Annotated in this window: 43 protein-coding genes and 1 pseudogene (2 of these 44 cut by a window edge); 27 read left to right on the forward strand and 17 right to left on the reverse strand. The window is 69.2% G+C overall.

Annotation, left to right across the window (positions count from 1 at the left end; genetic code table 11):
- The 5 genes in view from IEZ15_RS25175 to IEZ15_RS25195 are tightly spaced (each overlapping or abutting the next) and all read left to right on the forward strand, a layout consistent with a single transcriptional unit that may run on beyond the window.
- Nucleotides 1–927 carry the 3' portion of an AMP-binding protein gene (locus IEZ15_RS25175; protein ID WP_189279474.1) on the forward strand. The gene continues 1,257 nt to the left of window position 1, outside the view, so only the last 927 of its 2,184 coding nucleotides appear in the window; the start codon falls outside the window, past its left edge; the stop codon is at nucleotides 925–927.
- Complete coding sequence (locus IEZ15_RS25180; RefSeq protein WP_189279475.1) at nucleotides 924–1,187, forward strand: phosphopantetheine-binding protein; 264 nt, start codon at nucleotides 924–926, stop codon at nucleotides 1,185–1,187. Before IEZ15_RS25175 ends, IEZ15_RS25180 begins: the two co-directional genes overlap by 4 nt.
- The gene (locus IEZ15_RS25185; RefSeq protein WP_189279476.1) at nucleotides 1,184–3,868 is read left to right on the forward strand and encodes a condensation domain-containing protein; all 2,685 of its coding nucleotides are present in this window, start codon (nucleotides 1,184–1,186) and stop codon (nucleotides 3,866–3,868) included. The genes IEZ15_RS25180 and IEZ15_RS25185 overlap by 4 nt, the downstream gene beginning before the upstream one ends.
- On the forward strand, nucleotides 3,868–4,581 hold the full coding sequence (locus IEZ15_RS25190) for a hypothetical protein (protein WP_189279477.1): 714 nt from the start codon (nucleotides 3,868–3,870) through the stop codon (nucleotides 4,579–4,581). Before IEZ15_RS25185 ends, IEZ15_RS25190 begins: the two co-directional genes overlap by 1 nt.
- Nucleotides 4,581–4,826: an acyl carrier protein gene (locus IEZ15_RS25195; protein ID WP_189279478.1), complete on the forward strand. Its 246-nt coding sequence runs from the start codon at nucleotides 4,581–4,583 to the stop codon at nucleotides 4,824–4,826. Before IEZ15_RS25190 ends, IEZ15_RS25195 begins: the two co-directional genes overlap by 1 nt.
- On the opposite strand, the gene IEZ15_RS25200 is transcribed toward IEZ15_RS25195, so the two are convergent.
- Nucleotides 4,810–6,936, reverse strand: a complete 2,127-nt coding sequence (locus IEZ15_RS25200; protein WP_189279479.1) for an amino acid adenylation domain-containing protein — start codon at nucleotides 6,934–6,936, stop codon at nucleotides 4,810–4,812. The two genes, IEZ15_RS25195 and IEZ15_RS25200, sit on opposite strands and share 17 nt — an antisense overlap.
- 143 nt (nucleotides 6,937–7,079) lie before the next feature.
- Here IEZ15_RS25200 and IEZ15_RS25205 point away from each other — a divergent pair, with 143 nt between their 5' ends.
- On the forward strand, nucleotides 7,080–8,240 hold the full coding sequence (locus tag IEZ15_RS25205; protein WP_157986987.1) for a cytochrome P450: 1,161 nt from the start codon (nucleotides 7,080–7,082) through the stop codon (nucleotides 8,238–8,240).
- A gap of 457 nt (nucleotides 8,241–8,697) precedes the next feature.
- On the opposite strand, the pseudogene IEZ15_RS25210 reads toward IEZ15_RS25205, so the two are convergent.
- Together IEZ15_RS25210 and IEZ15_RS25215 are read right to left on the reverse strand one after the other, a co-directional pair.
- Nucleotides 8,698–8,895 (reverse strand): annotated as a pseudogene (locus IEZ15_RS25210) (IS630 family transposase); the annotation flags it as partial.
- Nucleotides 8,896–9,039: 144 nt separating this feature from the next.
- Nucleotides 9,040–10,323, reverse strand: a complete 1,284-nt coding sequence (locus IEZ15_RS25215) for an NAD(P)/FAD-dependent oxidoreductase (RefSeq protein WP_189279480.1) — start codon at nucleotides 10,321–10,323, stop codon at nucleotides 9,040–9,042.
- A gap of 484 nt (nucleotides 10,324–10,807) precedes the next feature.
- Between IEZ15_RS25215 and IEZ15_RS25220 the strand changes: the two genes are divergently transcribed.
- The 6 genes from IEZ15_RS25220 to IEZ15_RS25245 all read left to right on the forward strand — a co-directional run bounded on the left by IEZ15_RS25220 (nucleotide 10,808) and on the right by IEZ15_RS25245 (nucleotide 16,332).
- Nucleotides 10,808–10,969, forward strand: coding sequence for a hypothetical protein (locus IEZ15_RS25220; RefSeq protein WP_229846102.1), 162 nt, complete (start codon nucleotides 10,808–10,810; stop codon nucleotides 10,967–10,969).
- Complete coding sequence (locus IEZ15_RS25225) at nucleotides 10,966–13,263, forward strand: heavy metal translocating P-type ATPase (RefSeq protein WP_189279482.1); 2,298 nt, start codon at nucleotides 10,966–10,968, stop codon at nucleotides 13,261–13,263. The genes IEZ15_RS25220 and IEZ15_RS25225 overlap by 4 nt, the downstream gene beginning before the upstream one ends.
- Entirely contained in the window at nucleotides 13,260–13,787 is a 528-nt protein-coding gene (locus tag IEZ15_RS25230) for a copper chaperone PCu(A)C (protein WP_189279483.1), read from the forward strand. The genes IEZ15_RS25225 and IEZ15_RS25230 overlap by 4 nt, the downstream gene beginning before the upstream one ends.
- A 288-nt stretch (nucleotides 13,788–14,075) precedes the next feature.
- On the forward strand, nucleotides 14,076–14,711 hold the full coding sequence (locus IEZ15_RS25235; RefSeq protein WP_114242579.1) for an ATP-binding cassette domain-containing protein: 636 nt from the start codon (nucleotides 14,076–14,078) through the stop codon (nucleotides 14,709–14,711).
- The gene (locus IEZ15_RS25240) at nucleotides 14,708–15,574 is read left to right on the forward strand and encodes a metal ABC transporter permease (RefSeq protein WP_114242580.1); all 867 of its coding nucleotides are present in this window, start codon (nucleotides 14,708–14,710) and stop codon (nucleotides 15,572–15,574) included. The genes IEZ15_RS25235 and IEZ15_RS25240 overlap by 4 nt, the downstream gene beginning before the upstream one ends.
- Nucleotides 15,532–16,332, forward strand: coding sequence for a metal ABC transporter substrate-binding protein (locus IEZ15_RS25245; protein WP_189279484.1), 801 nt, complete (start codon nucleotides 15,532–15,534; stop codon nucleotides 16,330–16,332). Before IEZ15_RS25240 ends, IEZ15_RS25245 begins: the two co-directional genes overlap by 43 nt.
- Before the next feature lie 121 nt (nucleotides 16,333–16,453).
- On the opposite strand, the gene IEZ15_RS25250 is transcribed toward IEZ15_RS25245, so the two are convergent.
- Together IEZ15_RS25250 and IEZ15_RS25255 are read right to left on the reverse strand one after the other, a co-directional pair.
- Nucleotides 16,454–18,133, reverse strand: coding sequence for a class I adenylate-forming enzyme family protein (locus IEZ15_RS25250; RefSeq protein ID WP_189279485.1), 1,680 nt, complete (start codon nucleotides 18,131–18,133; stop codon nucleotides 16,454–16,456).
- Nucleotides 18,130–19,911, reverse strand: coding sequence for a CoA transferase (locus tag IEZ15_RS25255; protein ID WP_189279486.1), 1,782 nt, complete (start codon nucleotides 19,909–19,911; stop codon nucleotides 18,130–18,132). The genes IEZ15_RS25250 and IEZ15_RS25255 overlap by 4 nt, the downstream gene beginning before the upstream one ends.
- A gap of 191 nt (nucleotides 19,912–20,102) precedes the next feature.
- Here IEZ15_RS25255 and IEZ15_RS25260 point away from each other — a divergent pair, with 191 nt between their 5' ends.
- Entirely contained in the window at nucleotides 20,103–21,233 is a 1,131-nt protein-coding gene (locus IEZ15_RS25260) for an acyl-CoA dehydrogenase family protein (RefSeq protein WP_268250421.1), read from the forward strand.
- A 10-nt stretch (nucleotides 21,234–21,243) separates the two neighbouring features.
- Here the strand turns inward: IEZ15_RS25260 and IEZ15_RS25265 are convergent, their stop codons facing one another.
- Nucleotides 21,244–22,320 carry a sugar ABC transporter permease gene (locus IEZ15_RS25265; protein ID WP_229846104.1) on the reverse strand — a complete coding sequence of 359 codons (1,077 nt, stop codon included), beginning with the start codon at nucleotides 22,318–22,320 and terminating at the stop codon, nucleotides 21,244–21,246.
- Entirely contained in the window at nucleotides 22,317–23,588 is a 1,272-nt protein-coding gene (locus IEZ15_RS25270; RefSeq protein WP_373302617.1) for an MFS transporter, read from the reverse strand. Before IEZ15_RS25270 ends, IEZ15_RS25265 begins: the two co-directional genes overlap by 4 nt.
- 115 nt (nucleotides 23,589–23,703) lie before the next feature.
- Between IEZ15_RS25270 and IEZ15_RS25275 the strand changes: the two genes are divergently transcribed.
- A complete protein-coding gene (locus IEZ15_RS25275; protein ID WP_189279489.1) occupies nucleotides 23,704–24,495 on the forward strand; it encodes a hypothetical protein in 792 nt (263 codons plus the stop codon).
- Nucleotides 24,496–24,631: 136 nt separating this feature from the next.
- Nucleotides 24,632–25,312 (forward strand): sigma-70 family RNA polymerase sigma factor, encoded by a 681-nt coding sequence (locus IEZ15_RS25280; protein WP_189279490.1) that lies wholly within the window; start codon nucleotides 24,632–24,634, stop codon nucleotides 25,310–25,312.
- A 376-nt stretch (nucleotides 25,313–25,688) separates the two neighbouring features.
- Here the strand turns inward: IEZ15_RS25280 and IEZ15_RS25285 are convergent, their stop codons facing one another.
- On the reverse strand, nucleotides 25,689–26,624 hold the full coding sequence (locus tag IEZ15_RS25285) for a LysR family transcriptional regulator (protein WP_189279491.1): 936 nt from the start codon (nucleotides 26,622–26,624) through the stop codon (nucleotides 25,689–25,691).
- Nucleotides 26,625–26,979: 355 nt separating this feature from the next.
- Between IEZ15_RS25285 and dnaE the strand changes: the two genes are divergently transcribed.
- Nucleotides 26,980–30,576, forward strand: a complete 3,597-nt coding sequence (gene dnaE / locus IEZ15_RS25290) for a DNA polymerase III subunit alpha (protein ID WP_189279492.1) — start codon at nucleotides 26,980–26,982, stop codon at nucleotides 30,574–30,576.
- Nucleotides 30,577–30,952: 376 nt separating this feature from the next.
- Here dnaE and IEZ15_RS25295 read toward each other — a convergent pair whose 3' ends face one another.
- Entirely contained in the window at nucleotides 30,953–31,753 is an 801-nt protein-coding gene (locus IEZ15_RS25295; protein WP_189279493.1) for a DUF6585 family protein, read from the reverse strand.
- A gap of 716 nt (nucleotides 31,754–32,469) precedes the next feature.
- Here IEZ15_RS25295 and IEZ15_RS25300 point away from each other — a divergent pair.
- Together IEZ15_RS25300 and IEZ15_RS25305 are read left to right on the forward strand one after the other, a co-directional pair.
- Nucleotides 32,470–33,078, forward strand: coding sequence for an ArsR/SmtB family transcription factor (locus IEZ15_RS25300; protein ID WP_189279494.1), 609 nt, complete (start codon nucleotides 32,470–32,472; stop codon nucleotides 33,076–33,078).
- Nucleotides 33,075–34,382: an MFS transporter gene (locus tag IEZ15_RS25305; RefSeq protein WP_189279495.1), complete on the forward strand. Its 1,308-nt coding sequence runs from the start codon at nucleotides 33,075–33,077 to the stop codon at nucleotides 34,380–34,382. Before IEZ15_RS25300 ends, IEZ15_RS25305 begins: the two co-directional genes overlap by 4 nt.
- A gap of 85 nt (nucleotides 34,383–34,467) precedes the next feature.
- Here the strand turns inward: IEZ15_RS25305 and thpR are convergent, their stop codons facing one another.
- Nucleotides 34,468–35,064, reverse strand: a complete 597-nt coding sequence (gene thpR, locus IEZ15_RS25310; RefSeq protein WP_114242594.1) for an RNA 2',3'-cyclic phosphodiesterase — start codon at nucleotides 35,062–35,064, stop codon at nucleotides 34,468–34,470.
- A gap of 280 nt (nucleotides 35,065–35,344) precedes the next feature.
- Between thpR and IEZ15_RS25315 the strand changes: the two genes are divergently transcribed.
- Complete coding sequence (locus tag IEZ15_RS25315; protein WP_189279496.1) at nucleotides 35,345–39,079, forward strand: S8 family serine peptidase; 3,735 nt, start codon at nucleotides 35,345–35,347, stop codon at nucleotides 39,077–39,079.
- A gap of 183 nt (nucleotides 39,080–39,262) precedes the next feature.
- Nucleotides 39,263–40,384: a PP2C family protein-serine/threonine phosphatase gene (locus tag IEZ15_RS25320; protein WP_229846105.1), complete on the forward strand. Its 1,122-nt coding sequence runs from the start codon at nucleotides 39,263–39,265 to the stop codon at nucleotides 40,382–40,384.
- A gap of 823 nt (nucleotides 40,385–41,207) precedes the next feature.
- On the opposite strand, the gene IEZ15_RS25325 is transcribed toward IEZ15_RS25320, so the two are convergent.
- Nucleotides 41,208–42,170, reverse strand: a complete 963-nt coding sequence (locus IEZ15_RS25325) for a helix-turn-helix domain-containing protein (RefSeq protein ID WP_189279498.1) — start codon at nucleotides 42,168–42,170, stop codon at nucleotides 41,208–41,210.
- A 91-nt stretch (nucleotides 42,171–42,261) separates the two neighbouring features.
- Between IEZ15_RS25325 and IEZ15_RS25330 the strand changes: the two genes are divergently transcribed.
- The 3 genes from IEZ15_RS25330 (at nucleotide 42,262) to IEZ15_RS25340 (ending at nucleotide 48,088) form a co-directional block, all read left to right on the forward strand.
- The gene (locus IEZ15_RS25330) at nucleotides 42,262–46,491 is read left to right on the forward strand and encodes a S8 family serine peptidase (RefSeq protein WP_189279499.1); all 4,230 of its coding nucleotides are present in this window, start codon (nucleotides 42,262–42,264) and stop codon (nucleotides 46,489–46,491) included.
- A gap of 67 nt (nucleotides 46,492–46,558) precedes the next feature.
- Nucleotides 46,559–47,392 carry a hypothetical protein gene (locus tag IEZ15_RS25335; protein ID WP_189279500.1) on the forward strand — a complete coding sequence of 278 codons (834 nt, stop codon included), beginning with the start codon at nucleotides 46,559–46,561 and terminating at the stop codon, nucleotides 47,390–47,392.
- Between the two features lie 144 nt (nucleotides 47,393–47,536).
- Nucleotides 47,537–48,088 carry a DUF6174 domain-containing protein gene (locus tag IEZ15_RS25340; RefSeq protein ID WP_189279501.1) on the forward strand — a complete coding sequence of 184 codons (552 nt, stop codon included), beginning with the start codon at nucleotides 47,537–47,539 and terminating at the stop codon, nucleotides 48,086–48,088.
- Here IEZ15_RS25340 and IEZ15_RS25345 read toward each other — a convergent pair.
- A complete protein-coding gene (locus IEZ15_RS25345) occupies nucleotides 48,063–48,884 on the reverse strand; it encodes an MFS transporter (protein WP_373302618.1) in 822 nt (273 codons plus the stop codon). The two genes, IEZ15_RS25340 and IEZ15_RS25345, sit on opposite strands and share 26 nt — an antisense overlap.
- A 490-nt stretch (nucleotides 48,885–49,374) precedes the next feature.
- On the opposite strand from IEZ15_RS25345, the gene IEZ15_RS25350 reads away from it, so the two are divergent.
- The 3 genes from IEZ15_RS25350 (at nucleotide 49,375) to IEZ15_RS25360 (ending at nucleotide 51,835) form a co-directional block, all read left to right on the forward strand.
- A complete protein-coding gene (locus IEZ15_RS25350; protein ID WP_189279502.1) occupies nucleotides 49,375–49,644 on the forward strand; it encodes a rhodanese-like domain-containing protein in 270 nt (89 codons plus the stop codon).
- A gap of 95 nt (nucleotides 49,645–49,739) precedes the next feature.
- Nucleotides 49,740–51,128: an MBL fold metallo-hydrolase gene (locus IEZ15_RS25355; protein WP_189279503.1), complete on the forward strand. Its 1,389-nt coding sequence runs from the start codon at nucleotides 49,740–49,742 to the stop codon at nucleotides 51,126–51,128.
- Nucleotides 51,129–51,250: 122 nt separating this feature from the next.
- Entirely contained in the window at nucleotides 51,251–51,835 is a 585-nt protein-coding gene (locus IEZ15_RS25360) for a rhodanese-like domain-containing protein (protein WP_189279504.1), read from the forward strand.
- Nucleotides 51,836–52,049: 214 nt separating this feature from the next.
- On the opposite strand, the gene IEZ15_RS25365 is transcribed toward IEZ15_RS25360, so the two are convergent.
- Entirely contained in the window at nucleotides 52,050–52,253 is a 204-nt protein-coding gene (locus tag IEZ15_RS25365) for a hypothetical protein (protein WP_189279505.1), read from the reverse strand.
- Nucleotides 52,254–52,957: 704 nt separating this feature from the next.
- Entirely contained in the window at nucleotides 52,958–53,272 is a 315-nt protein-coding gene (locus IEZ15_RS25370) for a MazG nucleotide pyrophosphohydrolase domain-containing protein (protein WP_189279506.1), read from the reverse strand.
- Between the two features lie 557 nt (nucleotides 53,273–53,829).
- Between IEZ15_RS25370 and IEZ15_RS25375 the strand changes: the two genes are divergently transcribed.
- Entirely contained in the window at nucleotides 53,830–55,131 is a 1,302-nt protein-coding gene (locus tag IEZ15_RS25375; protein WP_229846106.1) for a cytochrome P450, read from the forward strand.
- Nucleotides 55,132–55,337: 206 nt separating this feature from the next.
- Here IEZ15_RS25375 and IEZ15_RS25380 read toward each other — a convergent pair whose 3' ends face one another.
- The 3 genes from IEZ15_RS25380 to IEZ15_RS25390 all read right to left on the reverse strand — a co-directional run.
- The gene (locus IEZ15_RS25380) at nucleotides 55,338–56,753 is read right to left on the reverse strand and encodes an FtsW/RodA/SpoVE family cell cycle protein (RefSeq protein ID WP_189279507.1); all 1,416 of its coding nucleotides are present in this window, start codon (nucleotides 56,751–56,753) and stop codon (nucleotides 55,338–55,340) included.
- Nucleotides 56,754–57,269: 516 nt separating this feature from the next.
- Entirely contained in the window at nucleotides 57,270–57,542 is a 273-nt protein-coding gene (locus IEZ15_RS25385; RefSeq protein WP_189279508.1) for a hypothetical protein, read from the reverse strand.
- Nucleotides 57,543–57,668: 126 nt separating this feature from the next.
- On the reverse strand, nucleotides 57,669–57,671 hold the end of the coding sequence (locus IEZ15_RS25390; protein ID WP_194535970.1) for a serine/threonine-protein kinase. 2,559 nt of this gene lie beyond the right edge of the window; 3 of the gene's 2,562 nt are visible here — the last part of the coding sequence; the start codon falls outside the window, past its right edge — the gene reads right to left on this strand; the stop codon is at nucleotides 57,669–57,671.

Here is a 57,671-nt window from a genome sequence, read left to right on the forward strand (position 1 = left end):
TGCTTCCAGGAGATCCTGGGCACGCTGTGCGGCGGCGGCACGCTCGTCATCGTCCCCGAGACGCTGCGGCGCGACCCGTTCCGCTTTCTGGACTGGCTGGCCGGGAATCGCATCGAGCGCCTGTTCCTGCCCTACGTCGCCCTCCATATGCTCGCGGTGGCGGCGTCGGCGCAGGACGGCGAGCTCGGCCTGTCGCTCGTCGAGGTGAACACGGCCGGGGAACAGATGCTGTGCACGCCGCCGATCCAGGCGCTGTTCAAGGCACTCCCGGGGGCCAGGCTCGGCAACCACTACGGGCAGAGCGAGTCCGCGATGGTCAGCTCGTACGTGCTGCCGGCCGACCCCGCCGAGTGGCCCTTGCTCCCGCCCATCGGCAGGCCGCTGCCGGGCTGCGAACTGCTGGTGGACCCCACGGACCCGGACGACCCGTACCTCGGCGAGCTGCTCGTCGCGGGGTCGCCGGTGTCGCTGGGCTACCTCGACCGGCCGGAGCTGAACGCCGAACGCTTCGTGACGGTCGACCGCACCCCGCACGGGCACACCAAGGCCTTCCGTACCGGCGACCTGGTGCGACTCGAGGACGGCCTCGTGTACTTCCTCAGCCGGCTGGACCACGACGTCAAGATCCGTGGTGTCCGGGTGAATCTGCTGGAGGTCGAGGCATGCCTGATGCAGCAGCCCGGCGTCGCCACCGCCGTCTGCGTGGCCTTGGAGCTGGTTCCCGGCTCTCGCCAGCTCCGCGCCGCGGTGACCCTGAACCCGGACGGGCCGGAGCCCGGCGACCTGCGCGCGACGCTCGCCGAGCTCCTGCCCGCGGCGTCGGTGCCCGCGTCGGTGGCGGTGCTCGGCGCCCTGCCGCGGACACTGAGCGGCAAGATCGACCGCGAGTCGGTCGCCAAGACCCTCTCCCCCGGCGGTGACCGATGACGGCCGGGCCGAGGGCGGGTGAGCTGACCGAACCGTACGAACGGCGGATCGCCGAGATCTGGACGGCCGCGCTCGGCGTGCCGGTCACCACGGCCGGCCACGACTTCTTCGCGGGCGGCGGCGACTCCTTCCAGGCCGCGCTCGCCACCGCTCAGGTGCGCCGCGAGTGGGGGCTGGAGATCACCGTCCAGCTGCTGATCGACCACCCGGTAATGGGTGACTTCGCGGACCGGGTGGCGCAGTTCGTGGAAGAGCGATGAGGGATCGCCTCGATCTCGTCGTCGCCGAGTGGGCACGTCGCACCCCCGATGCCACGGCCGTACTGCGCGACGGCATCGGCATCGGCTACGCCGAGCTGGTGGAGCGGGCCGAGGTGGTCGCCACCGCGTTGCGGCACGAGGGAATCGGGTCCGGGGACGTGGTCGCGGTCGCGTCGGACCGGTCCGTGGAGTTGGTCGTGGCTCTGCTCGGCTGCCTGCGTGCGGAGGCCACCACGATCGTGCTCGACCCGGCCTGGCCGTCGTGGTGCACCGAGGACGTGCTCGATCGCGCGGCCGTCCGTGCCGTGGTCCACGACGACGCCCGGGTGGAGGTTCTGCGGTCCCGTTCGGACGGGAGCGCGGACGCGGCGTGCCTCGTCTTCCTGCCCGGTGCCCGTCCCCACGGCGTGGCCGTCTCCCACCAGGAGCTCGTGGCGGCCCTGACCGACGCCGAATCCCTTGCTCCCCGGTTCCTGCAAGCGGCTGTGCCGGGCAGTTGGGACTTCACGTACGAAGTGTGGGCGGCGCTCCTCAACGGCGGGTGCGTGGTGTTCGGCCCACCCGCGGACGCCGACCACATACGACTGTCCACGACGCAGTTCCACACACTCGCCGATAACCCGGAGTCCTTGCAGGGTTTGCGTGGGCTGGTGGTCGCCGGCGCGTCACCCGACTCGTCGGCGATGCTCGCCGTGCTGCGCAAGAACCCAAAGCTGCGACTGCGGCATGTCTATGGGTCCGCCGCGACCGCCCTGGTGAGCCGCGTGGTGCGTCAGCAGGACATAGACGGCGAGTCGCTCCCGCTGGTACCGGACGACCGGATCGTGCTGGGCGAGGACGGCGAGGTGACCGTCGCCGCTGTGGCGACCGGCGACATCGGCCGGGCGGACGAGCACGGCATGATCCGAGTGCTGGGGCGCCGGGACGACCTGCTCCGAATCGGTGACCGGTGGGTCGACCCCCACCGGATCGAGACCGTGTTGAAGGCGGAGCACCGGATTGCCGAGTGCGTCGTCTTCCCGGCCGACGATGCGCTGGCCTGCGCGTACACCACGCATGACGGGCAGCCGCGACCCGAACTGCCCGGAATATCGGTCCACCTGCACCTGCCCAGCCTGCCCGCCGAGGCGACGCTGCGGGTGAGCTACTCGTCTCTGGTCGAGAAGCTGCGCACCCACGAGCCGGACTCCCTGCTCGCCGAGGTCCGCAGCCTTTTGGGCGTCACCGCCCTGACGCCGGATGACGACCTCCTCGACGCGGGCATGACCTCGCTGGACGCCATGCGGCTCGCGACCGTGCTCAGTGTGCGCGGCCGTAGGAAGGTCACCGTCGCAGACATCTACCGGGAGCGGCGGCTGAGCGCCCTCGCCGACGCCGCGACCGCGGCACCCGGATCGGTCGCGCCGGTGGTCCACGACACCCGGGACCGCCCCTTGGCCCACGCCCAGAAGCGGTTCCTGTTCGCGGAGGCCTACGCGCCGGGCAGCGCGGACAACCTGGTCATCGAGGCATACGAGCTGACCGGTCCCCTGCGTCCCGACGTGCTGCGCACGGCGCTCGGCGACGTGGTGGCCCGCCACGAGGCCCTGCGCACCGTCTATGTCTGGGAGCGCGGTCAACCCATTCAGCGCGTGCTCGCCGACAAGGCCGTGCCGTGGACCGACGTGCCGCCGCCAAAGGGCCGGCTGTCGGTCCGGGAGATCGCCGAGCGCATCACCGCGGATCTGTGGGACACGCCGTTCCGGCTCGATCGCGAGCTGCCGATCCGCGCCCGCCTGTGCCGGCTCGCGCCGGACCGCGCGCTGCTGTGCCTGCAGTTCCATCACATCGCCTTCGACGGCTCGTCGGAACTGCCACTGCTCGAAGACCTCCGACACGCCTACGTCGCGCGTGCCGAGGGTCGCGTCCCACGGTTCCCGCCCGCACCCGGCTATCCCCTGCTCGGCCGACAGGAGGCGCGCGACCTCGCGTCCTGGTCCGCCGACGACATCCCGTACTGGCGCGAGACGCTCGCCTGCTGCCCGCCGTCCTGCTTGCCGCCCGCGGACAAGGGCGGCGACGCCGAGGCAACCGCCCACGAGACGGTCCGCCGCCTCGAGGCCACCACGGTGCGGCGGCTGGAGGCCGCGGCGGCCCGGTGCGGCGGTCCTGCGCTGGCCGCGCTCTCGGCGGGCACCGCGATGGCCGTCGCCCGCCGGTTCGGCGCGGACGACGTATGCGTCGGCACCCTGACCGCGGGCCGGTTCGACCCCGCCATGGACCAGCTGGTCGGGTACCTCGTCAACCCGTTCGCCGTGCCCCTGCACGGTCTGCGACGGGAGGCGGGGACCGTGCTGGCCGCGGCGGCCCGGCAGGTCGTCGACGGGCTGGAACACGCACGGACGCCGTTCGACGAGGTGGTCCGCGAGCTGCGCGCCGAGCGCGGCGCGCACCCGTGGTTCGAGGCGTGGGTGGTGCTGCAGCACCCACCGCCCGCCGTCTCGTTCGGCCCCATCGCGCTGCGTCCGGTGCGGGTCCGGCCACCGCGGACGTCGCGCAGCTGGATGGTCGAGGCGTTCCCCGTGGCCGACGGCGGCTGGGACCTGGTCACCACATGGCGCGCGGATGTCATGACCTGCGAAACCGGTGCGGCTCTGGCCGACGACGTAGCCGCGGCGCTGGCGGAACTGGTGGACGCGTGATGGAGGTACGAAGCATGGTCGCGGTCCTGGACTACCCGGGGCGCAGGCCGGAGGCCCCGGTCACCGCGCTGGGTCTCGATGGCATGGTTCCCCTGCTGACCGACCCGCTTCCCGTCGAGGTCACCGGTCCCGCGTACGCGGCACGGCTCGACGGCTTCCCCGGTCCGGTCCTGGCCTACTGCGCCGCGTCGGCACTCGCGGTCCACCTCGCGCACCGGTTGGAACGCCCACGGGCCCTGGTCTTCTTCGATCCGATGCCGGCCACCGCCGCCGATGTCGCCCGGGCCTACACCATCGCGAGGGACCAGGTGCCGGGGAGCAGCGAGCAGGCGGTGCCGGTCGGCGAACTGCCCGATGAGCCGGACCTGTTCCTGAAGGCCGTGCACGAGGACCTGACACAGCGTACGGAGACGGCTCTTCGGGCGCAGGGGCTGGGCGATGACGCGATCGCCGAACCGGTCGCGCACTTCGTCCGACAGCATGTGGCGTACCTCGCCTACCTGCTGGCGGCACAGGGCCCGCTACCGCGGGAGCCGGTCGGGCCGATGCTCCAGATCCTCTCCCGCGACCACCCCGACCACCGCGACTGGCTCCCCGAAGGGGAGCTGACCACGATACGCATCGACAGCGACCGGGCCGGGCTCACAGCCCACGAGTCGGCCAGGAACGTCGTTCTGTCGTTCCTCTCCGCGACAACGAGGAGGCCACACTGATGACCGGCGAAGGACTGCGTGCCACGATCGAGGAGATCTGGCGAGAGGTACTCGGGGCGGATGTCGGCGACGACACCGACTTCTTCGACGAGGGCGGGCACTCGTTCGCCGCGCTGCGCATCATCGCGATGCTCAACGACCGCTACGACAAGCCGACGCCGGTGAAGGTGCTGTTCGACAACCCCCGGTTCGGCGACTTCGTCGCGGCGCTGGAGAAGGAGACGGGCCTCAGCCCGCAGCGCTAGCCGCCAGGCGCGCGCGGTCGACCTTCCCGCTGACCGTCACCGGGAAGGCCGCCAGCCGGTGCACGGCGGCGGGAACCATGTACGCGGGCAGCACCTCTCGCAGCCGCCGCAACACGTCATCGGAGTGCGGCGGCTGCGCGCCGGTCACGTACGCCACCAGCCTCCGGTCCCGCGTGGACCCGCCGGTGGCGACGACGATCGCGTCATCCACTCCCGGGCAGGCCCGCAGCTGATGCTCGATCTCGCCCGGCTCGACCCGGTAGCCCCTCACCTTGACCTGCTGGTCGATCCGGCCGAGGAACTCCAGCGTCCCGTCGTCGAGGCGACGACACAGGTCGCCGGTGCGGTAAACCCTTGCCTCGCCGAGGAATGGCGCGGGCACGAAGCGTTCCGCGGTGAGGTCAGGACGATTCAGGTAGCCGCGGGCCAGTGAGTCCCCCGCGACGCACAGCTCGCCGGGCACACCGGCCGCCTGTGGCCTGAGCAGACGGTCCACGACATGCAGCCGCGTGTTGTCGAGTGGTCCGCCGATCGGCACCCGCTCACCGGCGACGTCGCCGACGGCGAAGTGCGTGACCTGCACCGTCGCCTCGGTGGGGCCGTAGAAGTTGACGAGCCGGGTCTGCCGCAACGCCCGGCGGAACCGTCGCACATGGTCCGGGGTGAGTTCGTCGCTTCCGCTCGAGACCAGCCGCAGCGTGCGCATCCGGTCGATGGCGTTCCGCGCCACGACCACGTCCGCCAAGGCGCCCAGCATCTGCGGGACGAGGTCCATGGCGGTGACCTCGTACCGCTCGACGGCGTCGATGACGGCATCCGGGTCGCGTTCGGCGCCGGGCGGGAGCAGCGCCAGAGCGCCGCCTCCGGCCAGCCACCCGAACAGCTCCCACACCGACGCGTCGAAGGAGATCGACGTCTTGTGCAGGATCACGTCGTCGGGGCCGAGCGGGTACGCACGCTGGGTGCCGACGAGCAGGTTCGCCACGGACCGGTGCTCGACGACGACGCCCTTGGGCTCGCCCGTCGATCCCGAGGTGTAGATGACGTAGGCCGGATCCTCCGGGCGGACGGTGACCGCGGGCAGCGGCCGGCTGGGCACCTCCGTGTCCCCTCGCAGCACCATGGACGCGCCGCTGTCCCGCAGCACGAAGTCGATCCGTTCGGCGGGCAGCGACGGGTCGATCGGCACATACGCCGCGCCGGCCTTCAGCACGGCCAGAATCGCGATGACCAGCCCGGGCGAGCGCTCGGCGATGACTGCCACCCGGCCGGCGCCTCGCTCCAGGATCGCCGCCGCCAGCGAGTCGGTGCGCTCGTCCAGTTCGCGGTAGGTGAGGACACCGTCAGGTGACAGCAGCGCCCGCGCGTCCGGGCGCGTGGCGACCGCGTGGGCGAACATCGCCGGCACGGTCCGGTGGGGGCCGATCGGCCGTGCCGTGTCGTTGCACCGCTCCCACAGGCGGATGTCCGCCTCGGTGAGCAGGTCCACCTCGTCGAGCACGAGGCCGGGACAGGACAACACCTGGTCCAGCAGCGTGGTGAGGTGGCGCAGCAGACGAGCCACGACATCCTTGCCGATACCGGCGGCGCGGGCCGTCAGTTCGCCTGTCGCCGCCACATCCAGTAGCAGCGGCACGTGTTCCGGGTCCGGTTCGACGTGCAACCCCTCGACGCGGACCGCGACCTGGTAGGGCGCGCCGTGCCGCAACACGCCCACATCGAAGTTCTGGTGGGCGTAGGAGTCGAAGACGGCCGTCCGCAGCCGGTTCACGACGTCGGTGAACGTGTCGGTGCCAAAGACGGCGCAGCGTACCGGAATCAGGGCGTCGGGGCCGGTGCCGTCGACGCCGCCGCCGATCGGGGCGCCCTGGCCGATGGTGACCGACTCCGCGTGTGTGTAGCGGTGCAGCAACGCGACCACGGCGCCGGCGATCAGCAGGTGCAGGCCGTGAGGACGGCCGGTCGCCGCGGCCAACAGCCCGTCCGGCAAAGCTTGGCGCAGCTCGTGGCGCTGGTCGTCACCGGGGTGTGCGGCAAAGAAGCGCGTCGGGCCGGCGGCCAGGACTTCGTGCCAGAATTGCGCGTGTTCTCGCCGCAGAGCTTGTGTCACACCGCACATGATCCTTGGTGACTTCGCGGCAAGTCAACGGGCCCGCACGGGCTGGACAATCACGGCGGCACCTGCTGCGATAGGGGCCGCTGGGCAATCGAGGGGCGGGGGCGTTCTTGTCTGTGTCGTCGACGGTCGACCTGTTGGATTCGGCACTGTACGTGGATGGGAACCCGTACGAGATCTGGCGTGCCATGCGCGAGATCGGCCCCGTGCACCACCAAGTAGCGGCAACGGGCTCGGAGTTCTGGGCCGTGGTCGGGCACGAAGCGAGCCACCGGGTGCTGACCGAGTGGAAGACCTTCACCTCCACCCGCGGAACGACGCTGCGTGAGGACGACAACTCCGCGCCGTACCCCGGCGCCGGGAAGATGCCGGTCCTCGCGGATCCGCCGCGCCACACCGAACTACGCCGTGCCGTGGCCCGGCTGTTCACCCCGCGGGCCGTGGAAAAGCTCGCGGCGCTCGCACAGCAGGTGGCGGGTTCACTGCTGTCGGATCTACGCCGGCGCGGCGGCGGCGACTTCGTCACCGACGTGGCCGCAAAGTTCCCGCTCGCCGTACAGGCCGAGCTCCTGGGGATTCCCCCCGAGGACATTGCGTTGATCTCGGACGCGACCAGCCGAGCCCTGGACGCCGCGGAAGACGAAGCGGTCGGCGGGCACCACGACGTGATGATGTACTACTTGAACGCGCTCGGCACGCGGCGCGACGGGCCCGGCAAAGACCTCCTCGGCGCGCTCCTGTCCGCCCGCGCGGGCGGACTGCCCCTGACGGACGAAGAGATCGTCCTGACGTGCGACAACATCGTGGTCGCCGCGAGTCAAACAGCCCGGCACTCCGCGAGCGGCAGCCTGCTGGCGCTACTGGAACGCCCGGCAGTCTGGGCGGCACTACGCAACGGGCAGATCAGCATCGACTCCGCCATCGAAGAACTGCTCCGCTGGACCGCACCGGTCACCCACGTGATGCGCACCGCCGTGACCGACACCGAACTCGCCGGCACACAGATCCACGCAGGTGACGCGCTGGCCGTATGGACCGCCTCGGCCAACCGCGACCGGACCGTCTTCAAAGACCCCGACGACCTGGTCCTGGACCGCCACCCGAACCCACACCTGACCCTCGGCGCCGGCATGCACTTCTGCCTCGGCGCAGCCCTGGTCCGCGTCATGCTACGGGCACTGCTGGAAAACCTGATCAGCGCCGACACATCACTGGCACTCACGAACCCGGCCGGCTGGAACTCCACCTGGGTCGTCAACGGCCTGAACTCCCTCCCCGTAACAGTCACCCCCACCTGACCGGCCCGGACACCCACCGACCACCCCTGCCACGGTCACCCCACCCGACCCCAACACCCGGGAGATCCATAGCCGACAAGCTCGTATCCGATGCCCCGGAAGTCGCTGAGATCCCGTCTCACGTACATCGTCGGTGTCCCAGGAGAAGTTCCCGGATCTGCGCCGGGCAGGTAATGAGGCGGCGGGAGAACCGTTCGCGGCCTCTCACCGTGGGCGGCCAAAGTGCACCGGCGTGAACATTGAAGATCCCAAAGAACTGGTCCGGCGCGGGCACGACGCGCTCCCTCTTCGCCATGCCCAGGCGTACGCCGCCGAGACGCTGTACCAGCCCTGGCTCAGCGAACTGTCCGGTCGTATCCCGGTTGGCGGCGCGGTGCTGGATCTGGGGTACGGAAGCGGGGTTCCCGTCGCCCGTGCTCTGGCGACCGCAGGTCACCGTGTCACCGGCGTCGAGACAGCTGGCGAGGCGTTCGAGGATTTCATCGGCGGACTTCGTCCAAACGTATGGTTTCGGGTCGGTGTTCCAGGCGGCGATCCAGATGCGGATGTCCTTCTCCAGGGCTTCGACGGGTCTGTGGACGACTCGCCGTATCTGCTTGTTGGTCAGCTCGGCGAACCATCGCTCGACGAGGTTCAACCAGGACGACCTGGTCGGGTGAAGTGCAGGTGCTGTGGCCCTCGATGAGTACGGCGGACAGGTGGGACTTACCGAAGCCGGCTGCGGAGGCGGTGCGTGCGCGTCGCGCGTAACGCTTTCTGCGGAAGCTTCCGCCAGCGAGTGGAGTGGGAGGGCAGCCGGTCATGACCCTGGGTGTGACAGGTACGCGGTTGGCTCAGTCGCCCCGCGATGCTTGATGTTGACGGCCGAAGCCTTGGCCAGCGCCAAGGGGTTCAAGAATCGCAGCGGACCGATCAGTCGGGACGCAAACAGATGCATGTGCCGCGCCACCGATTCATCTCGCGCTGCCGCCGAGAACATCAGCCGCTCCAAGGGATTGAACGGACGGGCCTTGGCGAAGTCGGCGGCCAGGTACTGGTGACCGCGCAGCCGGCGCCGGTGCCTGCGTGCGTACATCACGAGCGACCTGTCGAGGTCGCCCCGACCGGTTGCGGCCGAGGCGACCGCCTCCGCCAACCATTGCGCGGACTGCAGAGCCCACCCGCATCCCACTCCCCACAGGGGATCGCCGGTCAGGGCGGCGTCACCGATCAACGCGACGCCAGGTGCGGTCGGCTTGCGGCTGTGAAGCGGATGGTTGACAGTTCCGGTGATCTTCGTGATGCGCTCGGCGGAGTCGATGGGCGGTGCCTCGGGCAGGGCGCGAACGAACTCGAAGAAGCTGCCCTCCAGGTCTTCCCGGAAGGCCGGCAGCCGCTTCTTGTCCGGGAGCACCGCGATGACCGTCACCCCGTCGTCGTTCGGAAACGCGTACGCCATGTCGGGCTCGAGGAACCAGGCGAGACCGGTCCCGCCGTGCAACGGAAGATTGCGGAAGTGCGCGAGATAGCCGAACCGCGCGTTCTCGTACAGCCGAGCAGGCACCCCGGCGAACTTCGCCACGGCCGAGTCCTTGCCATCGGCGCCGACCACCAGGCGGGCCCGGATCTCGCGCTCGCCCTGTGGTGTCGACGCGCGCACCCCCAGGGTTCGCCCGGCTTCCCGGACCAGCCCGGTCACATGATGACCGAGGAGCAGATCGACGCCAGGGGTCTTTGCCGCATGGGACCTGATCAACGGGTCGAGGGTGCTGCGCCGAATGTTGTACGCGTACGGCAGCGCGGGGCCCTCCGGCGCTGCCCTCGGCTCGATCCATCCCCAGCGCGTGTACCAGCGGGCCTCGTTGCGGACGGCTCCCGCCTTCTCGAGCGCGGGGATGAGGCCGAGTTCGTCCAGCACCGGGTAGGCGCTGGCCTGGAGGGAGTGGGTGCAAAGCACCTTGTACGCTTCGGGGTCCGAGCGGCGTTCCAGCAGTGCGACGCGGACACCGCGTCGAGCGAGCAAGATCGCCGCGGCACTGCCGGCGAGGCCGGCTCCGCTGATGACGACGTCGTAGTCGTATCCCGCGCTCTCAGGCCTGGTCATGCGCTGATCGCCCCCTTCGAGGTGTGGTGCAGTGCGTGGAAGTGGTGCAGTGCCACTGCTGTCAGGTACATGGACAGTTGTCAAGAGTTGTGGATCGGGTGATGTGTGATCAGGCTGCGGTGGCCTCCTCCGTGCGTTCGACCAGGCCGGCGGCAGGCACTCCCGCACGACGTCTCGATGTCCAGATCATTTCCCTGATGGAGGAAGTCGTAGCAACCATGGGCTGAGTTCCAGCGAAATGCCGCGAGAAGAGTCACGCGTGAACAGGCCCCTATATGGGGATTGCCGGCCATCTGTCAGTGCCAGCATGAGAGCCGTGGGCAAGCGGCACCGACCGCCGGGCCCCTGGCGATTCTCCGTCCCCGCGCTGTGCCATCAGCGCGTGCCCGTATCTGGAGCGGCGATGAAAGTACAGCAACCATTCCTACGCAACGTCGAGGGTCTCCCCCGGTGGGTGCCGGCCCCTGGGTTGATCGGCTTTCTGGTGCTGCTTCTGGCAATGTTCGCCGTCTCGTACAAGATCGGTACTGTCGTCGGCCCGGTCGCACCTGGGATGCACTCCACCAATACGGGTGGCAGTGGCGGCGGCCAGACGGATCCGCACGGCGGTGGCATGGGTGACATGCACTCGGGTGGTGAAGGATGACGACAGTACGGTCGGAGGGCACGCTCACGACCACCGACCTGATCGTCGGTGGCATGACCTGCGCGGCCTGTGTGAATCGGGTCGAGAAGCGCCTGGCCAAGCTCGGCGGGGTGACCGCCATGGTGAACCTCGCCACCGGTCAGGCGAGGGTGAACCACCCCCCTGAGGTCACAGCGGACGATCTCGTAGCCGTCGTCCAACGCGCGGGCTACACAGCCGAACGCCCCTCGGCACCCGAACCCCGGCAAACAGTCGGTCAGTCGGATCGGGCACAGGACGAGGCCGCGACGGAACGCAACCGGCTCGTGATCACCGCGCTGCTCGCCGTCCCGGTGATCGTGCTTTCAATGGTGCCCTCCCTGCAGTTCCGCAACTGGCAGTGGCTGTGCTTCACGCTGTCCGCTCCGGTGATCCTGTGGAGTGCCTGGCCCTTCCACCTGCGCGCACTGCGCGGGCTGCGGCACTCATCGGCCACCATGGACACGCTGGTCTCTCTCGGCGTCATCTCATCTTTCGCCTGGTCGGTGTACGCCCTGTTCCTCGGCGGAGCGGGCGCCAGGGACATGCGCATGCCGTTCACTCTGCTTCCCTCCGCCGGCGGAGGCATTGCGCACGTCTATCTGGAAGCCGCTGTCGCGGTTCCGCTGTTCGTCCTCACCGGCCGGTTCCTCGAAGCGCGGGCCCGGCACGGTACAGGTGAGGCGCTGCGCTCGCTGGCCGGACTGGCCGCCAAGGACGTGACCGTACGGGACAGCGGTCAGGAGCGAAGGATTCCTGTCGAACAGCTCCTCGTCGGGCAGGAGTTCGTCGTCCGGCCCGGGGAACGGGTCGCCACCGACGGTGTGGTGGTCTCCGGCCGCTCCGCTCTTGATCTGTCTCTGGTCACCGGGGAAAGCGACCCGGCCGAAGTCGGCCCGGGCCAGAGCGTCGTCGGGGCCGCTGTCAACTCCGGCGGCATGCTGCTCGTTCGTGCCACAGCAGTCGGCGCGGACACCCGGCTTGCCCGGATCACGCGCATGGTCACCGAAGCTCAGGCGGGGAAGACCCGCGCTCAGCGTCTGGCGGACCTGGTGGCAGGAGCTTTCGTACCCGCCGTATTGGCACTGGCCGTCACCGTCCTCGGCTTCTGGCTCGGTGCCGGAGCAGACCCGCAGGCGGCCATCACCGCGTGCGTGGCGATCCTGGTCGTCGCCTGTCCTTGCGCGCTGGGGCTGGCCACCCCGGCTGCCTTGCTCGCCGCCACCGGCCGAGGTGCTCAGCTCGGGGTTCTGGTGAACGGGCCGCGGGCCCTGGAGACGCTGCGCCACATCGACACGGTCGTCCTGGACAAGACCGGCACTCTCACCACCGGGCACATGGCCGTCTCCCACATCACCGTAGTGACGGGGGGAATCGGACGGGAGTCCGTGCTGCGGCTGGCAGGTGCGGCCGAGCAGGGATCGGAGCACCCGGTGGGGCGAGCGGTCACCGAATACGCGCAACGCGCACTGCCCGAGCGCCCCCTGCCGGACGTCTCCGACTTCAGGGCAACACCCGGGGTGGGTATGACGGGTTGTGTCGAGGGCCGTCAGGTGGAGGTGCGCGCCGCGCAGGGTGACCTTCCAGAGACTCTGGCGCGGGCCTTGGCCGCAGCCGAAGCGGCCGCGCACACTCCGGTCCTGGTGCGCGTGGACGGCGTCGACGAGGCTCTCATCGCGGTCGGGGATGTGCTGCGGCCGGGAAGCTACCGGGCCGTGCACAAGCTCAGGCGCCTGGGAGTGGAACCGATTCTGGCCACCGGCGACCACGAGGCCACCGCCCACGCCGTAGCCGGCGAACTCGGCATCATTCACGTGCACGCCCGATGCAGTCCCGAGAGCAAAGCGGATCTGATACGGCGATTGAAACGTGAGGGCCGCCGCGTCGCCGTGATCGGTGACGGTGTGAACGACGCCGCCGCCCTGGCCGGCGCCGATATCGGAATCGCCATGGGCACCGGAACGGATGTGGCCATCGGCGCCGCAGATGTGACGCTGGTCCGCGGTGGCATCGAGGCAGTCACCGACGCCGTCCGCCTGGCGCGTCGCACTCTGGGGACGATCCGCATCAATCTGATGTGGGCGTTCGGGTACAACGCGGTCACCTTGCCACTGGCCGCGGTCGGATGGCTCAACCCGATGTTCGCTGCCGCAGCCATGTCCGTCAGTTCACTCCTGGTGGTCGGCAACAGCCTGCGCCTGCGTGCCTGGCAGCCGTCGCCCGCGCGTCACCCCGCGTCGCGACGTTCGCTCCGCCGAGGAAGGATGCCGCTATGACGGCCCCCGCCCGACGGACCGCGGCCGAAGGCTGGATTCCGACGCGCCGTCGCCTGCACGACGGGCTGCTCGCCGTGGTCGCCCCCTTGGCAGCCTTCTCGGTGGCCCTGGGCGGACTGACCGCTTGGACCGCATCGGGGGCCGCCGGGGCCCCGCCGCGCCTGGAGATCAGCGACGGGCGCGTCTTCCTGCCCTACAACGGCAACGTGGACACCGCAGCGTTCTTCCGGATCACCAACAGCGGCGGAGCCGACGACCGGCTGGTCTCTGTCACTTCCGCAGCCGTAGACAGCGCCATGCTCAGTCGGCACGTACGTCACGACAGCGGTGCAGGCTCCATGAGCATGGTCAGTTCAGTCGGTCTGCCGGCTGGAGAGACCCTGGCCATGTCGGCAAGCACGGTGGACGTGATGGTGAAAGTGAAGGACCGCCGGCAAGTGGGCGACGTGCTCCCCTTCGTCCTGCACTTCCGCCACAGCGACCCGGTCGAGGCCCTGGCGGTCGTGGTCCGTCCAGGTGGCTGAATCATCCTCGGACCAGGCACTTCACCCGCAACAACGGAGTCCGGCTTGCCGTTCTTGGCGTCCTCGTGGACGAGCAACGTGCGGGAGCCCGGCGGAGCGGCGCGCACGCGGTCCCGTTGCCCTCGGCTGCCGGCCGTGCAGGGCGCATCGGCTGTTCGCCGGTATGTCCGCGGACGGAATTCGTCTCCTGGGAACTGAATGTGTCTCTCATCCGACTACTGCCGGGGGCTGGGAAGTTGACCAGCCACCCAACCTGCACGGCTGTGGCTGACGATCGAGGGGCGTGTGATGCGTGGGCTGGATGTGCGTATGCGGGATGTCGCCTGCCGACATGGCCGACTGGAGGCCGTCGCCGACGTGGATCTGGAGATCACAGCCGGTGAACGGGTGGCGCTGACCGGAACCAATGGCTCGGGTAAGACGACGCTGCTGCGTGCGGTGCTCGGTCTGCACCGACAGGTGACGGGGTCGATCCTGGTCGGCGGCCGAGGCACCCGCTCGCCCGCGGAGTGGGCGTGGCGCCGCCGTGCCTGCGCCTGGATTCCGCAGAAGCCGGCGGCAGGCCGCTTCCCTCTTCTCGGCACCGAGCTGCTGGCCAGCAGCAGCGCTCGCGCTGAGGCAGCTTCGGCAGCGGCGCGGCTCGGTGTGGGGGCGCTGGTTGAGCGGCCTCTGCACACCCTGTCCGGCGGGCAGTTGCAGCGAATGTATCTCGCCCGGGCCATCGGCTGTGTCGCGGCCGGGGCCGAGGTTCTCCTCGCCGATGAACCTACCGCCGCCCTCGACTTCCGGGGGCAGGAGGAAGCGGCCGATGTTCTGACCTCCCTGCCGGTGACGCTCGTCGTGGTGACGCACGACCGGGCGCTGGCGGAGCGCTGCGACCGGGTGCTGGAAATGGCTGCAGGCCGTCTGCGGGAGGTCCGGTGACTCTCGCGACCGCCGATCTCGGTGAACTTCTTCAGCTGCTCCCCGTTCAGCGAGCGGGGTTCGCGCTGCTGCTGGCCGCGATCGGGCTGCCGGTGGTGGGCGTGGTCATCGTGGGTCTGGACATCATGCCGGTGCGGTTCGCGATGATGCACGTCGCGTTGCTCGGCATCGCGGTCGGCATCGTGACCGGACTCGACCCCATGTTGTGCGCACTCGTGGCGTGTGCTCTGTCCGGGGCTGCGATCGCTCCTCTCGCTCGTACCCCGGATGGGCTGTCCGGCGCGATGGGATTGCTCATGAGCATCGCGATCGCGGCGGCGCTGTTGGTGCTCGCGGTCTCGGGCGTCAACGCCTCAGGAGCATTCGCGCTGCTCTGGGGGTCGATCCTGTCCGTAGGAACCGCCGACCTGGTTTTGCTCGGCGCGCTCGCAGTCGTCGTCATCGGCCTGTTCCTGTGGCGGCGCCGTGATATCGCGCTACTGCTGTACGACCGGGAGCTCGCCCAGTGCTCCGGGGTCGCGATACGCGCGCTGACTCTCGTGCTGCTGGTCCTGGTCGCGGTCGCCGTCGCCGGAGCGATCAAGCTCACGGGCGCGCTGCTGGTCGACGCCCTCACCCTCCTTCCGGCTCTCGCCGCTCGCCGTCTTGGCACCTCACTGAAGTCGATCACGCTCTGGGCCGTTGCCGTCGGCATCGTCGTGAACCTGACCGGGTTCCTCATCGCACTGTGGCTGGACTGGCCTCCCGGGCCTGTTCTCGTCCTGACTGCGGGGGCCGCTGTCCTCGCCGTCCATCTCATACCCGAACGGAGAATCAGCTCATGGCGCGCACCCGCGGCCGTTCCTCTTCCCTCCTCGCACTGAGTGCAGCACTGGCCCTGGTGGCCGGCTGCGGAAACGACGCGTCGTCGTCCGGAGACGGAGGCGACAAGCACGACGGGCAGCCGGTGGTGATCGTCACCACGACCTGGGAAGGGGCTTTGGCGAAAGCCGCGGGTGCCGAGGACGTGAAGGTCATCGTGCCCCAGTCCGTACAGCACGCACCGGACTACGACCCGAAACCCTCCGACCTCGCGGCCGTCGCCGGTGCCGATTTCGTGCTGTACGCATCCTTCGAGCCGTATGCCGGAAAGATCAAGGAGGCTGCCGGCTCCAAGGCCGAACTGGTCGAGGTGAACCTCGACAACGATGCGGACAAGGTCGAAGCCGAGGTGGCCAAGCTGGGCAAGTTGTTCGGCACCGAGGGCGCCGCAGCGAAGTGGAAGACGACCTTCGACAGCGAGTACGCCAAGCTGTCCAAGGATCTCAAGGCCAAGTGGCCGGGCGGGAAGAGCCCGGTGGTCGTCAGCCAGGTCTTCACCACCTGGGCGGCGAAGCTGGCGGGTGCGAACCTGGTCGGCACCTACGGGCCCGAAGCCGTCACCCCTGCCCAACTGGCGAAACTGGGCGAGAAGAAGCCCGCCCTCGTCCTGGACAACGCCCACATGTCGACCGGCACGGTTCTGCCCGACTCCGGCGCCAAGCAGGTCGAGATCGTCAACTACCCGGGGGAGGAGCTCGACCTGCTGCCCGTATACCGCAACGCGGCAACAGCAATGAAGGAGGCCATGTCCACATCCTGAAGCAGCACCGCGTGGGGGCAGCCCGGAAGACCGGGCTGCCCCCACGCGTTCGCTGGTTCATGTGATGAGGAGGAGTCCCCGGGGCAGCTGGATGTCCCGGTCGCCCCGGCTGTGGCACCGTTCAGCTCGCCTGCCCGAGGGGAACTTCCTTCGTCGCGCCTGGCCGGCTGATCTCAGTCATACGCACTCGCAGTGCCGCCCGGTCGGGCTTGCCCGCAGGGGTGAGGGGCAGTTCGTCGACGACCAGGAGGCGCTCGGGGTGCTTGCGTCGTTCCAGTCCCCGTTCGGTCAGGTGCTCGCACAGCACCTCCAGCGTCAGGGAATCCGCAGCACGGGACACGACGCACGCCGCCAGCCGCTCGCCCATCACCGCATCCGGGATCCCGATGCACACGACATCACATACGAAGGGGTGGGTGGCGAGTTCCCTCTCGACTTCGGCGGGGCTGATGTTGGCTCCGCCGCGGATGACGACGTCCTTGAGACGTCCGACGATGTGCAGGATGCCGTCACCGTCGAGGAATCCGAGGTCCCCGGTGCGCACCCACCCGTCGGGAGTGCGGTATCGAGCGTCCAGCTCCGGGGAGCCGACGTAACACATGGGGGTCATGGGGCCCCGTGCGACGATCTCCCCGATCCCGCCGTCCGGCAGTTGTTCATGAGTCTCGGTGTCGGTGATACGTATGTCCGCGACCCGGGGGTCGGGGCGCCCGGCCACGACGCCCTGGCTGTCCGCATCCGGGGTGGCACTGCCCAGTCCCGTATGGCAGTTGACGCCGTCGGCCGATCCGTACAGGTTGACGACAGGACAGCCGAAAGCACTCGCGGCGTGCTCCGCCGTGGTCTCGTCCAGCGCGGAGCCACCCAGGATCAGGGCCGTCGGGGCGGGCAGCTTCTCGCCTGTGCCGTCGAGGCGGTCGAGCATCATACGCACCATGGTGGGCACGCCCAGGATGTGGGTGGGCTGGTGTTCGCGCACGGCGTCGAGCGCGGCCTCGGGGGTGAAGTGGTCCAGGAGGATGAGAGTTCCGCCGTGCCGGGCGAGGGCGACGCCCGTTCCGTTGGATCCGAAAGCTGAGGCGAGTGGCACGAGGAACAGGCAGCGGGGCGGAGTCCGGTCGGGGATGAGCGAGGCGAGGAAGTTACCGCGCCCGCCGGCGAGTGCGTTGTGGGAGTAGGCGACCATCTTCGGCTCGGCCTCGGAGCCGGAGGAGACTAGTATGCGGACGGCGCTGTCAGGGTCCGGCCGTGCAGGAACGAATCCACTGGGGTCGGAGCGCAGCAGTTCCGAGAGCGGAATCGTTCCTTCAGGTGTGTTGCCGGGTCCGGCGGCGATGACGTGGCGCAGGGAGGGAAGCGCCGGGGCCAACGTCCGGAGGTCGGCGGCGTGATGGTTGCCCCGGTGCTCGACGGCGGCGATGACGGCGACGGCCTCCGCGCGGCGGAGCAGGCATTCTGCTTCCAGGCTGCCGCGGCCGACCGGGAAGGGCAGCGCCACCGCACCGAGGGCGGCCAGGGCGAGATCGGCGATGACGGCGTGGCGGCCGTTGGGCAGTTGAACGCCGACCACATCGCCCGGACGTATGCCGAGGTCTCTGAGGGCGGTGGCCAGACATCGCACCTTGCGGTCGAGGGCGGTGTAACAGAGTTTGCCTTTGGCATCAAGGATCGCGGTGCGGTGGAGGTCCGTGATCTGCCGGGCGCGGAAGAGGCTGTAGAGGTCGAGGTCGGGGCAGGTCCCGTCGACGACCCAGGAGCGGCGGAGGTCGGCGGGCAGCAGATCGTGGAGGACGACGGTCACGTGAAGCTCCAGGGGTCGGGAACAGCAGGGGCACCGTGCGCGTCGCGGCTGATCGAGCCGGAGAAGCGCGAATCGTGATGCAGGGTGGCCAGGTCGGTGGTGACCGCGGTGGCGGACAGCCCGTACGTGCGCAGCTGTGCCAGGGCGTCGTGGGTGGACAGACCGCTCAGGTCGTGAGCGCGGGCTGCTTCGGCGCAGGCGTCGGTGGGAGCGACCCAACCGTCGGCGGTGCGCAACGGGTGACGGAACCCGGCCGGCCTTCTTGCGTTCCCTCCGGCTGCGGCCCGGCGCAGGGCCGGGGCGGTGAGGACATCGGCCGCTCCCAGCAGCGAGGAGCCCACCCGGACGCCTTGTCGGTTGCGTTCACGCAGCAGCAGCCCCGCGAGGACGGCTTCCGTTCCCAGGAGCCCGCCCAGGACGTCGAGGAGGGTCATCAGGGACGGTGCGGGCGGTTCGCCTTCCGGGTGTACCGCTTCTCCGACTCCGGTGCGGGCCTGGACCATGAAGTCGGTCCCCATCGGGGCGCCGGAGATCCGGTCGGCCCATCCGCTGGTGTACGCGTAGACCAGTGCGGGGTTCACAGCGGCAAGGTGGTCGCCGTCGAGACCGAGCTGTGCGGCTTTGCCGGGTGCCCAGTTGTGGAGGAAGACATCGGCCTCTGCCGCCATCTCTCGCAGTCGGCGCCGGTCGGGCTCGGCTTTGATGTCGACCTCCACGGCCTGCTTGCCGCGGTTGAGCGCGAGCCAGCGGGCGGAGATGCCGGAGCAGGCCGGTGGCATGCCACGCAGCGGATCGCCACCCGGCGGTTCGATCCGGATCACGTGGGCGCCGAGCAGTCCCAGGAGGTGAGCAGTGAGCGGTGCCTGGATGCGGCGGCCGGCCTCCAGCACGGTCAGCCCTGCCAGTGGCCGTTCGGCCGCGGGGAGAACCGTGGGGGAACGGTGGCCGGGCCCGTGGGAGGTGAGTGACCAGGGCGGTGCACCGTCGTGTTCTGCTGCCCGCCCGACCAGGGATCCCAGCGGGCAGACCTCTGCGCCGGAGACCGCTGCCGCCTGGAGGATGCGCTGCCAGGAGTGGGCGCGTGTCGTCGTGTGCAGGGCCTGCGGGAAGGGAGCGCAGGCTGTGGCGTACCGGAATTGGAAGGGCCGCCAGCCGGCCCGTATCGCCTCGGGGGGCGCTTCCAGGGCCCGCCAGAACGCGGCCCAGGCCCCCGGGTCCAGGGTCTCGAGCTCGAAGAGTGTGCCGACCGCGTCGGCGAAGGGCGGTCCCCCCGGTGCGAGTTCGGCGGCCTCACCCTCGTCGGCTCCGGCGGCGGCCAGGTACTGGGAGACGGTCAGCAGTCCGGCCCGGTCGACGCTCGTACTGACGCGTGCGGTCGTTCCCCCGCGGGCCTGGCCCAAGAGACCGGCCAGGATTCCCTGGACCGTGAGAACGGAGGCGGTGGTGGCGGCGTAATCGACGGCCAGGCCGCGCGGCCCGCCGTCACGCCGGCCATGCACGGCCATGATCCCGGTGGCGGCCTGGACGGTGGCCTCGTCGGTGACCCCGCTCTCCGGATCCGCCCAGTTCACCTCTGCTCCGATGGGCAGAATTCCGTCGCCGGTCAGCGCTATCTGCGCGGTTGACGCGGGTTGTGGCGCGGCTGGTTCCCGGCGGGTGCGGGCTCCCAGGAGCCGCAGGTGCTGCGCAGCAAGGCCGGTCAGTTCGGGCGGACCCGAGGTGTCCAGGTCAAGCCCGTCCAGTGGGCGGACCGTCTGTGTGGTGACTGGTGACGCCATGCCTCTCCTCTCCTGGCCCGGCGGTGTTCGGCGCCGGGGATGTCCTCAACGCGGGAACCAGGGCGCCTTCGCGCCCGACCAGTTCCGTGGAGAGACAGTCGGACTGTCGCTCCAACGGGTTCCCGGCAGACTGGAGGAAAGTGGTGGAGGACCGAGATCAAGTCTCCAAAGGCGCAGGCGGAGCGGCTGAGTTGAGAGGACAGGTCGACCGCTTCATACGCGAGCGGGTAATGCCGTGCGAAGAAGTCCTGGACGCCGGCGGACCGGCCTCCGCCGCCACCATGCGTGACCTGCACGACCAGGCCCGGAAGGAAGGTATATGGGCCCTGCCGTTGCCCGCCGAGCTGGGCGGTCGTGGACTCTCCCTGACTGAGTACGCCCAGGTGGCCGAGGTCGAAGGAGCAAGCGATCACGGACCTGCCGCCCTGGGGTCGGCACCGCTGCTGGATGTGCTCATGCTGCACCGCCACGGCAGCGCGCGCGTAGGCGAGGAGTATCCGAAGCGACTCACCGCCGGGGAGCTCCGGGCCTGCTATGCAATGACGGAACAGGACGTCCTGGGTACCGACCCCTCCATGACGCGTACTCGAGCCGTGCAGGAGGCAGACGGGAGTTGGAGGGTCAGTGGCCGCAAGTGGTTCATCTCCGGAGCCGCCGGCGCCGACCTGGTGACCGTCCTGGCCCGCACCGACGGGGCCCCCGCGGACCGCGGCGGGCTTTCCCTGCTGCTGATCCCGGCCGACTCTCCCGGCTTCCGCGTCGTACGCGAACTTCCGGTCCTCGGCACGGGCGGCCAGTGGGAGATCGAACTGAACGGCGTCCGTGTCCCCGGCGACCATCTCATCGGCGAGCGGGGCAGCGCTCTGACCATTGCCGGAGAACGGCTGCAGCTCGGCCGTACCCTGCGCTGCCTGCGCTGGATCGGTCAGGCGCAGCGGGCCTTCGACTTGATGTGTGAGCGCGTCAACGCCCGCGCCGGCTCCCGTGGTCCGCTCGGCGGTCATCAGCTCGTGCAGCAGCATGTCTTCGAGTCACTGCTTGCCCTGCGTACGACCCGTCCCCTGGTCCACGAGGCCGTGACCCAGATCGATGCCGGGCTGGACGCGCACGTCGAGGTGGGCCTGGCCAAGGTCGCTGCCGCCCGCATGCTGCAGCGGGTGACGGACGCGGCCATCCAGGTGCACGGCGCGGCCGGCCTGGGACCCGACACTCCTTTGCCCGCGCTCTTCCGTACCGGACGCGCCGCTCGGATCCTGGACGGCCCGGACGAGCTGCACATCACGTCCGTCGCACGCCGTGTGCTGCGCGGCTACGACACCTGAGCGGCCGCATCTACACCGTGCGGATGTCGATCAGTCCGGTGAGGGCTGCCAGTCCGAGGGCCAGGAAGAAGTCGCCCCAGATCAGTTCGTGGCGCACGGCGACCGACTGCCCGGCGTCGTAGCAGCCGTTCAGCAGCATTCCGGCGGGACGGGCGCCGGTCGGTCCGGTGAGGTGTGCGGACACCAGGTGGTCCAGGATCGCGAGGGCGCGGGAGGAGCACTCCGCTGCCCGGGGTCCCGGGACGCGTGCCAGTTTCAGCAGCGCTACCGCTGTGATCGCGGCAGCCGAGGTGTCCTGCGGGCCGTCCGGTCGTGCCTCGTCGGCCGGCGGTACGCCCCACCGGGGCGCTCCTGTCCAGGGAGCGATCAGCTCTGCGCCCGTCGCTTCCAGCCGCTGTGGGTTCCACTGCGTGGTCCTGGGCTGGTGCAGGGCGTCGGCCACGGCCAGCAAGAGCCACGGCCGCCCCCGGCTCCAGCCTCGTGGCGGGTCGTCGCACGCCTGCCAGCCCGTGTCCGGCTCGAACCGCAGGGCAGGCACCACAGAGCCATCGACGTGGCACAGGTCGATGTGCCGGTGGAGATGGGACGCGGCTGCCGCGGCGCCCTCGCCGCCCGCCGAGACGAGCAGAGGCACCACGCCGGGTACTCCGTCCACGCGGGCCAGCAGTCTGGGACCGCCGAACGCGGATCCCCAAGGAATCAGGCCCAGTTCGGGGTCAAGCGCGTCCAGGCAGGCGCGGGCACTTCGGTGACGCAGCTCGTCCGCCGACGGGTCGCTGATGGCCAGGGCGGTTCCGTACCAGAGGATCAGACCGCGGGTGGCGGTATCAGCCTCCACCCAGCCGGCCAGCCGCGCCGTGCAGGCCGAGGCCACGGCCCTGTCGGCCTCGTCACCGGTGTGCCTGGCCCGCAGCCACAGAAGGCCAGCCCAGAATCCGCCGGTCCACGATCCGCGACCGGTCGTATTCCAGCGGCCCGTATCCGGGTCGGCGAACAGCGGGAACCTCTCGCCGACTTCAGTTCGGGTGACGCCGACCCGGTGCAGGACGTCCGCGAGCGCGCGTTCGGCCCAGTCCCCCGCCGTCACGCCGGGACCGTCGTGCGCTGCCTGCGTTCCCGCACTGCCCATATGAAAGCGACGGTGCAGGCCGCCGCGAACTCCGCGGCCACCAGCAGCCACCCGGACCCGTAGTGGCCGGCTTCCGCGAGCACGCCGAAGACCGGTGGGCCGATGGCGAAGCCGGCGAAGAACCCGGCGGAGACGAGTGCCGATTCCTGTCCCGCACGACCGGAGGCGGCGCGCTGCATCACCAGCACCATGGAGACGGCATTGCCCGACACGGCGAACACACCGACGGCTACCGCCGCCGCCCATGCCAGCGGGTGCACGACCAGCGCACCGGCCAGCAGCAGGGCCGATCCGACCGCACCGGCCGCCAGCCACCCCGGCAGCCACTCGGCGCGCCCCGGCCGAGCAGCCTTCGACCAACCCACCCGGCCGGCAATACCCGCTACCCCCAGAACCGCCACCAGGGCGCCGGCCGCCGAGGGACTCATTCCGAGCTCCTGCGCGCCGAAGAGTGCCAGATAGGTGTTGACCGAAGCAATGCCACATCCCAGCAGCAACGAGAAACCCGCCAGCCAGGCAATGGCGCCCCGCGGCACCCACGAGGAGCGAGGCGGCGCCCCCTTTGCCGGAGGATCTGCAGGCAGCGCCCGTATGGCCCACACAGCCATGGCCGCAGCGGTGCCGGACGCCGCCCACACCGCGCCACGCCAACCCACCCCTGAGGCCAGCGCCGCCAGGGGCAGCCCGGCAGCGAACGCCCCGAGCTGCACGCCCGACTGCTTCATCCCGGTCACCGAACCCCGCCGCGCCGGCACAACGACCGCCAGGATCGCCTTGTTCGTAGCCGGGTTGGCCAGCGCCTGCGGCAGACCCCCCAGGGCAACGGCGCCGAGGAGAGAACCGGCACCATGCGCCGCACCGATCAGGGCGAGCGCGGCGGCAGACACGAGCAGCAGGGCAACGAGTGACCGCCTGGGGCCGACCCGGTCAACGATCCGCCCACCCACCGGGGAAAGAACCGCCGCGGTCCCGAATCCGATCGTCGTCGTCAGGCCGAGCACCGTGGGCGAAATCCCCAGTTCGTCGACAAGGCGCGGGCCGAGGGCTCCCAGGAGGAAAAGCTGCAGCATCGAAAACGCCATGGCGCAGGTGAGCAGCGCGGTCAGCGGTCCGTCAGTTCCTGCTGCTGGGGCCGCCGGTGTTCCCCGCTCTGTCCGCACCGGTGTCTCCGTCCCACGCCACTGGTTCACTTTCTCGGCCACGTCAGGAGTCGGGCCGAACGGCATCACAGTTCCCCGTAGCACATGTGGTGTGCGCCACACGCGCCAGGCTGAGGGCGTCACCCGCACTTTTCGCACCCACCGGTGGCACCCGGAGGAGGAGTGCAAGGATGGGCCCGCCATGATTCCAGGCCGATGTTGTCGCGCGGTACGCGCTGCGGTGTTCGCAGCCACCTGTGTGCTGCTCGCTGCCCTCGGCCACGTCCTCATGTCCGGATCGGCTGTCCCTTGGTGGGCCATGGCCGCCGCCTTCGCGACCGCTGCTGCTACGGCCTGGCTCTTCAGCCGCCGGGAGCGCGGTGTACTCGCGGTGACCTCGATGGTGGTCGCCGCCCAAGCGGCACTGCACACCGGATTCTCACTGGCTCAGGCAGCCGTTCACCCCTCGGTGACCGACAGCCCGTCCTTCGCTCGGCAATGGGCCGAGTCCCTGCTTTGCGGTTCGGCAGGCTCCACGTCGATCTCTCAGTCGGAAGCCGTACGCATCGTCACCGAAGCCGGGCTCGGCAGCCGCCTGCACCAGCCACCGCCCGGCACAACGGACATGGCCATGGCGGGTGGGATGCAGCACGCCCATGCCGGCATGCAGACGATGACCGACCCCGCAACGGTCCTGCCCGCCGGGCACGACATGGCAGGCGTGTCCTCGGCCGGGATGCTGGCCGCCCACCTCCTGGCAGCCCTGCTGTGCGGCCTCTGGCTCGCCTACGGAGAACGATCCGCTTTCCGCCTGCTGCGCACTTTCGCCGGGTGGATCATCGCGCCGCTGTGCCTGCTCTTCCGTCTCTCCACACCGCCTCACCGGCCACGCATCCGGGCCCGCCGTGACCACCGGGCCCGCGGACCGCGGCAGCTTTTCCTCATCCACGCCCTCACCTCGCGGGGTCCACCGACCGGGATCGCTGTCATCTGACAGCTGGCTTCCCGACGTGCTGGTGTCCTCCACCGCACGCCTCGGGCATCGGCATCGCCCACGAGTGATGCCGAACATCTCACCGGCCCGCCCATGCGCGGAAGTCGGATCCCGAATCCCGGAAGGACAACAGGCGATGCCCCCTGCCCTGCCGCCACACAAAGCCACGCCCAACGACGGCACATCACGTCATACCGATAGCGCCGACGAGCCGGTGACACGACTGGCACTGGCTGCACGCGACGGCTCCCCCGACGCCGTCGACCGGTTCGTACGCGCCTTGCACCGCGACGTCTGGCGCTACGTGGCCTACCTCAGCGCCGACCCCCAAGCGGCCGATGACCTCACCCAGGACACGTTCTTGCGCGCACTCGGCAGCCTTCACCGGTTCGAGGGACGCTCATCCGCACGTACCTGGCTACTATCGATCGCCCGCCGCACTGTCGTGGACAGCCTTCGCCATGCCGCCGCTCGCCCCAGAATCTCCGACTGGGACGACTGGCAGTCCGCCGCCGAGAGGACACAACCACGCGACGTACCCGGCTTCGAGGACGGAATCGCACTCGCCGACCTCCTGGCGATCCTCCCGGCAGAGCGCCGTGAATCGTTCGTGCTCACCCAACTCCTGGGACTCCCCTACGCGGAGGCCGCGGCTGCCCTGGGCTGCCCCGTCGGCACCGTCCGCTCACGTGTGGCCCGCGCCCGCGGCTCGCTGCTCGGACTACTGAAGGACGCAGAAACCCTCGCCGCACACGCGGGGCCGGTACGACCAATCTCTTGTGGTCGAGTGCCGGCACTCCTCTCCGCAGCCGTCTGACAAGTCGAAGACCGCAGCCTGCGCGGGGCGCTGGCGCAGAGATCAACCGCGCCAGCGCCCTCCAGGGCTGCCTTCCTCCGGACAACGCCCACGCACGCGTTGTCGCGGCGCCGGAGGAAACGACTCAGGGCTTTGTGGTTCGCCAAGCACGCCTACTGCGGGTTAACCGGGCCGCTCGCCCGGCTCTCCCCGCTGCGCCACGCGAACCTCGACGTCATGGGCCGCTACACCTTCCGCGCCTCTGCCCTGCGTGGCATGTTGCGACCCTTGCGTGAGCCGGAAGTATCCGGATTGAGCGGGGACGGCGAGGAGCAGGGAACGACGCCCGGCATCTCGCCGGCCCGGTCGGCTTGTATTTCCGGGCGGCTCGGCGCTTCTAAGCACATTGAGCCCACTTCGGTGTCCAGACCCCGTTGTCGGGGCGGCCGGGGTAGGTGGAGGTGAGGTGGTTACGCAGTGCGGTGAGGGCGGGGTGCGGGTTGTCGGTGCGCCAGATCAGTGAGTGCGGGTAGACCGGGGTCGGGTCGTGCAGGGGGATGCGTCGCAGGTCGTGGCCGGCAGGCCAGACCAGCGGAGTCCGTTCGCTGACGAAGGTCGCCAGCGTCGAGGAGTCCGCGATCGTGTCGAGGAGGGGCTCGATACCGAAGTTCGGGCCGACCGAGTCGATGGTGAGACCGAACGTGGCGGCGAGTTCGTCATAGTAGGCGGCCCACTCGGTGCCGGGCATGTTACCGGGCATCCAGATCCGGCGCCCGGCGAGCTGGGCGGGAGCGATCGCGCGGGCGGCGGCGAACTCGTGAGCCGGTCCGGTGAACAGGTGCAGCGGTTCGTCGAAGACCGGAGTGGCCTCGACACCGTCGGGGAGCTGCCGGCCCGGCATGGTCACGGCGCGGAAGGTCGCGTCGATCGTCCCGGACCGGACGGCGGCGATGGCCGTGCAGGAGTCGAACAGGGTCACGACATCAAGATCGGTCTCGGGATACGCACGGTGGAAGTCGCGCAGCAGACCCGCCAGTGAGAGTCGGCGGCCGATCACGTCGACACGCAAAGCCCGGCGCCCTGGCCGCACGGAAGCGGCTGCCCGTTCCTCGGCCTGGAGGAGAGCTCGGGCGTAGGGCAGGAACGCCTGCCCGTCGATCGTGAGCCGGGCTCCGCGGGCCGTGCGGCTGAACAACTGCACACCGAGGTCCTTCTCCAGCACGGCGATGCGCTTGGACACAGCCTGCGGGGTGATCGACAAGTTGGCGGCGGCTTCTTGGAACTGTCCCGCGTCCACGGCGGCGACGAAGGTGTGCACGGCAGTAAGGTCCACGCTGACCATCTTAGGTGGACAACCAATCGTTGAGTCTGATCGGCGAAATGGTTGTTTGATTCCCGTACGCCAAGCTCGCTTTGATGTCTCTGGTCAACATGCGGTTTGCCAAGCAGTGCGGCAGGCGGAGTGCAGGCCCGGCAGCCGGGTGGCTGCCGGGCCTGCGCTTCAAGGGCTCGGACTGATCGCGTGCACGGGCGGTACGACCCATCGGCTGCTCAGTCGGTGTGACCGCACCGCGACGGGTCGAGCTGTCCAGCCATCTGCCGATGCTGGTGCGGTCGGCCACCGACAAGGCCACCATCGCGTCTCGGGCCGGGATGGGGCTTCCTACTCACCCCGGAGGCGACCACACGTGCCGGATTCCTTCGTTCACCTGCACAATCACACCGAATACTCGATGCTGGACGGCGCGCAGAAGCTGAAGCCGATGTTCGGCGAGGTGGCCCGGCAGGGGATGCCCGCGATCGCCATGAGCGATCACGGCAACATGTTCGGCGCCTACGAGTTCGCGCAGGTCGCGAAGGGCTTCGAGGGGATCAGGCCGATCATCGGCATCGAGGCGTACGTGGCACCTTCCTCTCGGTTCGTCCGGAAGCAGGAGTTCTGGGGGCCGGGAGGCCGTCGCGCCACGAGCGCGGGCGGTGAGGGGTCGAAGGATGTTTCCGGTGGCGGCCGCTTCACTCACATGACCATGTGGGCGCGGAACAGCCAGGGCCTGCGGAACCTGTTCCGGCTCAGCACGCAGGCCAGCTATGAGGGTCAGTTCCCTGCCGGAAAGCCGCGCATGGACCGGGAGCTGATCGCTGAACGGCCGGGCGGAATCATCGCCACCACCGGCTGCCCCTCCGGCGAGATCCAGACCCGCCTGCGGCTGAACCAGTATGACGAGGCAAAGGCTGCTGCCGCGGCCTACCAGGAGATCTTCGGTCACGAGAACTACTTCCTGGAGCTGATGGACCACGGCCTGGACATCGAGCGTGAGGTTCGTGAGGGCCTGCTGCGCCTGGCCAAGGAACTGAACATTCCCTTCCTGGCCACCAATGACGCGCACTACGTCACCGAGGACCAGGCCGACGCTCACGACAGCCTGCTGTGCATCGGTGTCGGCAAGAGCAAGGTCGACCCGGGCCGCTTCCGGTTCAACGGTTCCGGCTACTACCTCAAGAGCGCCACCGAGATGCGCAGCCTGTTCTCGGAACTCCCGGAAGCCTGCGACAACACCCTGCTGATCGCCGAGCGCATCGAGTCCTACGACGAGGTCTTCGATTACGTCGACGAGATGCCGCAGTTCCCGGACGTGCCGGAAGGCGAAACGCAGGAGTCGTGGCTTCGCAAGGAAGTCCTCGAGGGTCTGGCGATGCGCTACGGGAAACCGCTCCCCCAGCACATCGTGGACCGCTTCGAGACCGAGATGTCGGTCATCGGCCCCATGGGCTTCAGCTCCTACTTCCTCGTCGTGGCGGACATCTGCCGCCATGCCCGGGAGAACAGGATTCCGCTCGGTCCGGGCCGGGGCTCGGCCACAGGCTCCATCGTCGCCTACGCCACCCGCATCACCGAGTTGTGCCCCCTTGAGCACGGCCTGCTGTTCGAACGATTCCTGAACCCCGAGCGCATCAACCCGCCGGATGTGGACCTCGATTTCGACGACCGTCAGCGCGACCGGATGGTCCGCTACGTCACCGAGAAGTACGGCGATGAGTACACCGCCATGGTGAACACGTTCGGCAAGATCAAGGCCAAGAACGCGATCAAGGACTCCTCGCGCATCCTCGGCTACCCCTATGCCCATGGCGAGCGGATCACCAAGGCGCTCCCGCCGGACCAGAACGGCAAGTCCGCCCCGCTGGCTGCCGTCTTCGACTCCTCCCACGAGCGGTATGGCGAGGCCGGCGAGGTCCGGCAGATGTATGACAGCGAGCAGGATGTGAAGCGGGTCATCGACACGGCCCGCGGTGTGGAGGGCCTCACCCGCGGCACCGGCGTGCACGCCGCCGCGGTGATCCTTTCCAAAACGAAGCTCACCGACCGCATCCCCCTGCACATGCGCGCCTCGGACGGCGTGAAGATCACCGGCTTCGACTACCCGTCCTGCGAAGCCATGGGTCTGATCAAGATGGACTTCCTGGGGCTGCGGAATCTTGGGGTCATCGACCAGGCGATCGAGAACATCCGCGAGAACCGGGGCATCAGCCTGGCCACCGTGAATCCCCTGGACGGCGACCCGTCCACCGTCGTGATCCCTCTGGACGACGCCACGACGTACCGGCTGCTGGCCGAGGGCAATACGTTCGGTGTCTTCCAGCTCGACGGCGGCGGTATGCGCGTGCTGCTGAAGCAGATGGAACCCACGCGGTTCGAGGACATCGCCGCGGTCAACGCCCTCTACCGGCCCGGCCCCATGGCGGCGAACGCGCACACCAACTACGCGCACCGCAAGACCGGCCGCCAGGAAATCACCCCGATCCACCCCGAGCTGCGCGACGCACTGGACCCGATCCTCGGCAACACCTTCCATCTGCTCGTCTACCAGGAGCAGATCATGGCCATCGCCCGGGAACTGGCCGGGTACACCCTCGGCGGCGCCGACCTGCTGCGCCGTGCGATGGGTAAGAAGAAGCCGGAGGTGCTGGCCGCAGAGTGGGACAAGTTCCACGACGGCATGCGGGGCAACGGGTACAGCGAGGAAGCCATCAAGGCCCTGTGGGACGTCATGCTCCCGTTCTCCGGCTACGCATTCAACAAGTCCCACACCGCCGGCTACGGCCTCGTCTCGTACTGGACCGCCTACCTCAAGGCCAACTACCCGGCCGAGTACATGGCCGCCCTGCTCACCTCGGTGGGCGACGACAAGGACAAGGCCGCGATCTACCTCGCCGACGCCCGCAAGAACGGTGTCCGGGTCCTCCAGCCCGACGTGAACGAGTCCGTCGCCGAGTTCACCGCCGTCGGCGACGACGTACGGTTCGGGCTGCGGTCCGTACGCAACGTCGGCGACAACGTCATCGAGGCCATCGCCGATGCCCGCCGCCGGAAAGGGAAATTCACTTCCTTCTCCGACTTCCTCGACAAGGCCGACCTGCCCGCACTGAACAAACGAGCTGTGGAGTCCCTGATCAAGGCCGGCACCTTCGACTCCCTGGAGCATTCCCGCAAGGGCCTCACCGCCATCCACGAGGACGCCATCGACGCGATCATCCCTGTGAAGAAAGCGGCAAGCTTCGGACAAGACAATCTCTTCGCCGACCTGGGCGGCGCAGGAAGCGGCGAACCGGCCTTCGGCCTCGACTTCCCCATCGACGACTCGGAGTGGCCCCGCAGACAGCTCCTGGCGACCGAACGCGACATGCTCGGCCTCTATGTCTCAGCCCACCCGCTGGACGGCGCCGAGCACATCCTCTCCGGCGCACGGGACTGCTCCATCGCCGAACTGCTCGCCTCCGGCCGCACCGCCGGGGACGTGCAGCTCTCCGGACTGATCACCGGCATCCAGCTCAAGATGACCAAACAGGGCAACGCCTGGGCCATCGTGAACCTCGCGGACCGTGATGCCGGCATCGAGGTCCTCTTCTTCCCCGCCGCCTACCAGCTCGTGCGTCACGCACTGGCCGAAGACAACGTCATCTCCGTCAAGGGAAAGATCGAAGACCGGGACGGAACCGTGAACGTCTTCGGCAGAGAACTCGCGGTACTGGACGTGTCCTTCGCCGAGCACGGCGGGAAACCCCCCGTGCGGCTTGCCCTCCCCGCCCACCGGATCACCGAACAGTCCGTCAGAGAACTGAAGCGCATCCTTGCGGACCACCCAGGCGACAGCCCAGTCCACCTCAGCGTCCGCAGCGCACGCAAGACGACCGTGTACGCCCTGCAAGCCAAGGTGGACGCCACCACCGTCGCATCCGATGTGAAAGGCACTTTCGGTGCTGACGCGTGGGTGGGCCTCGCGTGACGCCGAGGACCGACGACTGGCGCGTCGGCGCCCGTATCGTCCAGCTCGTTTCCCCTGCACTGCGATTGCCTCGCGCTGAGGTTCGGGAACGGGGGCAACCGGCCGCACAGGCAGCCGAGGTATCCCTCCGACGTGACGGACGCGGAGTGGGCGGTCGTGCATGAGGCGATGCCGGTGCCGCCGTGGCTGGAGGGCAGGGGCGGGCAGCCGGAGGGGTGCTGCCATCAGCACCTGGTCGACGCGGTGCGGTACCTGGTCGACAACGGGCAATACCGTTGTTTGAGAGGTGCAAGTAGTTCCTCTCCCAAGCACGGTGACCGCCGGGGTGCTGGTTCGTTGATCCAGACCTGCTGCCGGAGCGCCGGCCTTCGCCGGATCAGGCCGGATCGTCTGGTTGCGGCCGCTCTCCGGCCGCTTCCTGGCGCATCCTTGCGGTGAGGGCCAGGAAGACCGACAGATTCTCGACCATCTCTACGGGGAGCCTGGCCCACGGCTTTCCGTCGCCGTGCCGATGGATCTCCAGCCAGCCTTGTTTCACCGTGACCCGGTCGACCTCGCGCCAGCCGAGCCGGTGGTCGAGGTACCCGACACCGGCGGGATCGAGGTGGGCCCCGAAGAAGTCGACCCGTTCGCCCGCCTTCAGCCGGTCCCTGTCCTGCGGCAGCCGTACGCGCGTGAATGTCTTGTCCAGTTCGTCGATGAACCGTGCGACCCCCTTGTACGCGTCGGTCACCGTGATCTCGGCGCCCTCACGGGGACGCACCCAGAGTTCGTCTGTGGTGACGCTGGTGATCCCGTTTGTCACTTTGGTGCTGCTCCGCCGAATGCCATCGATCTCGTCCCATGAGTACGCCTCCGGCACGTGCCCGGCGACCTCCCGGACGATGCCGTACTGGTAGTGACCTACCCAGACCTGAGCCTGCCGTCTCGTGAGCGCGAGGAAGAGGAAATACCCGGCTGCGGCGACTACGGCGGTCCCCAAGATGAGCAGCGGCAGCCCGTAGTACCAGGCGCCGTGGCTCCGCTGGCCCTCCACTGCGGCCGAAATCCCCAGCCAGAGCACCGGCAGTCCGACCAGTGCCGGCAGCAGCACCACGATCCACGGAAAGCGCTTGGGCTCGGTCCACACCAGCCCCTGGCGCGAACCGAGTTCGAACTCCCGCGCGACTCTGCGCATGGAGGGCGGAACAGGAGTGGAATCACGATCCGACACAAGCCCCCCAAGGCCAGACAGTTGAGGGCCATTATCGGGGAGAGGAGCCCGTACGGGAAGAGCGCCCCGGCCCGGCGCATCGGTTAAGCGGACGGTCCCGCGCCCTCGGGCCGGGACGGTCCCCCGCTCTTGTCGCCGTCCCCGGCCCTACGACGTCCCGCTGCGCTCGCTCGGCAAATCAGACGCCCGCGCCGGCCACCACGGTCTGGGCCTGACCCTGCACACGGGCTGGGGCACTCACTACTACGGCAACATCCCGGCCCTCATCCTCACCCCAGACTGGTCCGAGGTCCCGTACCACCCGCCTGCGGAAGACCTCATCCGCGCCGCTCGTCAGCTGCCCCACCGCTGCGAGTGGTAGCCCATTGCGAGCAACACAAGACCCCGGGCCTCGAATGGCCCGGGGCCCGGCGGGAAAGTCCGCGGGCATGGACCGCCACTTGATGCCGTTGTCGCAATGCCATTGCTTGAGCTACTGAAGTATCGCGGGCGTAAGGGTGATGACCTTGGCAGCGAGGCCGGCAGCGATTCCTGTCGGCTCACCCGCACCCGGGCCCGGCAACAGGCCGCCGCAGGCGCCTGACTACGTCTGCTCTCCATGAACGTGCATCCGGCGACTGCGTGACGTTGGCCGATGTAAGCGTTGACTCTCACAAATCGTGAGAGGACACTCTCACACCATGGACTCCAGTAATCGCCTGGGCGATATCGAGATCACTGATCCGCAAGCGATGCGGGCGTTGGCGCATCCGGTGCGGCTGGCGATTCTCGACCACCTTCAGCGGCACGGGCCGGCGACCGCGACGCAACTCGCGCCCGACGTGGGAGCGACGCCGTCGGTGACCAGTTGGCATCTGCGTCACTTGGCCGGCTTTGGACTGGTCCGCGACAGCGAGCCCGGACCGGACCGCCGCCAACGGCGGTGGGAGGCCGTAGCACGCGGCTTCCGATTCGAGACGCCGCAAGATACGGCCGATGGGGAGAGCCAGTCAGCCGCGCGGGTGCTGTCGCAGCAGATGTTCCTGCGTTATGCAGACGTTCCGAGCCGGTGGGCTGCCGAGGTCGAGCCCGAACTCGATGCGGCGTGGCGCAGGATGGCCGGGCTGGCCAATACCCGCGTCGTCGTTTCCGCTGAGGAACTCGCCGCCATCGAGGACGGGATCGAACGCATCCTCGCGCCGTACGTCACTCGTGACCCGGAGGAGCGGCCCACCAACGGCCGCGGCGTCCGGCTCATGCGCTACGTCCTGCCGGAAGACGCCGAGGAGCAGACCGGGCAGACACCGTGAGCAGCCCGGAGCAGGCCGCTGCGATATCGCTGTGGCGGGATCGACGGTTCTGCCGCTTCTGGGCCGGTCAGTCGGTCTCACAGTTCGGCGACCGGATCACCGAGCTGGCTCTGCCTCTGATCGCCGTCAGCGCGCTGAACGCTTCGGCCAACCAGGTGGCGTGGCTGACCGCACTCATCTGGACCCCCAACCTGCTCGCAATCTTCCTGGGGGCCTGGGGCGATCACCAGGCCCACAAGCGCCGTCTGTTGATCCTCGCCGACCTGGTACGCGCCGCAGTGCTGCTCAGCGTCCCGGTGGCCTACCTGTCAGGGGCGGTGACGCTGGGACAGTTGTACGCCGTGGCATTGCTGACGGGCGCCGCTGGGGTACTGTTCAACACCGCCTATCCGCCGTTCTTTGTGCGCCTCGTGCCGCGCGCTTCCTACGTCGACGCCAACAGCAAGCTCAGCGCCAGCCGGTCCGCATCGTATGTCGCCGGCCCGGCCATCGGTGGCGCCCTGGTCCAGGCGCTGACCGCACCCGTCACCCTCGCTGTGGACGCCCTCACCTTCCTGGCGTCAGCGGTCCTGATCAGCAGGGTTTCGGTCAACGAGCCCCCGGCAGCCTCCGGCAGCACAACGGCACCTTCACTGTTGCGGCGTGCCAGGACAGGCCTGTCGTTTGTCATCCGTCATCCAGTGCTGCGGGCCGCGCTCGGCTGCGCGGCGACCGTCAACTTCTTCACCTTTGTCGCGGGCAGTGGACTGATCGTGCTGTTCGCCAACCGGAGCCTTGGGCTGTCCGCTGGAGTGATCGGCATCGCGTTCGGGATCGGCGCGACCGGTGCCCTCCTCGGCGCGGTGTTCGCCCCGAAGATCTCGCGACGGTTCGGCGTTGGGCGCAGCATCGTCGTGGGCGCGGTGCTGTTCCCGGCACCGATCGCCATCGCCGCCACGGCAGACGGCCCGCTCTGGCTCCGTGCCGGAGCCCTGGCCGCAGCCGAGTTCCTCTCAGGCTTCGGCGTCATGCTGTTCGACGTGAATCTCAACTCCCTCCAGGCCGCGGTGATCCCCGACGGTATGCGCAGTCGCGTGGCCGGCGCGTACAGCACGATCAATTACGGCATTCGACCCGTCGGTGCCATCGTCGGCGGTCTGCTCGCGACCCACCTCGGCCTGAGGGCGGCACTCCTCATCGCCGCTGTCGGCGGAGCCCTGTCGCTGCTCTGGCTACTGCCCTCACCGATACCCCGCATCCGCTCCCTGACCCAGACCCGCGTCGCGGATACAACACGCGACGGGACGAGGACAATCGGCCAGTGAGGTCTCCCCGGCAACGTGACGGTTGCGGTGTGGTCCTCGCCCGCCGGTTCGAGTACTGCCTGTCGGCCGGCCCTGGTTGATTCGTTCAAGATCCAGTGCAGTTCCCCTTGCCGAGGGCCCAGGCCTCGATGTCGCGGTAGTGGATCGGTCCACGGCTACGGCCGATGTTGCTGCCGACCAGGTGCAGCCGTTCGGCAGGCCATCGGCGGCCGGTGAATCCGGCGAGCCCTTCGGCGATTTCTCCTGCCGAGGATCGATCTCCTCGGCGGGCACGGGCCAACGTCAGATGTGGGCGCAGGGACCGACCTTCGAAGGCGACACCGCAGTTCTGGACCGCGGTACGCACATCGGCGGCAAGCATGTGCAGCTCATCGAGGTCTCCGTCGATTCCGCTCCACAGCACCCGGTCGTCGAAGGTTCCGCTGCCGCGCAGTGCCAACCAGAGCGGTTGGTGGTCCGCTGCGAGGTTGGCGAGAGGCGGGCGCAGGAGCGGAACTGTCTCGGCCGGTAGCTCCCCGAGGAACGCCAGGGTGATGTGCCAGTCCTCGATACGGTTCCATCGCATGTGAGGGTGTGTGTCATAGGCGGGGCGCAGTTCCCGGGCCAGTTCTTCTTTCGCGTGGTCGGGCGGGGCGAGGGCGATGAACACGCGCACGGTCGCGGGCTGAGTCTGTTCGTTCACACCGGACTTCGTACCGCATCCGGGTAGTGGACGCGGCGGCCGGCCCAGGTACTGCAGGAGAGGCGCTCGCGGTCGCGATGCCGAGGAAACCAGCTCGGCCGGTACGCCCGACGCCACGGCCCGGCGTGGGGCGAGTCCGTGCCCCACCACATCGTTGACGGATACCTGTCAAGTCGGATATCCGCCAGGGCAGAACGGTCGACACACAGGTTGCCGCCACGAAAACTCTTCGCAGCACCCGGAACCACCCATTCACCAGGTGCGCGGAGGAGAGTCAACCATGACCAGATTATCCGCGAGGCGCAGATCCCGGCTGCTCGCAGCGGGGCTGTCGCTCGTACTGCTGTCGGCAGGGCAGGCCGTCGCAGCCGGGGCGTTGGGGACGGTGGGGGCGGGCACCGACCGTGCCACGTCACCCGTGCACGCACCCAGCACCGCGAGAACCGTCACCCTGATCACCGGTGACCAGGTGACCGTGACCGACCTCGGCGCGGGCCGGAAGTCGGTCGCCGTGGAGCGTCCCAAGGGCGCGACCGGAGCAGTTCGCAGCGAGATATCCGACGGCCGGATCACCGTCATACCCGACGAGGCCCGGCCCTACCTCCAGGCGGGCGTCCTCGACGCCGAACTCTTCGACGTCACCGCTCTGATCGAGCAGGGGCTCGGCGACCCGTCGTCCGACGGCCTCCCGCTCATCGTGACGTACACGAAGAACGCCCGCAGCGCGACGCCCCACGGAGCCCGCCAGGTCCGTGGGCTGCCGAGTGTGGGCGGTGCGGCCCTGGAGGCGTCGGCGTCCGGGGAGTTCTGGCGCACGGTCGCACCGGACGTCACCTCCGGGGCGCGCAGCGCGACTTCGGGCCGTGTGCATCTGTCGGGCGGCGTCGAAAAGATCTGGCTGGACGCACGCGTCGACACCGCGATGGAGACCAGCAACGCCCAGATCGGCACCCCTGCGGCCTGGGAGGCGGGGCTGTCCGGCAAGGGTGTCAAGGTCGCTGTCCTCGACACGGGCGTGGACCCGACTCATCCCGATCTCAAGGACCGGGTGAGCGAGACCAAGAGCTTCATCGAGGGGCAGGAGGTCGCCGACCGGAACGGGCACGGCACGCATGTCTCCTCCACCGTCGGTGGCAGCGGTGCGGCCTCCGACGGCAAGGAGAAGGGGGTAGCACCCGGCGCCACCCTCGCCGTCGGCAAGGTTCTCAGCGACCAGGGTTTCGGATCCGAGTCGCAGATCATCGCCGGCATGGAGTGGGCGGCCAAGGACGTCCACGCCAAGATCGTGTCCATGAGCCTCGGATCGTCACAGGGCAGTGACGGCACCGACCCGATGGCCCAGGCGGTGAACACCCTCTCCAAGGACACAGGCGCCCTGTTCGTGATCGCGGCCGGCAACGCAGGTGCTCCCGGCACCATCGGCTCCCCAGGCGCCGCCGACTCGGCGCTGACGATCGGCGCGGTCGACTCCGCCGACCGGCGTGCGTCCTTCAGCAGCCAGGGCCCGCGCCTGGGCGACAACGCTCTGAAGCCCGACCTGTCCGCGCCGGGCGTGAACATCCTCGCGGCCCGCTCCCAGCTCGTGAGCGGCAGCGGCCCGTACACATCGATGAGCGGTACGTCCATGGCCACGCCGCACGTCGCGGGCGTGGCGGCGCTGCTCGCCGAGAAGCACCCCGACTGGAGCGGACAGCAGCTCAAGGACGGGCTGATGAGCACCTCCAAGCAGATCAGCGGCACGTCGTACGAGGTGGGTGCGGGCCGTGTGGACGTCCCGTCCGCGATCGCCGCGCAGATCACCGCGACCGGCAGCGCCGACCTCGGCTTCATCAGCTGGCCGTACGAGGCGAACGAGCCGGTCAGGAAGACGCTGACCTACACCAACGCCTCCGACCGGCCGGTCACCCTGGCGCTGACCGCCGAGGGCGCTCCCGCCGGCGTGGTCACCCTCGCCGACTCCACTCTCACCGTGCCCGCGCACGGCACGGCGCAGACCACGGTCACCGGTGATGGCACCACCGCGCCCGTCGGCCCGACCTCCGGCCGGATCGTCGCCAAGGACGGCGACACCGTGGTGGCGCACACGGCCTTCGGCCTGACCAAGGAGGACGAGCGCTACACCCTCACGGTCCACGTCAAGGACCGCGACGGTGCCCCATCCGCCGCATTCGTGGCTGTGAAGCAGCTGGCCCAGGGCACAGATCCCTTCCCGGTCGCGGTCGATGACTCCGGCACGCTCAAGCTGCGTCTGCAGCCCGGCATGTACACCCTGTCCAGCTTCCTCGACGTGCGTGGCAGCCAGGGCAAGGACTCGCTCGGCCTCGGTCTTCTCACCGAGCCCGAGGTCACCATGGACCGTGACCGCGAAGTCACCCTCGACGGGCGAACGTTGCGGGAGATCCGGGCCGAGGTGGACCAGCGGACCGAGACCCGTCAGCTGAATATGAAGTTCAACCGGGCTGCGAACGGCGCGTCCTTCACGTCGGCCGTGCAGGTGCCGCCGAAGTACGACAGCATCTTCGCCGCGCAGACCCGCAAGCCCGCCACAGGCACCTTCGAGTACCGGACCGTGTGGCGGCTCGGCAAGCCGCTGCTCGATGTCGAAGCAGGCGGCCGGCGGCTCGGCGACGCGTTCGTCCCGTACGGATCGGACGTGTTCACCGGTCGCAAGCGGATGTCCCTGGTGGACGCGGGCACCGGAAGCCCTGCCGACTACGCCGGCAAGGACGTGACGGGCAATGCGGTCGTCGTGCGCCGCACCGGCGCGGTCACGCCCGCTGAGCTGGCCCAGAACGCACGGGACGCGGGCGCCAAGGCCCTGTTCGTCACCGACGATGTTCCCGGGCGGCTGTCGGCCTCGTTTGCCGGTGCCGACGGGGCGACACGTCCGCTGTACATCGCGACGGTGAACGCTGCGGACGGGGCGCGACTGATCGAGACCGCTCGACTCGACCGGGGTGTCGAACTGACCGGAACCCAGTACACGCCGTACGTGTACGACCTCACCGAGGGATACCCGGGGGCGATCCCCGCTGATCTGACGTACCGGCCGGACAAGAGCGATCTGGCCGTCGTCAACAACAAGTTCCACGCGCCGAAGCCCGCCGACGGCGGCGAGTTCCGCTACTCGATCACCGACAGCTTCCCCTACGGCATCGGATTCCAGGAGAAGATCAAGTTCCCTGCGGAGCGCACCGACTACATCAGCGCCGGCCCCGACCAGGGCTGGCACGAGTCCATGTCCAGCGGCCCGGGCGCCATCGAGGAGCGCGGCGGCGTCGTGCACTACCGCGGCGGGACGCGCTCCGCAGCGGACTGGTTCAAGCCGGTCTGGCACCCGTGGCTGGGCACCGGACTCGGCTGGGGCCAGCAGCGTGCGGGCAACAACCTGCAGTTCAACACGCCGGGCTGGGGTGACTCGGGCCCGGACCACACCGGCTTCGGCGATGTGTGGAACCAGAAGTCGATGACCCAGTTCACCGAGGTGTACGTGGACGGGGTGCGGGTCGAACGAAAGACCGGCTCGGGGGCGTACGCCCGGAACGTCAATCCGACCGAGCAGGACTTCAGGGTTGTCACCGACACCACCCTGGACCCGGAGGTCTGGCGGCTCGCCACGAAGGGCCATTCCGAGTGGACCTTCAAGTCGTCCGCCACGCCGGCCGACCGGTATACGTATCTGCCAATGCTCAACCTCGGGTTCGACGTCGACACCGATCTGCACGGTGATGTGCGGGCCGGAAAGCGCCTGGATCTCGGGATCTTCTCCGAGTACGTCAAGGGCGCGCCGGACACCGGGAGGATCACCGGCTCCACGCTGGAGGTCTCCTTCGACGACGGCGCGACGTGGACGTCCGTCGAACTCGGCGGCGTACGCGGCAAGTCCGCCGCCTGGGCCGGCTCCGTGCGGGTGCCGGACGACGCGCAGTACATCTCCGTGCGGGCCTCGGCCGCCGACGACAAGGGCGGCTCGGTCAAGCAGGAGATCATCCGCGCGGTGGGCGTGCGGAAGTAACCGACCGGGTGGGAGCCGCGCAGTCGGCGGCGCGGCTCCCACCTGCCGCGTGCGCGGTACATGGTCCGCACCCTGCACGTGGTGCTGCTCACGGCACAGAGGACATCGTCCGGCGGGGCGCGGCTCGCCCGCGGTGGGTCCTGTCTAACGTACGGGCAGTACACCACCTGCCCGGGAGGCCCCGTGACCCGTACTCACCCGAAGAGATTCGCGCATCCTTTCGAGGCCGTCGAACCACCGCGCAACGCCGAAGTCGTGATCGGCGTGGTGTCAGTGACCGCCCTGGTGATGATGCTCGGTGCCCTGTCCGGGTCCGTGGTGTGGCTTCTGGGGCTCCTTGTGTTCCTGCCGGGGACGGCGTCGGCGCTGTGCACCGTACGCCAGACGAAGTTTGTGTCTGCATGGGCCACGCTTGTGGTCGCCGTCACCGTGGTGATCCGGCACGGTGACGGGCGGTCGTGGCTCGACAGGATCCTGATGGTGCTGCTCACCCTCGCTCTGGGCGCGGCCTCCGTCTACGCCTGCCACCGTCGTATCCGCCGCGAGCACGAGATGCTGCGGCTGCGCTCCACCGCCGCAGCGATGCAGCGCCACATCCTTCGCCCTCTGCCTCTGCTCACCGACGACGTCCTGGTCGACGGCGTGTACGAGCCCGTGCAGGAGGACCGTCTCGTCGGCGGCGACATCTACGACGTCGTCGTCTCCCCATGGGGAACCCGGGTTCTGATCGGCGATGTCCAGGGCAAGGGCCTGCCCGCGGTCGGCGCCGCGTTCGCCGTCATCGGCGCCTTCCGTGAGGCGGCCCACCGGGAGCCCACCCTGACAGCGATCGTCGATGCCCTCGATGCCTCGGTCGTACGGCACAACTCCTATGCTGCACAGACCGGCGACGACGAGAGGTTCGTCACAGCGCTTATCGTCAACGTCGACGCGCACGACGAGGTACAAGTCATCAACTGCGGGCACATTCCTCCGCAGCTGCTGCACGACGCCACCGTCATCACGCCGGCCCTCGACTCCGGTGTCCCCCTCGGTCTCGCCGAACTCACCGCCGAACCCGCGACCGTCAACTGGTTCGCCTTCCCGCCCGGCGCGACGCTGCTGCTGACCACCGATGGGCTCACCGAGACCCGCGCCGCCGACGGCACGTTCTACCCCGTCACCGAACGCCTCACCGAGCGCGCGGCGCTCTCTCCCACCGAGCTGCCGCACGCCCTCTACGACGACGCGCGTGCGTTCGCCGGAGAGGGCGGCCAGCACGACGACGTCGCGGTCCTGTCCGTCCGACGGTCACCGCACCACTGAGCGCAACACGGCGCACGTACGCTCAAGTGCCCGGCCCCTCGGACGGCAAGCAAGGTCCGAACATGACTCCGCCGACACCGCCCGAGGACGTCGACGCTCCCGGCACCGCGCCACAACCGCATCGCTCCCGCGTGCGACGAGGACCTGTACTGAGCGGACGGGGCAGGCCCGCCGCCAGTAAAGCTGCAGGCGGTCGATCCCGTGGGGGTGGCCACGGCGAGGCGTCAGCGGAGCAGGAGGCCGGTAGCGGCCGGGCCTTGAAAGACGCTGTTCACCTGCACCGCAATGTCGCTCACGCTGCCCCCGTCCGCGAGCCGGTCCAGCCACCCCGCTGCCCCGGGCCGGCACAGACACGCAAGGAGCGCGCCGACTGCGGCCGTCGCAGAGTCGTCCGGCTGATTCGGGCTGCCGGACCGCAGAGCCGGCATCGCCGACGACGGCACCTGACCACAGTCCCCGATCCACGGGCCGCCACGCGGCCCGATCTCATCGCCCGTAGTTTCCACCCCGACCCGGCGGGGCCGAATGTCCGCTGGTGCGGCGACTGGGCTCGATCCGCTTTGGCGGACACCCGAGATCAGGGGCTCAGCCCCCGGAAGGATGTCCATCATGGAGAGCATGGGGAAGAAGAGGCCGCGCCCTCGCCGTTCAACTGCCGCCGCTCCAGTGTGATTGAGGTGGTGGTCCAGCGCGGTCTCGCCCTCGTTGACTTCCAGCCACAGGTACGGGTCTTCATCAGTCGCAAGCCGAATTGTGCAGGCTTGGAACGCGCGCCGAGACCACACCCACTCATCGCCGCCCCACCTGCTGCCGGCGTGCTGTCTCACAACCAGCCGCGACGGGCCGCGATCACTCCGGCCTGGAAGCGGTTGGCGGCGCCGAGGAGGTCGTGCAGGCGGCTGATGCGGCGGCGCATGGTGCGGACGGACCAGCCGAGCTGGCGGGCTATCGCCTCGTCCTTGAGGCCGCTGACCAGGAGGGTGAGGACGAGTCGGTCCTCCTCGCCAAGGGGGTCCTCGGCGGGGGCGTTGAGGGGCAGGGCCTGCTTCCAGCACATTTCCCAGTAGCCGGTGAGGGCATCGAGCAGGGTGGACGGGCGGATCACCGCGGCGCGGACGTCGTTGAGGTCGAGGGAGAGCGGCATCAGGGCGAGCCTGCGGTCGGCGATGGCAAGTTTGATGCCCAGGCCGGGCAGGACACGGGCCTGTTCACCGTGCCGGACCAGCTCTCGGATGTCGTCCAGGACGCCCGGCCATTCCAGGGCCTCGGGGGCGTAGACCGCGCGGTACCGTACGCCACGGCCGAGCGCCGTCGCCTCGACCGGGTTGGAGGTGGTCAGGGCGTACGGCGGCCGGTCCAGGGTCATCACGTCCTCGTGGGCCTCCTGCTGAAGGCGGACGAACCAGCGGCCGAGCGCCTCGCTGCCGGTAGTGATCTCCACCTCGTCCTCATAGGTCGCGCCGGTGCGCGCGGCGGCGAACAGCCGGGACAGTTCGTCGGCCGCCGAACGGACCCGCTCCAGCTCATTGCTTCTGGCCCGCACCAGCGCCTCGACGGCGGCTCCCGGCTCGATCGCGGCGTACCGGCGGCGGGAGCCGGCGAGCCGGCCGACCAGCCCGTGGTCGCGGAGCCGGTCCAGCGCCCTGGCGACGCGCTCGGCCGAACAGTCGAGATCCGCGGTGAGTTCGGCAGGCGCCGCCGTCCGCCGGGTCAGGACAGCGCGGTAGACGCTCTCGTCGAACGGATCGATGCCTGCCGCCGTGAGTTGCGGTGTCTCGGGAGTCATGGACGGATGGTGGCCCAATTGTGCCAGCGGCAGCAATGGGCCACGTAGATCAGTTGTGCGGCAAGTGCCCTCACCACTAGGACCTTTACGCATGGCAATGAAGTCACGAAGATCGCGTCACGCCGCCCTCGCCGCCGTTGTTCTCGCCGGCACGTTGGCGGCGACACCGGGTGCCGCCAACGCGTCCACGCCCGACCCGTCGCAACGAGTGCTCGTCGAACTGTCCGGGAACCCAGCGGTCACCGCCGCGCCCGGTGGATCGCTGCTGTCCGCCGAGGCCGCCCACGGCGTCGGCGCCGCCCGCCGCGCGCTCGACGCGCGGCAGGAGACGTTCCTCGGCTCGGCGAAGAGCGCCGGGCTGCACCCTTCGGCGACCCGCAAACTGGGTCTGCTCATCGATGCCGTGGCAATGACGGTGCCCGCGTCCGAGGTTGGGCGGCTGTCATCGCTGCCGGGCGTCACCGCCGTCCACCCCGACACCCGGGTGCTGACGAAGACGGACGTGAGCGTGCCGCTGATCGGCGCACCCGGCGTCTGGCAGCGCAAGGACCCGGCCGGAAGCCGCGTCACCGGCAAGGGGACCACCGTCGCGATCCTGGACAGCGGCGTGGACTACACCCACCCCGACCTGGGCGGCGGACTCGGCAAGGGGCACAAGGTCGTCGGCGGACACGACTTCGTCAACGGTGACGAGGACCCCAAGGACGACAACGGCCACGGCACCCACGTCGCCGGCATCATCGCGGGCAAGGCGGCTGAGAAGGGCGGCGTCACCGGCGTCGCGCCCGGCGCGAATCTGCTGGCCTACAAGGTGATGGACGCCGACGGCTCCGGCTACACGTCGGACATCATCGCCGGAATCGAGGCGGCCTCCGATCCGGCCAACCCGCACCGCGCCGATGTCATCAACATGAGCCTCGGCGGCCCCGGCGACGGCACCGACCCGCTGGGCCGCGCCGCGACCGCGGCCGTACAAGCCGGTGTGGTCGTGGTGGCCGCGGCCGGCAACGACGGACCGGGCACGGGTACGGTCAGCAGCCCCGCAACGGCCGACGGCGTGGTCGCGGTCGGCGCGTCGACAAGCAATCTGCGGCTGCCCAGCGCCTATCTGGCCGGCAAGAAACCCGAGTTGATCCAGACCTACCGCGGCATCCTGTCCGCGAACCCGCCGGAGCACCCCGTCACGGCGCCGCTCGTCGACGTAGGCGAGGGCACCGCCGAGGACTGGAAGCGGGTCGGCGACGTACGCGGAAAGATCGTGCGGGCCGAGATGCTCATCGCCTCCGACGCCCGGTACCTGACGGCGAACGCCGTGGAGTGGGCGAAGGAGGCGGAGAAGCGCGGCGCGATCGCCGTGCTGGCCGGCCTGCCCTCCAACGACGGCCCGGTGTTCGTCGCCGGAGCGCCGGGAGAGGTCCGGCCGCCGGAAGTGAACACTGAGCCGGGAGTGGCCCAGGTGCCGTCCTCGCCCGCGCGGATCGACGCCTCCGGCGACTCGCTGCGCATGGACCACCTGGTGGTCATGGGCATCGACTCGACCCAGTACACGGAGTTGAGCGCCCGACTCGCCGCCGGGAAGGTCTCGGTGACGCTGCGCGGCACCGACACCACCGACCGGATCGCCTCGTTCTCCTCACGCGGTCCCGCACAGGACTTCGGTTCGAAGCCCGATCTGGTCGCACCGGGCGTGGAGATCCGCTCCACCGTGCCCAAGGCACTGTACGGGCCCGGCCAGTACCGCATGTCGGGCACATCGATGGCCGCCCCGCACGTCGCCGGCGCTGCGGCCCTGCTGCGCCAGTTGCATCCCGGCCGGACGCCCGCCGAGATCAAGGCCGAGCTGATCGGCACCGCGAAGCCGCTGAGCGGCACCGGGCCGACGACGCAGGGCTCGGGCCGGCTCGATGTGGCCGCGGCCGCCTCGGCCAAGGTCAGCGCCTCGCCGGCGTCGGTGTCGTTCGGACTCGCCGATCTGTCCCGGCGTCACATCGGCGGCATCGCGAAGGTGACGCTGCGGAACCCCGGCAAGCGGCCGGTCGCGACCTCGCTGCGGACCGACGGTCCGGCCACGGTCTCGCCGAAGCGGGTCACCGTACCGGCCGGGGGGACCGCGACCGTCACGGTCTCGCTGCGCGTCGCCCGACCGGCGGCCGACACCGAGATCAGCGGCCGTCTCACGGCGACTCCCGATCGGGGACCGGCGATCGGAGTGCCCTACCTGCTCGCCGTCCGGTATCTGGCCGTCCAGGCCGCACCCGACCCGAGCGACGGTCACTCAACCGTGCACATCGCCCCGCCGACCCGGCTGGCCGCACCGCCGGTCGTCACCGTCACCCCGCCTCGCGGCAAGGCCGTCGATGTCACTTCCACGCTCGATCCCGCCAGCGGCTACTACCGGGCCGAGGTGACCGGCAGGGTGGCCGGCGCCTACCGGGTCTCGGTACGCGGCACCGCCGGCACCGGGCAGCGGCTCACCGGCGCCGGCGCCTTCGAGGTCACCCCGGTCGACAGTCGCGGGGACCGCTGGGAGCCGGTCGGCCCCAACAGCGAGGCCGGTTCGGTCGCCCTCTCGCCGAGTCGGCCGAAGCAGGCCGTCCTCACCCAGTACCAGAAGGCGGCCCCCTGGCTGACCACCGACAGCGGCGCCTCCTGGCGCCAGTTGGGCCGACTACCGGTCGCGGACGGCACGGGTCCGCTCGTGGTGGACACGAAGAACCCCGACCGCTGGTGGTACGCCGTGAACAGCGTTCACGACGGCAGTCGCCGGGGCGCCATCCTGCGCACCGATGACAACGGTCGGACCTGGCGCACGCTCGACGTCCCGGACACCCGCGTCGTGGCGCTCGCCGCCGATGAACAGACCCGCACCCTGGTCGCGGTCACCTCGGACGCACTGCTGGTCAGCACGGACGCGGGCGACCACTGGACGACGTATCCGACCGGCGTCACCGGCAGCATCACCGCCGTCGCCGTCACCGGTGACACCCTCTATATGACGACGTATCACGGCGTCTGGGCCCGCTCCGGCATCGGCTCGGGCAACCCCGGCGAGGCACGCCTGCTCTTCGCCCCGTCCGGCGGGGGCGTCGGCGGGCCGGCCGCCGACTCCTCGGTCGTGGCGGTGTATGTCCCGGGCCGGGGAGTTGTCGGTTCCCGTGACGGCGGGGAGACCTGGACCACCCTGCTGTCCATGACGGACGGCGGCCTCCGCCTGACCATGTCGGGTGACGACCTGTACCTGAGCACGCTGTCCGGCAGCGGCCGACTCAGCCGCGACCACGGTCGGACGTGGACCACGGTCGCCGCGCCGTCGCGCGCAGCGCTACCGATGGACTACGACCGTTGGGCCGACGGTTCCGTCACCGTCTCCAGCGAGCAGGACGGTCTCTACCGGGGTGCCGCGGACGGCACCGGATATCGGCGGATCGGTGTCCAGGGACTGACCGTCAACGATCTCGCGGTCAGTGACGGTCATCTGCTCGCCGCCACCGACAGCGCGGTCTACCGCACCGCTCTTCCCGTCGCGAGCCCGGAGTGGGGCCAGTCGGGCGGCGAGGGCAGGAGGGGCGTCACCGTCCCGCAACTTGCCGTGTCGGCCAAGGATCCGAAGGTGATCTGGAAGGTGCGGCGCACCGCGTTCGGCTCATTCACCGTCGAGCGCAGCGGCAACGGCGGTGCCACCTGGGAGAAGAGGGGCAGTTCGGCGGAGGTGCCGACAGCGCTCCTGGTCCACCCCGCCGACCCGAACCGGGTCATGGTCAGCTTCCGAAGCCTTCTGGGGCAGGGGCTGTTCGCCACCAGTGACGGCGGCGCGACGTGGAAGAACCTCTACCACGAGCGTTCCTTCGACACCATCGCGGGCGACCCCGCAAATCCGCTGCGCCTGTGGCTCGGCAACACCGCCGGTCTCTACCGGTCCGACGACGGCGGGGTGACCGTCACCAAGGTCGCCGACGGCCCGGTGACCGCGATCGACCTCGACGGACGGCGTCTCGTCGTCGGCGGCGAGAGCATCCGCGTCAGCACCGACGGCGGCCGGACCTTCCGCACCGCGGACACCGGCGCTCTCGCGATCCATGTCTCCGACCTGCTCCAGGTCGAGGACACGCTCTACGCGGCCACCACCAGGTCCGGGGCCAGCGGCCTCCTGCAAGGCGGCCGCGGCGTACTGCGCAGCACCGACCACGGTCTGAGCTGGCACAACATCTCAACCGGCCTGCAGAACACCGACACCACCAAACTGGCTGCGAGCCCCGACGGCCGCATGCTCTACGTCGGCACCGTCGACGGCGGCGTGCACCGTCTCGACCTGCGCCGCTGATCGCTACGGGCCGGGCGCCCGGACGGAACCTCTGTCCGGACGCCCGGTCCCCGCGTTGACGCGGCCGGTGGATCAGCGCAACGATCACGACGGCCGGGCCGCCCAGCGCGGCTGCTCGGTCTGGGCCGAGGGCCATGACGGCGGGCCGGTCCTCAAGATCCGGGTATGGCCGCGGGCTGCCTACCGGGCGAGCGGCCCCGCCGCGGACGAATCGGCAACGCCGATCGGTCACGGCTGGACCGGGTCCTTCGAAAGCGGGTATTCGCCAGGAGCCGCTGTGCTGGTCGACTGCAAGGCGATGGCGGGCGCTGGTCTGCTTGTCACGGCCGAGACGAGCTGGAAGTCGGAGGATCTCTCCGCCCAGCAGGTGCTCCAAGTAGCACGTGTCGCGACCGAGACGGCGCGTCGTGCAGCCGGCCACGCCCACTGCGAGGGCGCACTCGGCGAACGTCCAGGAACTGTCGACCGCACGGAGTGGACGAAGCGGCCCGTCAGCCGGGCGACGGGCACTTGCCGCGGCGTGGTGACCGGGCGTGAGGCTGCTCGGCTGCGCGTAACAGACGTCACCGAGAAGCCTGCGGGACGCGCACTGACGGAACAATGCGATTTGAATCGGGGCGAGTTGGACCTGTTCAGTATGACCGCCTACTACGGGCCGTCTGCGGAGGAGGAGATGTATCTCGACGGCAGGCATCCGGGAACAGTGAAGGGCGCATACACCCGCACCATCGAATGCGGGGGCGCCATCGGGACCGCCTACTTCAAGCTCGTGCGCGTCAAGGACAAGGCGGCGGACGGCGCCGTCGGAACGCATGGAACGAATGATCCCGCGGCGCTGAAGCGGGTTCTGGAGTCGTACGCCACCGCGTCGGGCACGAGGCACGACTGCCCCGCCCGCTGACCGCTTCCACCGGACTGCGCATGCGGTGGCCCCGCTTGAGCAACTGGGGAACGACGCGTGGTCACGTGTGAGCGTGACCGGCCTCACGGGCACGGTGAGCTACTCCCGGGATCTCATCACTTGGGTTGCCCATCATGCGTCGACGTGGAAGAGCAACTCCGCGCAGGCCTGGGCAGGAACCGAATCAATGGTGAAGCCGTCGAAGGGGCAATTGAGCTGCTGAAAGGCCTGTCCGTGACGAAATCCAGCACGTATCTGCTCGCCGCATCCGCTGCGCTTGCCCTCACCGTGGTCGGCTGCGACGCAGGGTCCACACCGGCCGGCGCCGAAGGAGGTGTCAAGGCAAAGGCAGCCCGATGGTCCGAACCGGACCGGTATTCTTTCCGGCTTCTCTCCGAGTCCGGAGAGCGAGGCGGCCTTGGAGAGTACCGGATCACCGTGGGAAACGGGAAGGTCGTCAAGGCGATCGGTCTCGACGAGTCGGCCCGGCGTACCGTCGAGGAGAATCCGCAGGATGTCCCGACGCTTGCCATTCTCCTCACTGACGTCCAGAAGGCCCGTGCAGGCGAGGCTGATGTCGCGGAGGCGGTATTTGCCGCAGATGGACACCCCACTGAGATTCACATCGATTGGCTGGCGAATGCCATCGATGACGAGGCCGACTACCTCATCACCGAATACCGCGAACTCCCCTGACCGGCACGCCCCCAAACGGCCGGGTCTGCAAGCAGTGATGGCCACACACCGTCCGGTGTGCAGCCATTGGCCGTGCACACGGGCGTGATCGCTTCCCTCGGTCAGCGCTTCGAGGCAGTGGTCCGCCGCGGGGCCGGTGTCGCCGCGGCCGGCCACAAGGCTCCCCCACCGGGGTCCGCCCGACCGGCCGGGGCCACGCCGGCAGGCCTTCTGGGGCCGCCAGGCCGTCGCGCCGGCCGAGCTGTTCACCGAATGCGCCGGGGTGCTTGCTTCGGGAAGGACGATGTCTGAGTCGGATCCCGGGGTCGGCTGGCCGGGTTCGGCCTTCCGGATACGAGTGCGAGCGCCCGGCGAGTGTCACCGGCCCGGTCGTTCCGTGATCCAGCGCGCCACGATGTGCGCGCGAACACTGCGGCGAATGACGGGCCCGTTCCTTGGGGGCCCGGGCGGGCGGCGTCCGGGGAGGTTCGAGGGCGACATGGGCGCTGGTGTCCCGTACCAGGAACGAAAGACCGAACCCGGCGGCGACGAAGAAGACGCCGATCGCTTCGGGGGCCGGCCGCAGGCCGTGGGAGGCTGCCAGGTAGCCGGTGAGCAGGGCCGTCGTACCGACGGCGACGTATCCGGCAGCCTCGTTGAGCCCAGTGGCCAGACCCCGGCGCGCCGACCCCACAAGGTCGATTTTCATATTCACGGTCATCGACCACGTCATGCCCTGGTTGACGCCCAGCAGGACGTTCGCGGCCAGGACCCACCACCAGGACGGGCCCCACGCCAGGACGAAGGGCACCGGCACACCGATGAGCCACCCTGCCAGGAGGAGTTGCCGGCGCCGGAAACGGGCCTGAGGGCGCCTGCCGCGAGGTTGGTGAGGGCTTTGGCGAGGCCGAAGGCGACGATGAAGGAGAAGACGGCCAGGTAACTCGTCAGTCCGAAGACGTCAGTGCCGATGAGCGGGACCGTCGTGCGCTCCAGACCCGACGAGCGAACCGACACTGGCTGTGACGATCACGAGCAGAGTGAACTGGGCTCAGTTCTCCCGGAGGCCCAGCCGCACTCCGGGCGTGGGCGGGACCACACCGGTCCGCTGTTCCATCGCTCCTCCTTTCCGCCCGAGATCCGACAATCTGCAGGGTCAACATACCCCCACAGGTATTTTTCGTCCGTGACGCAGAATACCCATGGGGGTATTTGACTTCCTCCCGCAGGGCTGTCTACGGTCGGAGGCAAGCAATACCTACGGGGGTATCCGAGAGCGAGGAAGTCTTCATGCGTGAAGTGGATCTGTGATCGATGTCCGGGAGCCCGACGAGTACCGGGCCGGCCATGTGCCCGGTGCCCACCCCGCGCCGCTGTCCACGCTCGGCGCTGTCGTGAGTGCCCTGCCCGGGGATCAGCCCGTCTACGTGATCTGCGCGAGTGGTAACCGCAGCGGCTGGGCCGCCGAGCAGCTTGAGGCTCTCGGTGTGGACGCCGTCTCGGTCGCAGGCGGCACCGCCGCATGGACCCGGGCAGGTCACTCACTCGACCGTGGCGCTGCGGCTGAGGCCGCCTGAAGCCTGAACCCCGGCCCCATTCGGAAGGCGCTGTCGCGCCTTCGAGCAACTTTCCGCACCCGCCCGGGTGCGCGTCCCCCGACGGAGGGTTTGCCGTGCTCTTCACCCAGTACTACCTCGACTGCCTGTCACAGGCGTCGTACATGATCGCCGACGAGACGACCGGCCAGGCCGTGGTCGTCGACCCGCGCAGAGACGTCTCGGAGTACCTGGCCGACGCCCAGGCGCACGGACTCACCGTCACGGGCGTCATCAACACCCACTTCCACGCCGACTTCGTCGCCGGGCACCTGGAGATGGCCGACCGCACCGGCGCCTGGATCGGCTACGGCCGCCGCGCCGAGACCGAGTACCCCATCCGCAAGTTCACCGACGGCGAACGTGTCTCCCTCGGCGGTGTCACCCTGCAGATCATGGAGACCCCCGGGCACACTCCCGAGTCGATCAGCGTCCTTGTGTACGAGCACGCCGACGACACGGTTCCCTACGGGGTGCTGACCGGCGACGCCTTGTTCATCGGCGACGTCGGCCGTCCCGATCTGCTCGCCTCCGTGGGCGTGACCGCCGACGAACTCGGTGCGATGCTTCACGACAGCGTCCAGAACAAGCTGATGGCGCTGCCCGAAGCGGTCCGGGTCTTCCCCGCCCACGGCGCCGGCTCCTCCTGCGGCAAGAACCTCTCCACCGAGAAGCAGTCCACCATCGGAGAGCAGCGCGCCACCAACTACGCCTGCGCGCCGATGAGCCGTGAGCACTTCGTCGCACTCGTCACCGCCGGCCAGTCCGCCGCGCCCGGTTACTTCGCCTTCGACGCGGAACTCAACCGCAAGAACCGTCTCCTGTTCGACCCGGCCGCGGCGCCCCGCCCACTGTCTTTGACCGAGTTCACCGAGCTGCGACAGGCAGGGGCGGTCGTGGTCGACTCCCGTTCCCCGGAGGAGTTCGCCAACGGTCACCTGCGTGGGGCCGTCAACGTACCCGCCGAGGGCCGGTTCGCCGAACAGGCCGGCACCGTCCTCGACCCCGCCGACAAGCTGATAGTCATGGCTCCGGAGAACCGGGAGGAGGAAGTCGTCACCCGCCTCGCCCGTATCGGCTTCGACCGTGCAGTGGGCTACCTGCGCAACCCCGAGGACGCCCTGAAAGAGCTGACCGAGGAGGTCACTCCCGCGAGTCGCCTGACTGCCGCACAGCTGCGCACCACCCTACGAGGGCAGAACCCTCCGCTCATCATCGACGTGCGCACCTGCGGAGAGCGCAGCGCGAACGGCTTCATCGAAGGCGCCATGCACATACCCCTGAGCGAACTGCCCACGCGCCTGGGCGAGATCCCCGCCGACCGGCCCCTCGTCCTGCACTGCGCCGGTGGCTACCGCTCCTCGATCGCGGCCAGCCTCCTGCGCCACCGCGGCTTCGAGGACGTCTCCGACATCCTCGGCGGCTACGCCGCCTGGGCCCTGCCGACGGAACCCGCCGGCGCCTGACCGCCTGCCTCCCGCAGCGTCCCGGCACGCCCCGGACAGAGGGTCATCCCCCGTCCGAGGCGGTCACTCAGGACCGATTTATACCCCCTGGGTATCTGAACTCTCTTCGAACGGAGCCTCCCATGACTGAGAAGTCCACCCAGACCCCCTCGATCACCCCCGCCGTACTGCACCGCCTCGTACAGGAGGAACGCGCACCGCGAATCCTCGACGTGCGCACACCCGGTGAGTTCCGCACGGTCCACATCCCCGGCGCCTACAACGTGCCCCTCAGCACCCTGCGCGAGCACCGGAACGAACTGCTGGCCCACCTCGACGAGGAGGTCATCCTGGTCTGCCGCTCCGGGGCCCGCGCCGCCCAGGCTGAAAAGGCTCTGGCCGAGGCCGGTCTGCCGAACCTGCGCGTACTGGAGGGCGGCATCAATGCCTGGGAGATGGCAGGCGCTCCCGCGAACCGCGGCGCCGACCGCTGGGACATGGAGCGCCAGGTTCGGCTCGTCGCCGGTTCGATTGTCCTCGCCACCGGGGTGGTGGGCCTCTTCGTTCCCGGCGCCCACCTCATCGGAACCGCGGTCGGCGCAGGCCTGACGTACGCGGCTCTGAGCAACTCCTGTGCCATGGGCGTCCTGCTGTCCAAGCTCCCCTACAACCGCGGACCGCGCACCGATATCCGCAGCGTGATCGCAGAACTGCGGGGCACGTCATGACCGCCCTGGTATGCGCACCGGCTGCCACGTGCAGCAGCCGTGCATAGATCTCGCGCGGAACACACCGATACCGGCAAGTTGCCCACCGGCCGGTAGGGCGGTGCTGCGAGCGCGGGCGCACCGCCTTCTGCATGCAGCAGGGCTCCGCACAGCGGGCGACCGCACACCCTGCTGGTACCCCGGCCGGGGCGGCCTGGAGTACCAGCAGGGTGTGTCAGGTCCCGAGATGTTCGAGGAGCCGGCTGATCGGCACGTCGTCCGCCGAATCCCCACCGTCCTTCTTCAAATGGCCGATAACGACCTTCTGGGTTCCGAAGTTGCTGCCGGTGCAAACACTCACGCCGAGCTCGGTGTCCCCCCAGGCGCAGCCGAAGCTGAGCCATGAGTCGCCCCACGGGCCGGCGTTGGGCGGCGGCACGGTCAGGATGATGGTGTGTGCTTGTGGTGGATGAGACCGCCGGTCTCGGTGAACACCAAGCCGTGCGGGATCTCACCGAGTTGAAAAACTGTTGGCCACAGGTACTCCTTGCTCAGCAGGGGAACAACACATCACACGGTATTAACATGAAAGCCCTCTTTGTCACTTGCCAGGGTCAAACCCCGGTTTGAGCGGACCCGAAGCACACGCGATGACCCCCGCTGCGCCCGCGCCCTCCCCCGCTCGACCCAGCAGGCGAACGGCACCGCATCCGGTCCGCGCTTCCAATTGCGGCTCTGATCTGCTGCTTTCCTTGGGATGCAGCAGGGCCAGGAGCAGCAGCCGCAGGCGTCGGGTGTTACTGCACTCACACGTGACAGCCTCGCAGCACAACGGGTCCACCTGCGGGAATGGGGAGTGAGGCTCACAGGTCTCACAGGGCGTGGATGGGCAGAGGACGGTTCCGTGCAGGGCGCGGAGTCCGGACGCAGATGCGCGAGGTCCCGGACTCGACACCGATCCTGCCGCCGCTCCCAGAGTTCGAAGCCGCTGACCGGGGAATGCAGGACTGCAACCGCCCATTCTCGCCATGCACCTGACGGAGGACAACCGGCTCCACATCACCATCAGCTGACTCTGCCCGCTCCGGCATCGGCGTGACAGCGCAGACGGCGTCGGAAGTCACTTGGTGCACCATTGCCTGATCAATGTCGACGAGACCGGTCGAGCTCGTCCATCGTGCGCAGGAACGCAGCCTTCAGATCGACGTTGTACTGGTGCGCGAGGATCAGCACGGACCACAGGCAGTCCGCGAGTTCGTGCTCCAGAGCGGGACGGCCACCCGGCATGTCACGAGCGCCTTCCTGTGCCATGACGAGCTTTGCCAGATCGCCGACGTCCCCGACGAAGCCGAGCATGAACTCCTCGCGTGTCCACACCCGGCCACGTTCCCGCAGGTTCAGCTCGTCGTAAAGGTCATGGATGCGCAGGGCGCGGCGCTGAAGTTCGTTGAGGTCCATGTCTCAGCCTTTCCGTACGCGCCCTGCGTAACCTCTTGGCTGCGACCGGGGTGTCACGTAGCAGCAGGCAGGGTCGGTGGAGTGCGGGTCGGGAGCGATCCGCGATTGCGCAGGGTCGGGACGCGTACGGTGCACCATCGTGAGCAGTACTCCCGGGGGCGCTGGGCGGAACTCGGTGAGACCGCGGCAGCGAGCGCCCAGGAGGCTGAGGCAGTCGTCGACCGGAGCTGACGAGGCCGGCGGAGCCGCGGCTATACGAGAACAGGGCCTATGTCGATGCGTGCGACTGGTGCCCCGAATGTGACATATGTGGCAAAATGGCGTATGTGGCATTTGGTGCTGAAGACAGGCGAGAGGAGTGCATCATGATCGCCAAGCTGCTCGGCAAGCTGTCCTTCACCCGCCACTACGGTGCGTATGGGGTCGCATGGGATGCGTACGTCGGCGACGACAGGGTCTGACCGCACTGTCGGCGGGCGCCCCCGGGCGCCCGCCGGCTCCCAGACACGCTGCCGACGATATCGGCCTGGCCAGGTACGAGAGTCAGGGACGATCTCATGGGCCGAATGAATGAGCCGCCGAGGTTGCCCGAAGGCAGCTTCGCAGCCTGGAGCCACGACCGGCTAGCGCTGGCGCGCCGTGGTGCTGACGAGTGCGGGGACGTCTGGCAGCTGGAGCCGGGGGTTTACGTAGCCGCTGCGGCCGGGCCGTGTGAAGCAGTCCTGCGCCGCGCGCAGGACTTCGCCCAGGCATCCTCGCCTCTCTTCCCGCCGTTGAAGCGGTCGAGCGGAGCACCGACGAATGAGGAGCGCGCGCACGCCCACGCCGCCCGCATGCGCGGACTACGCCCGCAGGCGGTTGCAGCCCGGATCGGTGAGATTGCGCCCGGGGCCGCTCGATTTGCTGACCAGTGGCCCGCAGGCCAGGACGTCGAGATACTGCCCCTGGTCCGGCACGCCCTGGCAGAGATCGGCGTGCGCTACCTCTTCTCCGAAGACGCTCCCACCCTGCTGCCCTTTGCCTCACAGCTCTTCCTGGCCCGGGAGGTGCTCGTACGCCCCTCGCGCTGGGTATGGCCGCGCTGGATCCCCACACCGGCACGGCGGTTCCGCACGCGGCAGCAACTCGCCTTCACCAACGCTTTGCGGCCCATCGTCCGCCGGCGCCGTTCATCGGGCCGGCTCGGTGACGACATGCTGGGACAGATGCTCCGGCCCTCCTCCGGCTACGGCCTACTGCCGGAAGAGGCCATCCTCGACACTCTCCCCGGAATCACCGTCGCCACCTTCGAGACACCTTCCCGGGCAGCCGGATGGATCCTGCTTTACCTGGCCCGACACCCCCAGGCAGCGGAGCGCGTCGCGGCCGAAGCCGCCTTGCTGCCCGCGAACCCGGCCGCGACGACCAGCACCCACCTCGACAGCCTGCAGTACACCCAGGCACTGGTACGCGAGGTGCTCCGACTGCACCCCCCGACCTGGCTACTGACCCGGCGCGCCACGCGACAGACTCAGCTCGCCGACTACACCATCGACGCCGGGTCCACCGTTCTCGTCTGCCCCTACACCGCCCACCGCGACGCACGGGAACACTCCGAGCCGGACCAGTTCCAGCCCGAGCGCTGGCTCGATGATTCGGGCCCGCCAGCGAAACCCGGGGTCTTCCTCTCCTTCGGTACCGGGCCGCATGGCTGCGAGGGAGCCGCTCTGGCCATGACGATGCTGACGCTCCTGACTGCGCAGACCGCCCGCTGCTACCACTTGAGCGAGCCGTCAGGACCGGAACCCAGCTACCAGGTCACCACCTTCGAAGGTCTCGCAACTGTCGGCTTGCGGCTGCGTGCCACCTTGCGCAGCTGAGGCCGTCCTGCTCGACCCGAAGATCCAGGTCGTGCGCAATCTCGCTCGCGAGTACGGCGCGCATCTGCTCGCTGCCGACGGCATGTTCGCCGAACTCACCGCGACGACCGGGCCGGAGTACTGGGCCGCGGACGGCATGACCGTGCTCGTTGAACAGGCGCCTTCAAGGACTGCCAAGTCGATCCGGTCGCCGTCCGGCGGCTTGTTCACGGGCGGACGACCTGAGCCATCTCGGGGTTGGGGGCGATTGCCGGGCGGCGCGCGGTGTCGCTGATGCGGATCAGGATGCCGACGAGGGCCCAGTTGGCGATGACGGAGGAACCGCCGTACGCCAGGAACGGCATCGTCATACCAGTCAGCGGGATCAAGCCCATCACACCGCCGGCGACGACGAAGACCTGCAGGGCGAACGCGCCTGACAGGCCGATGGCGAGCAGTTTGCCGAACGGGTCGCGGGCGGCGAGGGCGGTGCGCACGCCGCGCTCCACGATCAGGCCGTAGATCAGAAGGATCGCCATGATGCCCGTCAGGCCCAGTTCCTCCCCGAAGGTGGCGAGGACGAAGTCGGAGTTGGCGGCGAACCGGATGAGGTCGGAGTGGCCCTGGCCGAGGCCGGTGCCCAGGGTGCCGCCGGAGCCGAACGCCCACAGCGCCTGCATCGATTGCTCGGAGTGACCGACCATGTCTTGGCGGCTGAGCGTGTACTCCTTCAGCGGGTCGAGCCAGGCCTGGACACGCTGCTGGACGTGCGGCTCGAAGGAGGCGACGCCGACGGCACCGGCCGCGGACATCAGCAGACCGAAGACGATCCAGCTGGTGCGCTCGGTGGCGACGTACAGCATGATGACGAACATTCCGAAGAACAGCAGAGACGTGCCGAGGTCGGTCTCGAAGACCAGGATCAGGATCGAGAGGAACCAGATGACCAGGATCGGGCCGAGGTCGCGGCCGCGCGGCAGGTACAGGCCCATGAAGCGGCGGCTGGCCAGGGCCAGCGCGTCGCGCTTGACCATCAGGTAGCCGGCGAAGAAGACCGCGAGCACGATCTTCGCGAACTCACCGGGCTGGATGCTGAAGCTGCCGACATGGATCCAGATCTTGGCGCCGTAAATGTTGGCGCCCAGGCCCGGGACCAGCGGCAGCAGCAGGAGGAACAGGGCGCCCACCATGGAGATGTAGGTATAGCGCTGCAGGACGCGGTGGTCCTTGAGGAAGATCAGGACGACGATGAAGAGGGCGATGCCCATCGTCGTGTACATCAGCTGCCGCGGCGCTGCCGTTCCCGCCTGTTTGATCGACTGCAGCAGTTCGGACTGGTCCAGCCGCCAGATGACGACCAGGCCGAGTCCGTTCAGCAGGGTGGCCAGCGGCAGCAGCAGCGGGTCCGCGTACGGCGCGAACTTCCGCACGACGAGATGGGCGACCCCGGCCAGCAGGCCCAGGCCCAGGCCATAGCTCAGCAGGCCGGACGGCACCTGGTTGTTGATGGCCAGGCCCGCATTGGCGTAGGCGAACACCGGGATGACGACGGCGAACACCAGCAGCGCGAGCTCGGTGTTGCGCCGGATCGGCGCGCCGATCGTGGATGTGTGGTGCGCCGACGTGTTCGTAGTGATGCTCATTGTGCGACAGGGCCCCTCACGGCTTGCCTACTGCATACCGCACAGCGAGCTGGCCTTCTGCTCTTCCTCCGAGAGGCTGGGGCCGGGGCTGGGAGTGGGTGCGGTAGTGATCTCGGACGGGGACGACGACGTCGAAGCCGACGGAGTCGGCGGCGCTGTCGCCTTGGATGTCGCCTAAGACGTAAAGGAAGTGTGCGTGGTTCCTGTGGTGTGGCCGGACTGGGATTTGCCCCCGAATCCTGGGCACCCGATACACCTACACAGGTTGGACTCAATGCGGGACACGGATCGCAGCCTTCCTCGCTCGGTGACGCCGATCGGCGCGCACACCGCGTCGAGGACCCGGCGGTGGCGCTCGGTCTCGTCCGCATCGATCCACAACCATTCGTTCACCGGCCCCCACGCGGCCCGGCACGCCTGGTGGGTGAAGTCGCCGTGGACCCGCGTCCCGTCGGCAGTCCCTTCCTCCGTGTCGGTCATGCGGACGAACTTGACGCCGGCCCGGTCCTGCATCCGTCAGGTCAGGGTGAACTGCGCGCACAGCGCGTGCGACATGACGTCGACGGGGACCGGCCGCGAGAGTTCGGCGGCCTTCTCGTCGTAGCCGGAGGGCTCGCCGCGCATGGCCGAGCCGCCGCCCCACCGGCGGCCGTGGTGGACGCCTGGAACGCCACGCCGATTGGGCGCGGCGCCGGGGCGCGAGGCGAATCCCGGTTCGGACCGGCCCGCCCCGCTGTGCCGGCGTGCTGCCTCAGCAGGGTCGACCGTACGCCACAGGCCGCCAGTCACCGCACGAATCCGCAGAGAACTCGGGAGGTGTTGTGCAGATGACGGAGCGCGCGTCGCTCGGAATCACCCGTCGATGGGCGCGGTCGGCAGCAGCGCCGAAGGTCCCGGTAAGAATTACTACCCCCGTCA

Origin of the sequence: Streptomyces atratus (assembly GCF_014648655.1) — a bacterium.
Taxonomy (GTDB): domain Bacteria; phylum Actinomycetota; class Actinomycetes; order Streptomycetales; family Streptomycetaceae; genus Streptomyces; species Streptomyces atratus.

Bases quoted from the DNA above. Each gene is read 5' to 3' on its own strand.
- IEZ15_RS25180 (WP_189279475.1), top strand. From the start codon at position 924: ATGACGGCCGGGCCGAGGGCGGGTGAGCTGACCGAACCGTACGAACGG.
- IEZ15_RS25185 (WP_189279476.1), top strand. From the start codon at position 1,184: ATGAGGGATCGCCTCGATCTCGTCGTCGCCGAGTGGGCACGTCGCACC.
- IEZ15_RS25190 (WP_189279477.1), top strand. From the start codon at position 3,868: ATGGAGGTACGAAGCATGGTCGCGGTCCTGGACTACCCGGGGCGCAGG.
- IEZ15_RS25195 (WP_189279478.1), top strand. From the start codon at position 4,581: ATGACCGGCGAAGGACTGCGTGCCACGATCGAGGAGATCTGGCGAGAG.
- IEZ15_RS25215 (WP_189279480.1), bottom strand. From the start codon at position 10,323: ATGACCAGGCCTGAGAGCGCGGGATACGACTACGACGTCGTCATCAGC.
- IEZ15_RS25225 (WP_189279482.1), top strand. From the start codon at position 10,966: ATGACGACAGTACGGTCGGAGGGCACGCTCACGACCACCGACCTGATC.
- IEZ15_RS25230 (WP_189279483.1), top strand. From the start codon at position 13,260: ATGACGGCCCCCGCCCGACGGACCGCGGCCGAAGGCTGGATTCCGACG.
- IEZ15_RS25235 (WP_114242579.1), top strand. From the start codon at position 14,076: ATGCGTGGGCTGGATGTGCGTATGCGGGATGTCGCCTGCCGACATGGC.
- IEZ15_RS25245 (WP_189279484.1), top strand. From the start codon at position 15,532: ATGGCGCGCACCCGCGGCCGTTCCTCTTCCCTCCTCGCACTGAGTGCA.
- IEZ15_RS25255 (WP_189279486.1), bottom strand. From the start codon at position 19,911: ATGGCGTCACCAGTCACCACACAGACGGTCCGCCCACTGGACGGGCTT.
- IEZ15_RS25270 (WP_373302617.1), bottom strand. From the start codon at position 23,588: ATGCCGTTCGGCCCGACTCCTGACGTGGCCGAGAAAGTGAACCAGTGG.
- IEZ15_RS25275 (WP_189279489.1), top strand. From the start codon at position 23,704: ATGATTCCAGGCCGATGTTGTCGCGCGGTACGCGCTGCGGTGTTCGCA.
- IEZ15_RS25280 (WP_189279490.1), top strand. From the start codon at position 24,632: ATGCCCCCTGCCCTGCCGCCACACAAAGCCACGCCCAACGACGGCACA.
- IEZ15_RS25295 (WP_189279493.1), bottom strand. From the start codon at position 31,753: ATGCGCAGAGTCGCGCGGGAGTTCGAACTCGGTTCGCGCCAGGGGCTG.
- IEZ15_RS25300 (WP_189279494.1), top strand. From the start codon at position 32,470: ATGGACTCCAGTAATCGCCTGGGCGATATCGAGATCACTGATCCGCAA.
- IEZ15_RS25315 (WP_189279496.1), top strand. From the start codon at position 35,345: ATGACCAGATTATCCGCGAGGCGCAGATCCCGGCTGCTCGCAGCGGGG.
- IEZ15_RS25325 (WP_189279498.1), bottom strand. From the start codon at position 42,170: ATGACTCCCGAGACACCGCAACTCACGGCGGCAGGCATCGATCCGTTC.
- IEZ15_RS25330 (WP_189279499.1), top strand. From the start codon at position 42,262: ATGGCAATGAAGTCACGAAGATCGCGTCACGCCGCCCTCGCCGCCGTT.
- IEZ15_RS25360 (WP_189279504.1), top strand. From the start codon at position 51,251: ATGACTGAGAAGTCCACCCAGACCCCCTCGATCACCCCCGCCGTACTG.
- IEZ15_RS25370 (WP_189279506.1), bottom strand. From the start codon at position 53,272: ATGGACCTCAACGAACTTCAGCGCCGCGCCCTGCGCATCCATGACCTT.
- IEZ15_RS25375 (WP_229846106.1), top strand. From the start codon at position 53,830: ATGGGCCGAATGAATGAGCCGCCGAGGTTGCCCGAAGGCAGCTTCGCA.
- IEZ15_RS25380 (WP_189279507.1), bottom strand. From the start codon at position 56,753: ATGAGCATCACTACGAACACGTCGGCGCACCACACATCCACGATCGGC.